Origin of the sequence: Priestia sp. 40 (assembly GCF_049368575.1) — a bacterium.
GTDB lineage: Bacteria > Bacillota > Bacilli > Bacillales > Bacillaceae_H > Priestia > Priestia zanthoxyli.
This window is the reverse complement of sequence record NZ_JBMPZA010000029.1, coordinates 1-57671: the sequence shown is the minus strand read 5'-3', so window position 1 is coordinate 57671 and position 57671 is coordinate 1. Positions and strand designations below refer to the sequence as shown.

General features: G+C 34.9%; 49 protein-coding genes and 1 pseudogene (1 of these 50 running past the window's edge). 38 read left to right on the top strand and 12 right to left on the bottom strand.

Annotated elements, in window-relative coordinates; all coding sequences use genetic code 11:
• The 13 genes from ACO1DI_RS28550 to ACO1DI_RS28490 all read left to right on the top strand — a co-directional run.
• Nucleotides 1–93 carry the end of a restriction endonuclease subunit S gene (locus tag ACO1DI_RS28550; RefSeq protein WP_423145836.1) on the top strand. 1125 nt of this gene lie to the left of the window's left edge, so only the last 93 of its 1218 coding nucleotides appear in the window; its start codon lies beyond the left edge, outside the window; its stop codon occupies nucleotides 91–93.
• Between the two features lie 18 nt (nucleotides 94–111).
• On the top strand, nucleotides 112–1728 hold the full coding sequence (locus ACO1DI_RS28545) for a type I restriction-modification system subunit M (RefSeq protein WP_274582763.1): 1617 nt from the start codon (nucleotides 112–114) through the stop codon (nucleotides 1726–1728).
• 528 nt (nucleotides 1729–2256) lie between these two features.
• The gene (locus ACO1DI_RS28540; RefSeq protein WP_423145835.1) at nucleotides 2257–2598 is read left to right on the top strand and encodes a hypothetical protein; all 342 of its coding nucleotides are present in this window, start codon (nucleotides 2257–2259) and stop codon (nucleotides 2596–2598) included.
• A gap of 210 nt (nucleotides 2599–2808) precedes the next feature.
• On the top strand, nucleotides 2809–3276 hold the full coding sequence (locus ACO1DI_RS28535; RefSeq protein WP_423145834.1) for a hypothetical protein: 468 nt from the start codon (nucleotides 2809–2811) through the stop codon (nucleotides 3274–3276).
• Between the two features lie 21 nt (nucleotides 3277–3297).
• Complete coding sequence (locus tag ACO1DI_RS28530; RefSeq protein WP_423145833.1) at nucleotides 3298–3864, top strand: hypothetical protein; 567 nt, start codon at nucleotides 3298–3300, stop codon at nucleotides 3862–3864.
• A 22-nt stretch (nucleotides 3865–3886) separates the two neighbouring features.
• On the top strand, nucleotides 3887–4609 hold the full coding sequence (locus ACO1DI_RS28525; RefSeq protein ID WP_423145832.1) for a hypothetical protein: 723 nt from the start codon (nucleotides 3887–3889) through the stop codon (nucleotides 4607–4609).
• Between the two features lie 81 nt (nucleotides 4610–4690).
• Entirely contained in the window at nucleotides 4691–4816 is a 126-nt protein-coding gene (locus tag ACO1DI_RS28520; protein WP_423145831.1) for a hypothetical protein, read from the top strand.
• A gap of 160 nt (nucleotides 4817–4976) precedes the next feature.
• Nucleotides 4977–5501, top strand: coding sequence for a hypothetical protein (locus ACO1DI_RS28515; protein WP_423145830.1), 525 nt, complete (start codon nucleotides 4977–4979; stop codon nucleotides 5499–5501).
• A 181-nt stretch (nucleotides 5502–5682) separates the two neighbouring features.
• A complete protein-coding gene (locus tag ACO1DI_RS28510; RefSeq protein ID WP_423145829.1) occupies nucleotides 5683–7605 on the top strand; it encodes an SIR2 family NAD-dependent protein deacylase in 1923 nt (640 codons plus the stop codon).
• A gap of 32 nt (nucleotides 7606–7637) precedes the next feature.
• On the top strand, nucleotides 7638–8411 hold the full coding sequence (locus ACO1DI_RS28505) for a hypothetical protein (protein ID WP_423145828.1): 774 nt from the start codon (nucleotides 7638–7640) through the stop codon (nucleotides 8409–8411).
• A 486-nt stretch (nucleotides 8412–8897) separates the two neighbouring features.
• Nucleotides 8898–9113 carry a hypothetical protein gene (locus ACO1DI_RS28500; RefSeq protein WP_423145827.1) on the top strand — a complete coding sequence of 72 codons (216 nt, stop codon included), beginning with the start codon at nucleotides 8898–8900 and terminating at the stop codon, nucleotides 9111–9113.
• A 99-nt stretch (nucleotides 9114–9212) separates the two neighbouring features.
• Nucleotides 9213–9359, top strand: coding sequence for a hypothetical protein (locus ACO1DI_RS28495; protein ID WP_423145826.1), 147 nt, complete (start codon nucleotides 9213–9215; stop codon nucleotides 9357–9359).
• A gap of 208 nt (nucleotides 9360–9567) precedes the next feature.
• Nucleotides 9568–9867: a hypothetical protein gene (locus tag ACO1DI_RS28490; protein ID WP_325076138.1), complete on the top strand. Its 300-nt coding sequence runs from the start codon at nucleotides 9568–9570 to the stop codon at nucleotides 9865–9867.
• Between the two features lie 328 nt (nucleotides 9868–10195).
• On the opposite strand, the gene ACO1DI_RS28485 is transcribed toward ACO1DI_RS28490, so the two are convergent.
• A complete protein-coding gene (locus ACO1DI_RS28485) occupies nucleotides 10196–10435 on the bottom strand; it encodes a helix-turn-helix transcriptional regulator (RefSeq protein ID WP_412036067.1) in 240 nt (79 codons plus the stop codon).
• 283 nt (nucleotides 10436–10718) lie between these two features.
• On the opposite strand from ACO1DI_RS28485, the gene ACO1DI_RS28480 reads away from it, so the two are divergent.
• Nucleotides 10719–11240 (top strand): hypothetical protein, encoded by a 522-nt coding sequence (locus tag ACO1DI_RS28480; protein ID WP_423145825.1) that lies wholly within the window; start codon nucleotides 10719–10721, stop codon nucleotides 11238–11240.
• Nucleotides 11227–11391 carry a hypothetical protein gene (locus ACO1DI_RS28475; RefSeq protein ID WP_423145824.1) on the top strand — a complete coding sequence of 55 codons (165 nt, stop codon included), beginning with the start codon at nucleotides 11227–11229 and terminating at the stop codon, nucleotides 11389–11391. The genes ACO1DI_RS28480 and ACO1DI_RS28475 overlap by 14 nt, the downstream gene beginning before the upstream one ends.
• A gap of 285 nt (nucleotides 11392–11676) precedes the next feature.
• Here ACO1DI_RS28475 and ACO1DI_RS28470 read toward each other — a convergent pair whose 3' ends face one another.
• Nucleotides 11677–12261 (bottom strand): helix-turn-helix domain-containing protein, encoded by a 585-nt coding sequence (locus ACO1DI_RS28470; protein WP_423145823.1) that lies wholly within the window; start codon nucleotides 12259–12261, stop codon nucleotides 11677–11679.
• A gap of 1108 nt (nucleotides 12262–13369) precedes the next feature.
• On the opposite strand from ACO1DI_RS28470, the gene ACO1DI_RS28465 reads away from it, so the two are divergent.
• The 14 genes from ACO1DI_RS28465 (at nucleotide 13370) to ACO1DI_RS28400 (ending at nucleotide 30660) form a co-directional block, all read left to right on the top strand.
• Nucleotides 13370–15340: a primase C-terminal domain-containing protein gene (locus tag ACO1DI_RS28465; protein WP_423145822.1), complete on the top strand. Its 1971-nt coding sequence runs from the start codon at nucleotides 13370–13372 to the stop codon at nucleotides 15338–15340.
• Between the two features lie 697 nt (nucleotides 15341–16037).
• Nucleotides 16038–19109, top strand: coding sequence for a TraM recognition domain-containing protein (locus ACO1DI_RS28460; RefSeq protein WP_423145821.1), 3072 nt, complete (start codon nucleotides 16038–16040; stop codon nucleotides 19107–19109).
• Nucleotides 19110–19224: 115 nt separating this feature from the next.
• Complete coding sequence (locus ACO1DI_RS28455; protein ID WP_048407643.1) at nucleotides 19225–20070, top strand: replication-relaxation family protein; 846 nt, start codon at nucleotides 19225–19227, stop codon at nucleotides 20068–20070.
• Between the two features lie 14 nt (nucleotides 20071–20084).
• The gene (locus tag ACO1DI_RS28450) at nucleotides 20085–20300 is read left to right on the top strand and encodes a hypothetical protein (protein ID WP_025753473.1); all 216 of its coding nucleotides are present in this window, start codon (nucleotides 20085–20087) and stop codon (nucleotides 20298–20300) included.
• A gap of 12 nt (nucleotides 20301–20312) precedes the next feature.
• A complete protein-coding gene (locus tag ACO1DI_RS28445; protein WP_423145820.1) occupies nucleotides 20313–21449 on the top strand; it encodes a conjugal transfer protein in 1137 nt (378 codons plus the stop codon).
• A 23-nt stretch (nucleotides 21450–21472) separates the two neighbouring features.
• Nucleotides 21473–21745, top strand: coding sequence for a hypothetical protein (locus ACO1DI_RS28440; RefSeq protein ID WP_025753475.1), 273 nt, complete (start codon nucleotides 21473–21475; stop codon nucleotides 21743–21745).
• A gap of 12 nt (nucleotides 21746–21757) precedes the next feature.
• Nucleotides 21758–22159 (top strand): hypothetical protein, encoded by a 402-nt coding sequence (locus ACO1DI_RS28435; protein ID WP_155008765.1) that lies wholly within the window; start codon nucleotides 21758–21760, stop codon nucleotides 22157–22159.
• A gap of 143 nt (nucleotides 22160–22302) precedes the next feature.
• Nucleotides 22303–24723 (top strand): ATP-binding protein, encoded by a 2421-nt coding sequence (locus tag ACO1DI_RS28430; protein WP_423145819.1) that lies wholly within the window; start codon nucleotides 22303–22305, stop codon nucleotides 24721–24723.
• A gap of 74 nt (nucleotides 24724–24797) precedes the next feature.
• Nucleotides 24798–25352: a hypothetical protein gene (locus tag ACO1DI_RS28425; protein WP_423145818.1), complete on the top strand. Its 555-nt coding sequence runs from the start codon at nucleotides 24798–24800 to the stop codon at nucleotides 25350–25352.
• Nucleotides 25353–25372: 20 nt separating this feature from the next.
• The gene (locus tag ACO1DI_RS28420) at nucleotides 25373–27703 is read left to right on the top strand and encodes a CD3337/EF1877 family mobilome membrane protein (protein WP_423145817.1); all 2331 of its coding nucleotides are present in this window, start codon (nucleotides 25373–25375) and stop codon (nucleotides 27701–27703) included.
• Between the two features lie 15 nt (nucleotides 27704–27718).
• Nucleotides 27719–28294, top strand: a complete 576-nt coding sequence (locus ACO1DI_RS28415; RefSeq protein ID WP_423145816.1) for a hypothetical protein — start codon at nucleotides 27719–27721, stop codon at nucleotides 28292–28294.
• Nucleotides 28275–29405, top strand: coding sequence for a bifunctional lytic transglycosylase/C40 family peptidase (locus ACO1DI_RS28410; protein ID WP_423145815.1), 1131 nt, complete (start codon nucleotides 28275–28277; stop codon nucleotides 29403–29405). The genes ACO1DI_RS28415 and ACO1DI_RS28410 overlap by 20 nt, the downstream gene beginning before the upstream one ends.
• A gap of 18 nt (nucleotides 29406–29423) precedes the next feature.
• The gene (locus ACO1DI_RS28405; protein ID WP_423145814.1) at nucleotides 29424–29921 is read left to right on the top strand and encodes a hypothetical protein; all 498 of its coding nucleotides are present in this window, start codon (nucleotides 29424–29426) and stop codon (nucleotides 29919–29921) included.
• Nucleotides 29922–30069: 148 nt separating this feature from the next.
• Entirely contained in the window at nucleotides 30070–30660 is a 591-nt protein-coding gene (locus ACO1DI_RS28400) for a DUF6037 family protein (RefSeq protein ID WP_423145813.1), read from the top strand.
• A 101-nt stretch (nucleotides 30661–30761) separates the two neighbouring features.
• On the opposite strand, the gene ACO1DI_RS28395 is transcribed toward ACO1DI_RS28400, so the two are convergent.
• The 3 genes from ACO1DI_RS28395 to ACO1DI_RS28385 all read right to left on the bottom strand — a co-directional run bounded on the left by ACO1DI_RS28395 (nucleotide 30762) and on the right by ACO1DI_RS28385 (nucleotide 33516).
• A complete protein-coding gene (locus ACO1DI_RS28395; protein ID WP_155008759.1) occupies nucleotides 30762–31292 on the bottom strand; it encodes a WGR domain-containing protein in 531 nt (176 codons plus the stop codon).
• A gap of 104 nt (nucleotides 31293–31396) precedes the next feature.
• Nucleotides 31397–32317, bottom strand: coding sequence for a lysostaphin resistance A-like protein (locus tag ACO1DI_RS28390; RefSeq protein ID WP_423145812.1), 921 nt, complete (start codon nucleotides 32315–32317; stop codon nucleotides 31397–31399).
• Nucleotides 32314–33516: a hypothetical protein gene (locus ACO1DI_RS28385; protein ID WP_423145811.1), complete on the bottom strand. Its 1203-nt coding sequence runs from the start codon at nucleotides 33514–33516 to the stop codon at nucleotides 32314–32316. Before ACO1DI_RS28385 ends, ACO1DI_RS28390 begins: the two co-directional genes overlap by 4 nt.
• A gap of 471 nt (nucleotides 33517–33987) precedes the next feature.
• Between ACO1DI_RS28385 and ACO1DI_RS28380 the strand changes: the two genes are divergently transcribed.
• The 3 genes and pseudogenes from ACO1DI_RS28380 (at nucleotide 33988) to ACO1DI_RS28370 (ending at nucleotide 42856) form a co-directional block, all read left to right on the top strand.
• Complete coding sequence (locus ACO1DI_RS28380; RefSeq protein ID WP_423145810.1) at nucleotides 33988–35997, top strand: family 10 glycosylhydrolase; 2010 nt, start codon at nucleotides 33988–33990, stop codon at nucleotides 35995–35997.
• A 15-nt stretch (nucleotides 35998–36012) separates the two neighbouring features.
• Nucleotides 36013–41640 (top strand): DNRLRE domain-containing protein, encoded by a 5628-nt coding sequence (locus ACO1DI_RS28375; RefSeq protein WP_423145809.1) that lies wholly within the window; start codon nucleotides 36013–36015, stop codon nucleotides 41638–41640.
• Nucleotides 41641–42451: 811 nt separating this feature from the next.
• Nucleotides 42452–42856: pseudogene (locus tag ACO1DI_RS28370) on the top strand (spore germination protein).
• Nucleotides 42857–43055: 199 nt separating this feature from the next.
• Here the strand turns inward: ACO1DI_RS28370 and ACO1DI_RS28365 are convergent.
• Nucleotides 43056–43676 carry a TetR/AcrR family transcriptional regulator gene (locus ACO1DI_RS28365; protein ID WP_154974423.1) on the bottom strand — a complete coding sequence of 207 codons (621 nt, stop codon included), beginning with the start codon at nucleotides 43674–43676 and terminating at the stop codon, nucleotides 43056–43058.
• 136 nt (nucleotides 43677–43812) lie between these two features.
• On the opposite strand from ACO1DI_RS28365, the gene ACO1DI_RS28360 reads away from it, so the two are divergent.
• From ACO1DI_RS28360 to ACO1DI_RS28350, 3 genes are all read left to right on the top strand, one after another.
• Nucleotides 43813–46035 carry an MMPL family transporter gene (locus ACO1DI_RS28360; protein ID WP_154974420.1) on the top strand — a complete coding sequence of 741 codons (2223 nt, stop codon included), beginning with the start codon at nucleotides 43813–43815 and terminating at the stop codon, nucleotides 46033–46035.
• A 176-nt stretch (nucleotides 46036–46211) separates the two neighbouring features.
• Nucleotides 46212–46904 carry a hypothetical protein gene (locus ACO1DI_RS28355; protein WP_154974419.1) on the top strand — a complete coding sequence of 231 codons (693 nt, stop codon included), beginning with the start codon at nucleotides 46212–46214 and terminating at the stop codon, nucleotides 46902–46904.
• A gap of 645 nt (nucleotides 46905–47549) precedes the next feature.
• Nucleotides 47550–47936, top strand: coding sequence for a DUF1304 domain-containing protein (locus tag ACO1DI_RS28350; RefSeq protein WP_261763724.1), 387 nt, complete (start codon nucleotides 47550–47552; stop codon nucleotides 47934–47936).
• Nucleotides 47937–48373: 437 nt separating this feature from the next.
• Here ACO1DI_RS28350 and ACO1DI_RS28345 read toward each other — a convergent pair whose 3' ends face one another.
• The 3 genes from ACO1DI_RS28345 to ACO1DI_RS28335 form a co-directional block, all read right to left on the bottom strand.
• Nucleotides 48374–49087, bottom strand: a complete 714-nt coding sequence (locus tag ACO1DI_RS28345; RefSeq protein WP_154974414.1) for a GTP pyrophosphokinase — start codon at nucleotides 49085–49087, stop codon at nucleotides 48374–48376.
• 160 nt (nucleotides 49088–49247) lie between these two features.
• Nucleotides 49248–49538, bottom strand: a complete 291-nt coding sequence (locus tag ACO1DI_RS28340) for a hypothetical protein (RefSeq protein WP_372460958.1) — start codon at nucleotides 49536–49538, stop codon at nucleotides 49248–49250.
• A gap of 243 nt (nucleotides 49539–49781) precedes the next feature.
• The gene (locus ACO1DI_RS28335; protein WP_154974411.1) at nucleotides 49782–50516 is read right to left on the bottom strand and encodes an alpha/beta fold hydrolase; all 735 of its coding nucleotides are present in this window, start codon (nucleotides 50514–50516) and stop codon (nucleotides 49782–49784) included.
• Nucleotides 50517–51090: 574 nt separating this feature from the next.
• Between ACO1DI_RS28335 and ACO1DI_RS28330 the strand changes: the two genes are divergently transcribed.
• The gene (locus ACO1DI_RS28330; RefSeq protein ID WP_154974409.1) at nucleotides 51091–51462 is read left to right on the top strand and encodes a DUF1304 domain-containing protein; all 372 of its coding nucleotides are present in this window, start codon (nucleotides 51091–51093) and stop codon (nucleotides 51460–51462) included.
• An 838-nt stretch (nucleotides 51463–52300) separates the two neighbouring features.
• Here the strand turns inward: ACO1DI_RS28330 and helD are convergent.
• A complete protein-coding gene (gene helD, locus ACO1DI_RS28325) occupies nucleotides 52301–54649 on the bottom strand; it encodes an RNA polymerase recycling motor HelD (protein ID WP_328157492.1) in 2349 nt (782 codons plus the stop codon).
• A 110-nt stretch (nucleotides 54650–54759) separates the two neighbouring features.
• Here helD and ACO1DI_RS28320 point away from each other — a divergent pair, with 110 nt between their 5' ends.
• Together ACO1DI_RS28320 and coaD are read left to right on the top strand one after the other, a co-directional pair.
• Nucleotides 54760–55401, top strand: coding sequence for a TetR/AcrR family transcriptional regulator (locus tag ACO1DI_RS28320; protein WP_377566020.1), 642 nt, complete (start codon nucleotides 54760–54762; stop codon nucleotides 55399–55401).
• A 209-nt stretch (nucleotides 55402–55610) separates the two neighbouring features.
• Nucleotides 55611–56096, top strand: a complete 486-nt coding sequence (gene coaD, locus ACO1DI_RS28315; protein WP_328157496.1) for a pantetheine-phosphate adenylyltransferase — start codon at nucleotides 55611–55613, stop codon at nucleotides 56094–56096.
• Between the two features lie 198 nt (nucleotides 56097–56294).
• On the opposite strand, the gene ACO1DI_RS28310 is transcribed toward coaD, so the two are convergent.
• Both ACO1DI_RS28310 and ACO1DI_RS28305 read right to left on the bottom strand, forming a co-directional pair.
• Nucleotides 56295–57284, bottom strand: coding sequence for a ketoacyl-ACP synthase III (locus tag ACO1DI_RS28310; RefSeq protein WP_328157498.1), 990 nt, complete (start codon nucleotides 57282–57284; stop codon nucleotides 56295–56297).
• A gap of 212 nt (nucleotides 57285–57496) precedes the next feature.
• A partial coding sequence (locus ACO1DI_RS28305) for a His/Gly/Thr/Pro-type tRNA ligase C-terminal domain-containing protein (protein WP_423145842.1) occupies nucleotides 57497–57671 on the bottom strand: 175 nt, incomplete at its 5' end.

Genomic DNA, 57671 nt, shown 5'->3' with positions numbered 1-57671 from the left:
AAGGACTTGGGCAACCTCATCACCCTTCATCAGCGTGAGTTAAATTTGCTTGAAAATTTAAAGAAATCACTACTTCAACAAATGTTTATATAAGAAAAGGAGATTACACAAATGAGTAATGCAAAAGATATTACATCAAGTCTATGGGGAATGGCTAACAAACTGCGTGGAACTATGGATGCAAGTGAGTATAAGAATTATATTTTACCATTTATGTTCTATCGCTATTTATCAGAGAATCAAGATGAATACTTAAAAGCCAATGATTTGGAAGAGTTCTACGAAGTGACAGATGACACTGAAAAAGAAGATTACCTTGAAGAAATCAGTAAAGGTATCGGATATGCGATTGACCCAGCCTATACCTGGGACAAAATCGTATCAAAAATTGAAAATCACAAAATCAAAGCTAGCGATTTCCAAGATATGTTTGACTCGTTCAACACAAATGCCAAACGTAACCCAGTCGCAGAAGCCGACTTTGCTAACGTATTCTCAGATATTAACCTCGGGGACACACGTCTAGGTTCAAATACAAACGAACGTGCAAAGGCTTTAAATGATATCGTTTTGATGATTAACGAGTTCACTTTCAAAGACGACTCAGGGCATGACATTCTGGGTGACGTTTATGAATATTTAATTGGGCAATTTGCTGCCTATGCTGGTAAAAAAGGTGGGGAATTCTATACACCTCATGAAGTTAGTCAAATCCTAGCAAAGATTGTCACAATTGATGCAGCTGGTACTGGCGAACAATTTCGAGTATATGACCCTACAATGGGATCAGGTTCACTTCTTTTGACAGTTCAAAGAGAATTGCCAAATGGTGATAAAGAAGGAAGCGTGGAGTTTTACGGTCAAGAGTTGAATACGACAACTTATAACTTGGCTCGCATGAACTTAATGATGCATGGCGTTAACTATCGAAATATGGAGTTGAAACGTGCAAACACACTTAATGCTGACTGGCCATTTGCTGAAAAAGATGGCACACAAATTCCTTTGAAGTTCGACGCAGTCGTGGCTAATCCCCCATATTCTCAAAAATGGGATACAAAAGACGTTGATCGAGATAAAGACACACGTTTCAAGGGTTATGGTGTAGCACCTGCATCAAAGGCAGATTATGCCTTTGTTCTTCATGGTCTTTACCATTTGGATAAATCCGGAACAATGGCAATTGTGTTGCCACATGGTGTACTTTTCCGAAGTGGCTCTGAAGGTAAAATCCGCAAAAATATCATAGACAATAATCTATTAGATACTGTTATTGGACTGCCAGCTAATTTGTTCTATGGCACAAGCATCCCAACCTGTGTGCTGGTGTTCAAAGGTCGTGAGGCTCGCAAGAGTAAAGATATTTTGTTTATTGATGCTTCAAATGAGTTTAAAAAAGGAAAGAACCAAAACAAACTCACTGCTGAGAACATCAACAAAATTATCGAAACTCATAGTAACCGTAAAGACGTTGAAAAATATGCTTATGTGGCATCTTTGGATGAAATTAAAGAAAATGATTACAATTTGAACATTCCACGTTATGTCTACACATTTGAAGAAGAAGAAGCTATTCCACTTTCACAAGTGGCTCAAGAGTTGACAGAAGTAAAAGCAGATATTACAAATTCGTATGATAAATTGCTTGATCTTTTAAACGAGTTGAACGGGACAACCAATGAAGCTAAAGAAGAGCTGAGTAAATTTATCAGTCTTTTAGGTAAGTAATAGTGTTAGAAAAGAGCTAAGGTAGATTTAAACCTTGGCTCTTTTCACAAACACTTGAGAACAGCGTAAGTTGGGGGACTTAGCTGATATTATATAAGGCTTCAGTACATGCCATGTTCGTACCAACTTGATATTATAATCCATTTGAAGAAATGTCTATATTTCAAAAACTATAATAAATACTTTAGCATCTTACAATTAATTTAAATATCTTGTCCGTAAAAGTATACCTTTTAGGATTATCTATATATATTTTTTACTTCTGATAATCTGAACTATGGTGTAACAAGAAGTCTTATTCTCACAGTGTATCTGACACTTTTCTCTTTAGAGATAGTCCATTTTCTTACTTGATGGATGTGTGGTAGTACCACATGTAGTAAATTATCTATGTATTTATGAAGATAGTATAGTAAAAAAGTAACAAATAAGCCTTTTCTTGTAGTATATTAGATTTGTAGTGGCTAATGATATCTGTACCTTAAAGGTGGTAAAGTTACTGTCATTCAAAATTAAAGGTGGAGGATCATGAACAATATATTTTTTATGCTTGTATCATTTGCTTGTATCATTTTTTTTATTGAACATCTTACCAAGATACTAGCTCACAACAACTTTAAAGACATAGAAAAGCTAAAACGTAAGACGAGACTTTACGTAATTACTATTTTACTAATGGGGATATTTCTATATCTTTTTCTTATAGGTAACTTATTTGAATTATTGGGTAATCCTCAAGGCGGGGGATTAGCAACTTATGTTGTCTTTATCGTAGCTTTTATTTTATTCTTCTTTTTCTTAAAATACAGTACATATGCAGAAAAAAAACAGAGAGAAAGATTAAATCAAATGAGGGATAAAAGATTATGAAATTATAATAAATAACATTTATATTTTGAGTGATTTAGTTAATATGAAATTTTACATAACTATAATTATGTTAACTAGATATGCATTGAAATTTGATGCGTAAGGAAGTAGATATAAATATTTGAGAAATATCAATAGCTGTTGTCCATAGTAACAATGGAAATATGGTAGTAATAAGCAAAAACTATAGAAATAATTGGAGTGCAGTAGATGACTACTTTTAAAGAACGTATAGAAAATCATTGGTTACCAATTGGAATTGCCTTAGTAATTGCATCAGTAGCAATTACTTATGGGATTGTTACTGCTTTAATTATTGGTCCTAAAGATGAAAAAATCTCTGATTTAAAGGACACTATTCAGGAGCAAAAGGAAGAACTGTCTAATTATAAAAATATCGATGTAAACAAGGATGTTTTATCAGAAAAAACTGTGATGGAAGGGGAAAGTATAGCACTTTTTGATAATAAGGTTTCTGTGTATCTGGAAGAGGTTAATTATGAAGATACAGCAGTACTTGTAGTCTCATCAAGTGAACAAAAGCCTCAAACTGTAGAAGTTGAATTGTCTAATCCTCAAGTAGAAATTGATTATGGAAAAAAGAAGTTCACTTTTAACCTTCTTGATATTAGAGGTAATATGATTGATTTTACAATTTCTAATCTTTATAACGATTAGAAGCATCTAGGGGGAAAATAGTTGAACTGCAATTTTATAATAGGATTTTGGTCTGAAGTAACTCCAGATGCTTGGATTCAAACGATAGGTACAATTATTGGATCGTTTTTAGGGGCTTATCTGGCAGGTAAATATGCAATTAACGTAATGAAAGAACAATTTAGAAGGCAGCAAAAAGATAAAAATGAAGAATTTATTAAGCAGATAACTAACTTTTCTTCATCTGTTAGGGTGATAATATTTGAGTTTGGGGAAATCTTAGAGCTATTAGATAAAGAAAATAAAGAATACGCTGATATTCAGAAATTTCAAAGCCATACATTTAAGATTGATGAGTATCTTGAAAAATTACTTACGATTGATGAAAAAGCTTTTTCTGTTGATACGTATATTACTTGTAAACAAATGTTGTCCAAAATTAAATCAGCTAAAACGATTGCAGCAGGTTTAGTGGGACTAAGTAGTACCGAGCTAGATCCTCAATTAAAAAAGTTGTTAGAGACGGATGTTCAATTTTTAAGCTCAGAGTTAAAGAGGTTAGAAAAGCTAAAAGATATAATGTGGGATTATTTAGACGGGGGTAAATAGAAAATGACTATTAATATCTATTATGTTAAGTGATCAACGCTATAATTACGGTCTAGGGGATGAAGAAAAGTATCATACAGATGGTAACGAAAAGTTGATTAACTTAAAAAATATGGGTTGGGCTACTGGATCTGGTTTATATAACTTTGTTTATCCATTCAATGAAAAACTTTCTAATGCTGAAATAAGTCATACAGGTCAAATTATTAAGCTATTTAAGGAAACGATGAATAAAACTTTAGAAGACTCCCATCAATACAGCGAACGCATGGAAACTACTACAGTCGGATTTTCATATCTTGGTAGGAATGCCGGGCAGACAGGATATGAATTTCAAATAGGCTTTTTAACTAAACAAAGTGTTGAGGATGGAATAATGGCAGTTATACCTCCTGATGCTCTAAAGATTATTTCTCCAGAAGATTTTGAAGGGGGAATTTCTAATTTAAAGGCTTTGAATAAACCTGAAAATGAAAATTCGGAAGAAGATCACTTCTTAAAAACTATTCGAATATTTTTAGAAGTATTTGATGAGCTATCTAAGGATTCTAAAAAAGCTAGTAGGGAATGTGACATGGGTATTCATAAATGTTTAGAAGACGGAGTCTATAAAGCTAAATTATCAGGTCATGTAAATGATTTGCTGGATAAATTAAATGAAGGCGTAATTAGCGATTACTTAGAAGTAGTTGAAAAGATAAAAAGCACCAGTTTAGGTGCTTTTTATTTTAAAAACTATATATAATAGGTTTTTTTGCTACATAATAAAGACAGGAAGTGAAAAACGGAAAATAACTTACTAAGAATATCAGCAGCAGATTCAACTATGAATAAGGCTATTACAAAGGTTATATTAGAAATTTTAGTCGAAAACGGATCAACTTCATTTGAAGAATTAGGGCAAAGAATTACTAAAGAATGTAAAGAAGAGCAAGCGGAATTTGATCAATAGCCAAAAGACGTTACCTTGGAAGGTGTAATGGAAGTTCTAGGGCAATAGAATTTTAAACATTCTTTTAAGGTTTTTTTTATCTATATAATTCAAACTCAAGTTCATTTATGTAGTTCTTAATCCAAAACATCGTTTTTTATTTTTTAAAGGGGATAGGACATTGAAAGATTTTATGCCGATTTTAGGTGTTTTATTAGGGTTTTTATTAGCATGGCTTAAAGAGTATCTACAAAATAAACCAAAGTTGAAATTTGAGATGAAGAATTTAAACCTTTCGCAATACACAGGTAAAGATATAAACGGTAAAGAAATTTTACCTTCTCCTATAGGTGGGACACATTCAGATATAGAGGTGCTTTTTAGTGTTTTTAATGTTGGTAAAGCTACTACAGGTATTGTAGATTTTTTTATGGATTTTAAAGTTAAAGACCAGTCATACAACATAGCTCCTAATGTGAAAGTTCTATATGAAGAAAAAGTAGCTGAACGTGGATCGCTGAATATTTCTCCTGGAACAGTAGAAACAGTTAAAGTTTCAACCACAATCGAATATGATGATGGAACGGAATTTTATTTCCAAAAGTTAGACCCAATCGATTTTAGAATTATTGCTAGAGATATATATGGAAAAAAATATGTAGTATGTACAAATCGTTTTGATTGGAGAACAAAAAGAGCTGGATAGAATACTATCACCCTTGAAATTTAAGGGGAAGTAAAAGTGTATGACATATACAACATGGATTTGTAATTTACCGTTATTAGAAACTTATGAAATAGTATTTTTACATTATTGCTTACTTTAGCTGTTTTTTAGAATTTATTGGTATAATTATAAGCATATTATCATCAGGGGGCTTTATATAATGGATATAAATTTACAGAGAGTAATAAATAAGATTAGAAGAGACGGTATTACATTATGGGCAGGGGCTGGCTTATCTCTTTATGCAGGATTACCTACGGGAAAAAGATTAGCAGCTGATATAGTGAAAGAAATGCCTAAAGAATATCAATCTGAGTTTAAGGAAAGAACATTACCTGAAGTTGCAGAGGCCTTTGTGCAAATGAATAATGGTTCAACATTAGAAGTTTTTCAGATAATTAATTCTCATTTAAAAAAGAAACCAAACAGTATTGAATATCACGAAAAATTAGCAGAAATCCCTCAAATAAAACAAATTGTCACAACCAACTATGACAATTTATTTGAAAAAGCTTATGATGAATCTAAGCTTTCCGTAATACTTGAAAATTCTCATATACCCCTGGCAAATACGCCTGTTAAATTATATAAAATTCATGGAGATATGAGTCACCCTAACTCAGTTGTACTAACAACATCTAATTATAATAATTTCTTCTCATTTACAAATCAGAATCAGTCTCTTTGGAATAAAGTTACTTCTTTAGCAGATGAAACTTCCTTCCTATTTTTAGGTTACTCACTTGAAGATCCAAATGTAATTAAACTATTAGATGAGTTAACTGAACGAGTGGGGAAATTCCGACATGAAAACTTTTTAGTAGTTCCCAATTTACCAGAATATAAAGTACAAAACCTTATCAGAAAAGGAATTACTTATATAAACATGACTGGGGAAGAATTTATAGATGCAGCTCATTCTGAAATAATTTCAAAAGTTGTGGAAGATTATGAAGCTGGTTTTCTACAACCAGCAGAAGTAGATGAATTATTACAAAAACGAGATATTGAGGCTAAATTTGAATATAAAGAAGGAAAATCTTCTTTAGTTGAATTTGGGACTAAAGATGAAGAGGAACCTTTAAATTTAAAATTTGATATAAGAAAAGAAGAGCATAACTCTTTTATGAATTTTTTAACGAATGATATTGAAAATCAAGAAATGGACATTAGTGGGGAAGCTATAAGTAATATTATATCGGAGTATAAAGGAATACTCTTTCCACCATTCGATTCCTCTACCGAAAAAATGAATATGAGAGTTATAAAATATCCAGATAGAACTTTAGAGGGTAACTTTGTAATAAAAGAAACAAATGAGATTATAGAAGATATTAAAGTTCATATATTTAAAACGATAAATGCAACCAGAATCAAATTTATTCATGAATCATTTACTATAGAATCAATTATTAAAACCGTTGAGGATGTTTCAACACAGACAATTAATATTTCATTTAAACACTCAGGAAATCTTGCTAGAGATTACAAAGTAAGTACCTTTTTACAAAATTGGTTTATAAATGGTTATACTATAATTTTTAATAATTTCACTGATAAAAATGTATTTCCTCTCCAAAGTCCAAAAGACACAGTAGTAGCAGAAAATGAACAAGGGATTGCTCTTATAGATCAAGTAAATTTCTATGCCACACTTTATAAAAACGTATTTGAAGTTCAAAATCACTTTGGAGTATACTTTACTATCCCTGAAAAGCTGAATAAAGAAGATAAAGAAGCTTTAAACAAGGCACTTATGGTTGTAAATAAACAAAAGCATAAAGTAAATTCTTTTAATGTTGGCGTAAGTGCAGAAGATAATAAAGAAACAATTAATAATCTATTAGAAAATGAAAGCTTGCCGTTTAAACATGTAATTGATAAATCTGCAGAAGTCACTATTTTTGGACAAAAAATTGTTTTAGGAGAAAGTTTCGTAGAAACATTAGATGGATATCTAGAAAATAACAATGAGGTTGTTAAGCAACTTGAAGAAGGTTTAGACATGATTGATCTTATTATTAAAAGTAAAAGTGATGAAATGTACTTTGGTTACCAAGAAAAGAAAGATGCAGAAAAATAAAGGTGAAAATCAAAAGAAGAGGAGATTGAAAAGTGATTAAAGAAAAAATCACTCAAATTAAAACCTATTTAAAAACCATACCTACGAATCAACAAGTTGCTGAGGATTTAGACTATTATACTTTTTTAGCTACATTAATTCCGGTTCCTGGATACCAACAAGCTGCTCTATTGGTTAACAAATTAGTTGCCAACCATAGCCTAAACTTATTAATCACTGAATTACGTAATAATATTTATCAAACTAATACACGCATATCTACACTCGAAAATGACGTAGAGAAAATTCAATCAATGGCTACTACTGTATCAGCCGTGTCAGCACTAGATGATAAAATTAATTTAATTATTGAACAAGCGCAACAAGAGCTACCTTCTGAATTTATTGTCGAAACAGAGAATTGGAGTACACAAACTATAATTAACCAAATCATTAATGGAGATTTTACATCAGTTTCGGCCAATAATAACAGCCATAATCGTTTACAAAATGTTGAAATCAATTCAAGACGAACCCATTTACGTGCTACAAATCATTCATCTAATTATTTACAGAGTACGGAATTTAAAGATTCTATAGGTACTGTTGGGATGAATGGGATTACACAACAAGGGGACATTCAGATTACGGGTGAATCGATAGGATTTAGTGAAGGGGGGACATTAATTTTTGGTAACCCAAATGAAGTAAAAGGAAAATGTCCTATATGTAAAAATACGATTGTTGGCGATAGGATTGAAATACAACGACATTCGCAAATTCAATGTCCAAAATGTAGGAATACGCTTAATATTATATTAAATTAACAATAATTTACGCTTAGGAATTTAAAAGATATAAACCCAAAGCATAATTAATAAAAAACACCCATCATACTTACTGTATGATGGGTGTTTTTTGATAAAAGGTAACTTAGTAATGAGAATAGCTTTATGCTAGGTTGAAATTGTTAGAAAGGTCATAAGTTAGTAACCTTGCCGCGGTACCTACATAGTATCTAAAAGCCATCTGCTTCGTTCATTAATCCAGTAGCTACTTCGGTAGTGTTACTGCGTTAATACAGGCTTTGTGTACGTATTGGAGCTAATTTAGAAATTTGTAATAAGGAAGTTAAGCCAGAGAAACGAAAGAGCGAGATGGTGCCTCCTCTTTGGAATTCTATACGTGATTTTGGGTAGGGCTTCAAAAGCCTCTCACTTTGCTAAAAAAAGCAAACAATAATGGTCGGCTGTTTTACATATAGTTATTTGTATGTAAAATATACTATACATACATATTGGGAGGGCTAGAAAATGAAGGTTGAACAAATAAAAGAGTGGATAGAACAAAATTTAATAATGCAAGATGAAGCACGGGCTATAACTGGCCAATCTGTAACGGCTTTTAATCAGTCAGTAGCTAATGGGAAAATAAAAGCTTTTATCGAATTTGGAGAGGCACGAAAAACACGATTATATTTAAGGGCAGATTTGGAAGAGTACGCTAAAAACAAAAGAAATAGAAAGTAATTTAAATATATATATATAACATATAATTATTTGCATGTTAATAATTATATGTTATATTTTATTTATAGAATAAAATTTCAATTTTAGGAGTTTTCAAAAATGAAAGTAAAAGGAAGTTATTATCGATCTGTTTTACGTCATTTCTTAAAATATCCTAGTGGGCAGTTGAAAAATATGAATGAAGATGAGTTTCAAGAGGAGTATGAAAAAATCGTCAGCAACTCGATTTGTATAGAGAGGTTTTAAAAACGCGTGATAAAAGCCTTTTTAAAGTATGCTATTGCTTCAAGAGATGAAAATTTTTTTATATATATTTCTGAATATTCAACAAATATTATATGGTAAATCTTTTTTTGAATTGACCAACGTGTAAAAGGTTTCATACTGATAAAAGTTTTACTACACATTTAGAATCTAAAATTGTAGTAAAACTCCAAAAAAAGGAGCTGGTTTTATGAAAGTAAAAACAACAGAGCCTGGGTATCTTGCAAAGCAAAAATCAAAAGGGAAAACTTATTTATTTATAAAAAAAACCTATCGTGAAGGAAAAAAGGTGAGAAGTAAATCTCTATACAGTTTCGGGTCCATGCCAGAAGCTCTTGAACGTCTTTATTGGCTTCGCGATCATCCAGACTGTTTCCCAAAGGATTTGGAGAAAAAAGGTTTTACACTTGCTCACATATATAAATGGGTGCTGGCCATTGAAATACGTCAAAAAGAAAGTGGAGCTCCATTTGATGTGTTTAATGGATGAGTTAAAAAAGAAGTTAGAATTAAAAGTTAAATTAAAAACACCTAATTTTAAAATTAGGTGTTTTTGGTACGTTGGAATTCATCGATTAGACGTCGATTATACAGCTGTTCTTATAAAAAAGCATGTAGTTTTTATATTATATATTAGTAAATGGTTTTAATGGTATATAGATGAGTATATTTATTAAGTTTTTAAGAGGTTATATAAAAGTTAAAGGCTTTATTTATGTACTCTAAAAAAATTTATTGTAGCATAGACGAAACTTTGATGAAACATTAACTGGAAAGCTTTAATATCAATGATAGCGCATATTTTTAGTATTTATATATCAAATATCAAAAAAATCATGTATTTTTTTATTTTTATCAATTTCAGTGTTTATTACCTTCATAACTTTCTTAATCGTCACTAGCTTTGGTGAATAATCTTTACTTTCGTTAACTAACTTATTTATGGTATTTCTATTTAAACCAGTCTTTTTTGCTAACCATGTAACACTAATCCCCTTAGATTCGAGGTACCTTCCCAATTTGGTTTTATAGGGTTTTCCTAAGCCGAAAAAATTCATTAGTAATCAACTAGCTCCCTCATTTTAGATTTTATGTATTAGCAGTATTTCCAAACTGCCTACAAAAATATACATAAATGATTATTTAAGTAGGCATAGTGGACAAGCATTGGCTCATAACATTTAATAAGACGTCAGAGCAAGACGTCACTGTAAACTAACATGAATGGAGCGAATTAAATGACAAAAGAATTAGCAATCTCGTTATTAAGTCGAAAAGACGTCTATTTAACGCTAGAGGGGAAACAGATGTTAGAGGTCATATTGAAAGATAAAAACGCGTATGAAGAAAAATAAGAAGTCGAAAAATCAAGTAGACACTTATCGACCAACTGTGCGGTATCATTCTATTTATCGTACATATGTAAATCATCTTTTTCAGGCTACCGAGTTAGACCGAAATCAAATTATGAGGTGTGCGCTTTTTACAGCAGCGCACAACCCTATTTTCTTAGCACTAATGAAAAAGTATAAAATGAGTGACGTCCCTCTTCCCTCCTCTCCATGGAAATCTTCTTCCCACCAGTTATGGATGGAGCAAGAGCCTATTATTGAAGAGAAAGGAGGAAGTGAATGTGATAACAGTGAGCGAAAAGGAGCGTCTTCAAATGCTCCTACACTATTTGGAACATCAACAAATAGTAGAGCAATATCAGAAACAATTATTCAACCCAAACAGCAGCTTTTTATCAATGAAGAACAAACAGAGTCTAAGAGACGTCAGCAACCGATTGAGAGACGAACAAGGACGTTTCCTGCCATACAATTATCAAACAACGGAGGAATACGACTTGATCTTAGATGAAGAGGTTCAGCAGCAGCGTAAGCTTAAAATAGAACCAATTCAAGGTTCTTATAATAGCTATTTGGTGGATGAAAAGGGAAAAAGAGATTGGGGAGGGAATATCTTTTTAGCTTGTTTAGCAACAATTTTGGCTATTGCTTTTTTTTCCTGACGTCTTTTTAGAATAATGTCGATATTTTGGCCATAAACATATAGCATGAATATAGTTAAGACCGCCTTATACACTAGGGGTAATGGGCGGTCTTTGTTCAAGGTATTCATATTTTTATAGAAAAAAGCCTTGTCCTTAGAAGGACAAGGCTTTTTTGTTGCACACAATGAGATAAAATCATTCCATTGTATTGCTTCTTACCAATTATAAAAATTATTTTATTACTTTAAAAGTAAAGGTTACTGAAAAACAATTGTATGTGTTTGAATACTCACTTCTACAATTTCACTTACCTAATAATCGTTGTAACCAACCTTTCTTAGTAGGTTGGTCTTCAGTCTGACTCACTGCAGTAAGCTTTTTACCTTCTAGCATCTCACGCATAGCAGCAGTAAGGTTTTCATTTCTTTCTTGTAAGGTATGTTCTATATAAGCATTTTGCTTAGTTAGCTGTTCTGCTAAGTTTGTAAGTACTTCGTCCCGTTGTTTATCACGTTCTTCTAACTGATCAAGACGTTCTCTCATCCTTCTCATTTCATCAGCTAATATGGAATCAGCCCTTATTTCTGGAACTGGTTTGAATGCTTCTCCTCCAGTATCAAGGTATAAAGCTATCTCTTTAAGTGTATACTCTTGATCTCGGTTTAGATGTTTTATTAATTGAAATCTTTCTAAACCATCTTTTTTAAAAATACGATATCCATTTTTCTTTTTTGTGAAAGGAATATAGCCTTCAAGTTCTTTTAACCAGTTACGTATGGTATGTGACTCTTCATCTAAAATCTCTGCTATATCTTTTATAATGTATTCACGTTCTTCTGTTTGCTCTTCAACAGCTTGATTTTTAACTTGATTATCGTCAGTACTCATGTTTTTACCTCTCTTCCTATCAATATAGCTATTAAACTTATGTAAACTTGATTATCAGCACTATAAAAGTTAGAACCTAATTTAAAAGTTATAGAGAACTATTATGTAATCAGCATAATATATCCTCTTTTTAAATTCAAAATTTTTTATTTGTTTCTTTGTAAAGATAGTTACTTTAAATGTTAGTACATATGTTAAAAGGTTTAAAGTGCCTATAATATACTTTGAAACTAGTGTTGAATGAGTAAAAAAACACATTAGTTTAACTTTAGTTTAACTTAATGTTTGGATTTTAATCTTTCTTTGTAATTAAATTAACTAGTTGAACTTGAAGGGTGATTATTATATTATACATGTTATTATAGAGGTTTGTAAGTTCAACTTAAAAGATATAAACCTATGTACACAAGGACTTATATAATTTTTAATTGAACTTTAGGTTAACTAATATAATCTTATCTTAATTATAACCTAATTCTTTAAGGTATAATAAAATTCAATATACTTAAAAATAAAGTATCGTACTTTAAAAACGACAAAACGCGTAGAATCTTTTAAGATTCTACGCGTTTTGAACACAGACTACAGCATTAAAGGTGTATTTCTGTAACATAATACTCGATAAATAATACGCCAGTATTATAACATATTTTAAGGGAACAAGGCATTAAAAATCAGCGTAAGAGATAATAGTTTGCATGATTAGTTGTCAGATAATTTAGAATAAAATGGTTATGTTTTTTTATTTTATACTTGTAAAGTGGTTAAGTTTAGCAGTATCATAGAAGTACAACTAAATGAACGGAAAAAAAGCAAAAAGCTCAAGCGATTAGAATCGGACGGCAATCCTATCTAATCGTTCACCGTAACGACACTACGGTAAACTGCTGCTCAAGCTTTTCACTCAATGTACGTATTCAACGTACATAATGTATTTTCCTACTTGGAATTTTACTACAAGTAGAAAATATAATCAAGATATTATGAGTGATTAATTTGAACAGGTAACGCTAAATTTATAGGGTTTCTCTCTATGTAAAAGCGTCGTTTACCACTTAACGGTAAACGACGCTTTTTGTGTTTCCGAATAAATGGAGGGACACATGTAATGAGAAACCTTGCGCAACAAATCTACGGGAACCAGTTGACGGAATATTCAAAAAAACAAACACAAAAGCAAAAAAACGGTTACAGTAGCCGTTTAGGGTGGGTTTTTGTATCAAAAGACTTTACGAAAGAGACAACAAAAGCTGTTCGTACATATGGTTCGTTATTTAATGTCAGCAAAGACTATACATACTTTACGCCCAATACATTTTATCGAAACGATCTACGTCGTCTAAGTACGCTACGTTGGATCAATGCGATGTCGATTGATATTGATGCAAAGAACGGTGAGAACGAGGGGATGACTCTTCCAGATGTACAAGAGTTAATTACAGAAGCAGGGCTTCCAACGCCTTCTTTAATCATTCAAACGCCTTCTAAAGGGTTTCATGTTCACTGGTTTTTAGATAAGTCAAAACGTGCTTCGGACAAGTTGAATGCACATTATAGTCGTATTCAAACGTGTATTGCTGAGATGTTAAAAGGAGACATAAATGCGATTGGTCCAGAGCGACTATTCCGTTTACCGACGGAGGAGAATACGGTCTTTCATTCACAAGAGCACGTATCGTTTGATGACCTATGTGAATGGTTCCAACTGGTTCAGGAACAAGAGCAACAAGACGTACATACATACAAAAAAGGCTTTTGCAAAGGCTATGAATCTCTTTTAAAACATCCTGCTGTTCAAAAGATCCTAGAAGGTGTAAATGAAGGCCAACGTGATACGGCTTGCTACACACTTGCGCTTGCTTATAAGGCAGCTGGATACGATGAAAAGACAGCAGAAGGATACTTACATAACTGGAATCAAAAAAATACGCCTCAAATGCGTCAAATTGAGGTTAAACGTAAGGTTAAGAGTGCCTATAATGGCCGTTTCCATGCTCCATCAGCGAAAAAAATTCGTGAGTTATCGGGCATGTTATTTAGCTATGTGGTTTGGGAAGAAGCGAAACCGCGTGAAGAACGTACATACAGTCATATCGAGGAGTGGGAAGGGGACGTATTAGCATTCATCCGTGCGCAAGGAGGACAAGTCTCAGGATCACAGCGTGATATTTCGGATCAAATCACTTCGAGTGTGGATGCTGATAAGAAAATTCCTTATGCAACGTTCAAAAAAGTAATTGCTAGATTGGAAGAGCAAGAAATCCTTTCGAAAAAGGTCTCTGGCAAAGGAAGAGGGGCTTCAACAGAGTTATGTATCATTGACGAAGTAAAGGCCCATAGAACGCAATCTGAAGCCTCAAAAAAAGAGCAAGACCCTGCTCCTAAAAATAATGGGCTCAATTCAAATACAATTAAAGATACGGTGGTGGGTGGGACGGCTCTATCGCTTTCTCCGGGTATGGAGGTTGCTCGTTCTTCTGAACATAGTACCTTAAATTTACCTCCTACGTATTCTACTAGTCTACAGCCGGCACCTACTCCTAGGAATGTTCCTTCCGCCTTTACTAGTGCATTGTTTAACAGGGGTTTTACGGATGGTCGTTTTATTTTCCGGGCTTGGGGGAAAGTTCAGTTAGCCTTTAAAGAGTTTGGTATTTCTTATCGTTCTATTTCGTCTACTCCGCATTATGTACGCTTATCGGTGGAGGCTGTGGGCTTAACGGTTCAGAAAAAGGGTTCTGTCCTTGCCGGGGATTTCCAAGGGGAAGATGCTTTCTTTAAGTACCTGTTTGGGGTCATGAAGGGTCTGTTTAAGAAGCATCGATCTGCTCAACTGACTCAATTTGTGGAAGAGATCGAGCTTGTAAGTGACGTCATATTGTCTCATGTAGGTATGGAGTTAGAAGAGACATTAAAGAAAAAGCATGTAGTGGATCGAAAGCTGCAAGTTGCTAAATTAAGAGAGTTGGAACGTGAAGAATCAGCTCGCCAAAGACGCAAGCATTATACAAATCATGCTGCTTTTGATCTTACTTCGAGTCTAAATCAATTCAAACTTTTTATGAAAACAGATGATTAATGTTCATAAAAAAAGCATCAAGAAAAGATCTAAAATCCTTTCTTGATGCGACTCACGAACGTAACTATTCTCCTTACAGAATAATCACTGTCATTGTATAAAAATGATTCACAAAAGGCAATTGCAACCTCAATTTTGGCGATGTCTGATTAAAGCTTGAAGTGGTACATGACTTAGTATGATAGCTCATACATGATTGAATAAATATTTGCATGTTTTACAACAAATATGCATTAGGATGAAAGTAATAAAAATAGGAGGTTTTATTACAGTTCTGTTAAAAAATGTGACCTTAAAGGGCTATGTAGTAAAACTTCTACTAGGTATTAGGTTGTTTTCTTTGGAAATCCCTTGAAGCACATGTGGCGAAGGAATATCATGGAAGTAAGCAATAAACATCCTACTTTTTTCAAGATACTTTCCTTGAGGTAACATTGATTACGTTAGTAATCATGTACCGATAGGAGAAGTCCTACTAGTACTCCTATTTTTATTTGTATCCGTTATTCGTATCGGCGGCGGGCGCACCTAGCGTCAACCCAACATGGCCTTACACATGCTGGTAACCATACGAATCGATACACTTCACCCTAGAAACGTACTTCACGACAACTCGGAACCTAACACCCTATGAACCTCGTTCCTCGAAAACTTCATAGCTCTTTTCCTTCCTCTCTTCGCAAGGAGGGGAAACAAAATGCAACAAAAACCAACTAAAAAACAATCCACCATCTTTGACGATATCCTGGATCAGCTGATTGAACATCCACGGCAGGGGGGAGCGATTGCTGTTCTTGGTTTGGCTGGCGCTGGCATTTGGAAGAAAGAATGGCTTTTGTCTCTTTTGCCATACCGTCCAGAAATTATTCAGCATTGGCTCACGTTCTTTATTCATGGTGTTCAATTACTACTAGCCTTACTGTTGTTATTTCTCGTGATTCGGTGGATATGTGCTGTCTTTCGCATTCAACGACAGTTTGAGTATGTTCAATTGCTGCCACATGCAGATGACGGTGTGTCGAAAGAAATGTTAGGGCAATTAATGAGACGCATCCACGGAACAAAGCGTAGGTGGATTGAAAGGCTCTTTCTTGGAAAGGAACGCTTTTCATTTCTCATCCACCACGTAGTAGATGAATCTGCAGGTATTCAATATCGTTTCTATATGGGAGCTGAAAAGAATCAGTTAGAAGCCATTAAATCCAATTTTCAGAGTGTCTATCCAAATTTAACGTTCTTTCCGGCAGATGATCTAGAATTTCCAGAAAAGAAGGCCGTGGGTGGACGATTGAAACTGAAAAGCAATAATTTGAAAAAGTCACTTCCTCTTTCACGGTATAAGTCAGATCAACTACCCGGTATCATTTCGCATATGAAGCCTGGTACGTGGTTACAAGTAGGGTTTACCCCTAATGATGGGTGGAAACTTCGAAAAGCGATTCAGAAGCTTGAAAAGGACTTAAAAGGGGATAGACCTCTCAGAGATCAGTCTGCATTTGATAAAGAGGAATTAGTAGGCTTAAAACATCGTTATTCAGGAAATGAAGTAGCCTTTGACTGTACAGTGTCCATGGCTTCGGAGTACTATCCTGGTGTACCCGTTGTGAAAAGTATGGCCAACGCGATTAATTCTGTTTTGCATCATGTGAATGAGTTGAAGTACAAGAAGTGGAAAAAGGCGGTTCAATGGTATCCCACTATGAGCCCGTATCGTATGACATGGACGGGTGGGGAACTTGCGAATCTTCTTCATTTACCACACTTTGATGAACGAACCATTATGCAAAAGCTTGCAAAAGAGGTCCCACATTCGAAACGTGGGGAAGAACTTCTTCCAGACCATCTTTTGAGTCATGAAGAGGGGTCTGTCAATTTCGGTGTACAATATCATCCGTTTGTGAAAGATCGGACGATCAGAATTCTAATGAGTGTTCTTCAGAAGCATTGGTCCTTACTTGGTGTGACGGGTTCGGGGAAATCAACTCTACTCAACAATGTGTTGATGAGTTATGTTCATCAATTCATTAAGCAAGGAATGGAAAACAAAACATCACCTGGTTTCTCGTTTGGTGATCCTGCCAGAAACACGGCCATGATTTTATTAAATCAAATGTTGAAAGCTGAATATGATGGGGCGACGATTAACTGGGATAAAGTTCATTGGATTTCTTTTAAAGATACGGAATATCCACCAGCTTTAAACTTGCTTCATCGTTTTCCAGGTGAATCACCTGAACGAGTCACACAAATTGTCATGCGGATTATCGGTGAAAACTTCCAAGTGGCGAAACAAACGGAGCGTCTTTTAGTGAACTGTATTAAAACGCTTGTATTGGACGTAGAAGGTCAACATACGATTTTGGGTGTAAAACCATTAGTCAATGATTTTACGTTCAGAAAACGCATTTTAAACCGTTTAGAGGATAATGTTGAAGCGTATGACGTATTAGATTTTTGGAAGAATGAAGCAGAAGATTTAATTGATGCTAGTCGCATTGCCTTATTTAATCGCTTAGATACCTTCTCAGCCAATCCATTACTACGTCGGATGTTTGGCCAAAAAGAATTTACTCTCCCTATCCGTGAATGGATGGACCAAGGTCATATTATCTTTTATGACTTTAGTGGATTAAGCGAAGAAGAAACAGGGTTAATTGGCGGGTTTCTCACCTACTTGTATTATCGAGTGGCGGATACAAGAACGCCTAATCCTTTAATGCATCAGTTCGTGTTTGATGAAGCTGCCAGGCTTGAGAAAATGACGATTCTGCCTCGTATAATTGCGGAACAACGCCAAAAAGGCTTGTCGCTAGGAATTGGTACACAGTCTATGCATCAACTGGACCAAGAGCTCAAAAATGCTTTAACAGAAGTTCAAGGAAATTTCTTTGTTTGTCGACAAGGGGCTGAAGGTGCAGCTGCAGCGAGTAAAATGTTTAGTGTTCAAGGCACCAAAAAAGATCAGCCTCTTTTTTCGGAATCATATTTTCGAAATTTGCCTGACTTAGTAACGGTCATTCGTACGCAGGATAATGTAAATGGTGTGGATGAAATTGTGCAATGTGTGGCCAAGTTACCTCCGTTAGATCGGTATATGCCGAATGGAAAAAAAGCACGATACAAACATGCAACGGAAGAAGCGAAGGCGGATGCTTGGACAAAAGCCAAAGTAAACGAGTTATCATCAAAAAATGGCCATCATCAATCTGAAGTTGATGTTATGATTCGGGCTTATTTACAAGGTGAAACGTATGAGCCAAAACAAGTGAAGAAATTACAGCCTAAGAAACCAAAGGCTCCGTTACAAGCGCAGCCAGAGGCGCCGGTTTCCTTAGAAAAGAAAACGCATTCAAATGTTGAGCTATCGAAAAGCATCACTGCAGAATCGGTTGGTGAAGTTGAACCAAGTCCAAAAGAAGGCGTAAAGCAAGAGAATGAACATGAAAAAGATTCTTTTGCAACGATTACTCTTTCAAAAAAACAGAGAAAACAGCCAGAACAGCAACAACCAGTAGTCCATACGCCTTTCAAGCCGATGCTTACCCTGTCATGGGAGAGTTCTATTCATAAAGAAGAAGCACAGGGAATGAAGGAAACGGCGGCAGCTATAGAGCCTGTTTCAGAGGAGAAAGAACAAGTTCTAGAAAAGGATTCTACATCGATGGAACCTGCTGTGACACTTTCCAAGACAAAGACAGAAGATTTACCAATAGAGCCACAGCCCATTGTGTCACTACCAAAGAAAAAACCTTCAGAAAAGAATGAGTAGAGATGGCAGGAAAAGAGTGGAGTAAGCGTTTTACTATAAGCAGAGATAGAAAAATAGGTTAATGGCTCACGAACGTAACGTTTCTCTTACAGACAAAGGAGAGAGGGGAAACAACATGAAAAAATATATCACCCTGAATGAACAAGACACAGATTTATTGATTAAGTTACATGACTTCATCTACATTGATTCAAACTTTATTGTGGATCATATTTTAACGAATTACGCAGACCGAAAATACGTGATGCAGCGCTTGCGATTGCTGGAAGAATCCAAGTACCTTAAGAGCTTTACCGTTCCCATGCCAGGCTATGAAAAGCCAGGGAATCTATATACACTGGATGCGTTTGGCGTAGAGAACGTACAGGAATTGCAAGGGTTCTCGAAATGGCAGAAAAAATGGTCAACAGACGTACCTGCCTGGTACCAACATCAATTAATGTTAAATCGTTTAGTTTTATCCTACAGAAAACAAGCAGAAGAAGTAGGGCTAGCTGTTAAGGAATGGATTCCAGAAGCAAGAGGGACCTTCCAATATGGAAAGAGCAAGTCAGAGGTGATCAAACCCGACGGCGTATTGGTTGTTGGGGAAGCAGATAGCGAGCAAAATATTGGCTTGTTTATTGAACTGGAACGCAGTGTAGCCAAACGACAAAATACTATTCAAAAGATACAAAGGTATAACGACTTTTTGAAACGTGGAAAAGAAACGCTCGAAAAGTATGATCTTTATGTTGGCTTTGAAGAACCTGTTTTAGATTGGCGAGTCTTGTTTGTCGCTGGAAACCAAACAAACACGAAAAAGACCATGCGTGATATCTTAAGCATTCCAAGTCAAGAACGGTCACATATCAAGATTCCCGTTTTGACAGCAAACATTGAAGACGTACAAAAAGATGCCTTTGGAGATATTTATCACTATATATTCAGTGAATCAATAGAGGTAAAAAGAGGGTTGTAAGGAGGGGACGTCTAGTGGTTCGTAGTTTATTTAAAACCCTTCTATACATTGCTGGAATTTGTCTCGTAGGAAGTTTCATCCTACGGACATTCCCAGAAGCGAACGTACTTTGGGAGACAGGGAAAGAACAGTTTTCGGTTTTCTATAACCAAAGTGTAGCAAGTTATGGCGTGACAGGTACACTCATCATCATAGCGATTGTAGCCTTCTTGTTCTTTGGTAAAAAGTAAGGAGGAATGACGATGAAGAAATGGCAGAAGAAAAAGAAGTCTGCTTCTACTGACCCTTCACAGGTGCCAAAAGAAAAAGGAAAAGAAAAAGTCGGTTCATCCAAGAAGTATATGCCGAACTTACTGAAGAGGGATGAAAAAGAGAAGCAACAGGAACAACGGATGATTAAGCGAGCAACCATGAAACGCTCAACAGCAGCCATTATAGGAAGAGCTGTCATGGTTCTAAGTCTAGTCATTATAGCTTTAGGCGTCTTTAGTGCCTTTCGCCACAACTTGGCCATTAGTGATCTAGAAGATAAAGTGTCAGCTCAACAACAAGGTACGAGTGAAGATAAAAGTCAAAATAATCAAAATATTAAAGCTGTCGAGTACTTCACTACTCAGTTTATGCGTCAGTACACCAGTATTGAGCCAGGAGAGGATAAACAGAAAGCAAGGGAAGATGCGCTGCAGAGCTTTTTAGCAACCGGTCTAGATAAAGACGCTGGAATTGATTATGCCAATCTCCCTGGAAGCCAGCGTTATGAAAGTAGTGACGCCGTTTCTATTAAACAAAAAGATGCCCACATCTCAGATGTATCCATAAAAGTTCAGGTCACAGCAACAAAAGAAGTGGAGAAGAAATCGAAAGACAAAGATGGAAAAGAGAAAGTAGAGAAAACGAAAGAAGAGAAGCCGGCTACCGTTTACTATCTAGTGAGAGTCTACGAAGGCAAAAACGGTTATAGTGTCATTGATCTGCCACAACCGTATATGCCAAAAGAAAATCAACGCGTCACGGTTTCTGAGAATGAACAAAACAAAAATACGGATTCAGTTGTCAATCATGAGGTTCAAAGCTTTCTAGAATCGTTCTTCAAAACCTATACAGCAAAAGATCGAAGTGATGAAACCAAATTCTTCTTTAAAGATTCGAAAAAAGCGCAGTCTTTAAATGGATTAATGAACTACAAATCTTTAAATAAGGTATCGGTCTATGAAGAGAAGTCTTCTAAAGGAAGGTACATTGTCAGATGTTCAGTCAAGTTAGAACAGCCGACTACAGGTATTCAAAGTAATCATAGCTATGAATTTAATGTCCAAACGGATGGACAAGACAAGTTTGAAATTTTAAACATGAAACCTGTCTCATATGACATTCAATAAGTAAACCATTGGAGGGATTCAGTATGCTTACAAGCTTCTTACACACATTTATGCTAGGTGACATTAATTTGCAAGGCGTTAGTAGTCAAGGGGATACCAATGTAATGGGTGTTTTACAAACTGTGTTTATCTGGGTGGTGCTATTTGCGATCATCGGTTCGTTGGTCATGAAAAAATATCGTGGGGCCCTTATGGTTGTTGTGTTCGGTGGGGTAATTGGTGTTTTCATCTATGGTCCAAGTAACATCGTTTCGTTAGGTGATTCCCTTTTAAAATTCTTTGGTCTTTCAACCTAAGGAGGTCTATGCATGAGACGTGTTACTGGGTATTGTACAAACAAAATTTTTGCCATTCCAAATATCGTAAGAGGGCTAGCTGGGGGAAGGGAAAGCATTTCGCTTCCCTTTTCTGTTACCGTTACTCAAATCATCGTGATATTTATATTTTTTCTTCTTAGTCTTCTTCTCGTTGTTCCTTTAACCCCTCTGATTCCTAATAAAATTGCACGCGTCATTGTTGTTTGTATGGCGGCGCCCATGTTCTTTGGTTATCTTGTTGGCTCTCAGACAAGAGAGAATATGAACATTATTCGCTATTGGCAAGTAAAGTTTAAAACGTTCATGGAGCCAAAGGAGCTCTTTCGATTTGAAGAAGTGGAGCAAGCCAAAAAAATCACATATAAGCGCAAGATTCCTATTTATCGAAAATGATGTAAGGAGTGGTGATAGAGATGGATATCCAAAATGATATTATAGCTGTTTGGCAAAACACGGTCATAACTAGGGATGCACGAGATCAAGGCTGGTTTAAATTTAGTGGATTTCATACGAGTTTTGATTCAGAAGCTCAATTGATGGCTCACTTCTCAGAGTTGAAGCGCTTGTTTAAAGAAATTAAGCGAGAAATTCAATGCATCGTTGTGCCAACACGCCAATCCATTGATGATGTTCAAGAAAAATATGCATCGATGATTCGTGGTAACTTGCGAGTCGTAGCAAGCTCTCATATCCAATCTGTTTTCAACTATCTTAAGACCAGTGATGAATTAGGCGCAGAAGAACGTCGCTATGACTTTTATATTGGTGTTGAACTAGGTAAGAGCACACTAGATGACGAGGCAGAGGATATGACGTACAAGGAAATGTATCAAGCCTTAAAAGATTGGGTGTCTTCGAAATTTGCCAAAATACGTGGAGATAGTCATGTTCATTTAACCGAAGATCGCTTACGAAGAATTTATCGTGCCAATCGAGAGGTCACACGGTTGCTTGAAGGATTACCCTTTACATTTACGCCTGTTACGCCAGAAGGAATGACGAAATTAATTCCATGGATCTTTAACATAGGATTACGGTTCCCACCTAATTGGCAGAACTGGGAAGATCGTTTTACGCCTATCTTCAATAAAAAAGGAGAGCTTATTGCTCGTATACAGACAGAAGATGATGTACTTAATCTGCAATTAACGGGGATCGAAAACCCTCGTTCACGTCGATATTTAACGCTGAATCAAACCGATGCGAAAGGCTACAACCATCAAACACACGTAGCTTTTTTGCATATGGTCGGTATGCCGGAAGAGATTCACTTCCCAGAAACGCGATGGTTAGAAGCCTTACGCTCCTTACCTTTTGCGGTAGGCGTTAATTTGAAGATGAGTTATCAAGATGCGGATCAACGCTTGCGTAAGTTACGTCGTAAGAAATCCAATTTAGAAGATCAAGCCAACCATTTAAATACCTTTGGAGAAGATGCAGGATCCAATGTGTATCAAGGAATTTCGCATGCTGAAAGTATTATCTCCAATGTAGAAAAGGAACGAGAGGGTGGCTACTTAATGAGTGCGATCTTCTCGGTCAGTTCCTCTGATAAAGATGAATTAATGCAGCGAGTAAATGACCTTATTGATGAATACGCTGGAATGGGCATTACTTTACAAAACACATATGGCCTTCAATTACGTAGTTTGCTTGAATGCTTACCAGGTTCAAGACGCTATGTAACGGAGTTTATCCAAGACGTAGACATTAATGCTGTAACGGCTAGCTTCTTTGGAAATCGACAGGAGCTAGGGGACGAATATGGCTATTATGCAGGAAGAACCTTAAGTGGTACGGCCGTTTATGTCTTACCTGGTCTTGCTGCATCAGGCGCAGCCCTTACGCAGTCCCTTGTCACGGTGTATACAGGGAAAACGGGTTCTGGCAAATCCATGGCTGCCAATCGGGATATTTACGAAACGGCATTGAGTGGCGGTAAGGTCTTGCTGCTGGATCCAAAATCAGAACGTAAGGACATCTGTAAATGGGATGAAAAATTAACGGAATTGGGAAGCGAGCTCAACTTTATCTCTTTCTCTACCAAAGATGAGGATGCTGGAAAGTTAGATCCGTTTCTCTTGTTCGATAATCGAGCCGAAGCCGTGGAGGTTTCACGAGAGATTATTTATTACTTGTTAAATATCAATATTCGAAATGATAGCGTCAAGAGCTCGATTGTAACTAAAGCCGTGAAGCGTGTTGGCCAATTGGCAGAGCCATCAATTCAATTTGTTAAAGATGAGTTGCGGAATTTAGTACAAGAGCATGACACGTTACCAGAAGATCATCGTCCAATGGCATTAGAGTTAGCTTCGATTTTAGAAGAATTTGAAGATGTGTCACTTGCTCGTTTGATTTTCGGCAAGCGTATGAATGATGAAAACGTCTTGAATTATGCCAATCAATTTAATGTGCTGCAAGTTGATAATTTACAGCTACCTAAAAAGAGCACATCCGCAGAGGAATACACAGAAGCGAATATTGTATCTGTCGCTATATTGTTTAGTCTAACAGCCTACATGATGAAGTTTTTACGGATGTTCCAGAATGAATTAACGGTTGTGGCGATTGATGAAGCGTGGAACTTCTTCCAAAACCCAGCAGGTGAACGCTTAATTGATCGTTTGTTCCGGGAAGGACGGTCCTTATTTTCACCGATTTATTTAATGACCCAAAATTTAATGGACATTCCAAGTAGTATGCGTGGTCAAATTGGTACGGCCTACTGTTTCCGTACGGATATACCAGAGGAAATCGAAACGATTCAAGAGTTTATGAAACTAGAAGATAGTGCGGGCTTAGAAGATATGATGCCTAAAATGCAGTCGGGTTATTGCCTGTATCGTGACTTGCATCAACGCACAGGTGTCATGCAAGTTCGTATTTTGCAAGAACATCTTTTTGATGCCTTTGACACCTCAGTAGACGTGAGGGAGCTTGCGAACCAAATGTAGAAGGTTTTACCCTTCGTTTACATGCAAAACGGAGGGATCGCTTTTTAAGAGGTTTAGAGAGAGGGAGACTAAATATGAAAAAGATACTTGCCTTTATTTCGGTTATTGCCGTTGTGGGTATGCTTGCAAGTTGTGGGAATGATGAAGCTACTACAGAGCCAAAACCAAAGACATGTGAACAAATTGAGCCTTGTAAAACAGCTTTACAGTACGCCACATACGTAGAGCAAGGCGCAGAAGATAAAGTTTATGAAATGGAAGACCAAACAGGAGAGCATAAAAGTTATGACAGTTTGGAAGAAGCTAAAGCAGATATTAATGACGATTATAAACAATATCAAAATCAAAAAATTAAGCATTACGGAGTAGTGGAGTATGTCCTTAATCCAGATAGAAAATATATCTATAAATTTAAATATAAAGATTTCCGTACTGAAGAAACAAAAAACATAACAGTAGGTATTACTAAAAAACAAAATCAGTATTTTGCAAATGAATACTACAGTGGAGCAACTCAACAAGATGTAACAGTAAATGGGAAAATAGCAAAACATAAAAGATACTATTCAATAGGTCTAGATAAGCAAATGAAAGAAGCCTTTACTCCAGACTTAATTGAGCAATATTGAGAAAAAAGGAGGAACAAGCAGTGAAAAACAGTCTTCATATAAAAATAATGATGGCACTGTTTACATTATGTTTTTTATGTCCTTTCTCATCAGTCTCAGCAGCTGCACCGAATGTTATGGATGAGTTAATGCCCAAAAGTGATTTACCACAAACAAATGCACCTTTACTTCGATACAATGAAGTACCTCTGGAAAACTACGACATTGATGTGTATGTAAAAGATGACGACGATAAAGGCTGGTTTGACTCCATTAATATTTTTAAAGTGGATGAAAAAGTTTATAACAACATCGCAGCCTTTCAACAACAGATCTTAAGTGGCATTTGGTACGGATATTTAGTAGTTGTGAATTTCGGTATTTTCTTAATGGAGCAAGCCTTCACTTTTGACATCATTGATAGCATGCTTTCATATATTACGGGGTTTATTTCAGAAACTGGTGGAACGTATGGAATTGGTCAATTTATGGGCTTTATGATGATTATGGTAGCTGGATGGCTGGTTTATTCTTTTGCTCAAAAAAAATATCGTGCTACTGTTTCAGGCCTCTTTATGGCAGCACTCTTGTCTGCAGTTTTCACTGTTTATGTACAAAATAGTGACCAGCTACTAGGTCAGTTAAATCAAGCTCGTAACTATATATCAGGTGCGGTTTTAACTTCTTCTACTTACTCATTAGGTGATGGGAATGAGGAAGCCATAAGAGAAGAAATGATTGAAGATAGACAACGAGATCAAGCTACACAAAGCTATAAGGACACATCATCCGTGCGATACGGTGTATCAAGAATACGAAATTTAATGCACGATTTATTGATTGTAAAACCGTACTTGTTACTAGAGTTTGGTACAACAAATTATGGTGTTATTGGTGGGGGAAAAGGTGACAATGCTTCACCAGCACAGATAAAAGAGGGGAAAGAATCAGTCAAAAAATTATTAAATAAAAAGCCAGGAAGTGACGAGCGAAAAAAAATAGTTAAGAAGAATGCTGAAAACTCTCTTTTTGCTCCAGAACATACAAATAAACGGATTGTTTTATCTCTGTTAATTTGGGTTCCGGCACTTGTCATATTAGCCATGGTAGGCTATTTAGCCACATTTATTCAGATATATGGAGTAGGCTTCTTACTTACAGCCATTACAGGAGTATTTGTTTTATTTCTTAGTATCTTTCCAACGTTTCAACGATTTGCTAAACAATTTGTTGGTAAGTTAGTAGGGTTCTTGGCCATGTGTATCGGACTGACAGTTTTACTCATTTTATTATTTAGTTTTGTTAACATCACTTATAAAGTCGCGAGTGAGAATAATTGGGCCTATGCTCAAACCATTGTAGCCGTTCTGATTGTGGTTGCAGCCATATTTGCTCTTCAAAAACAGCTTTTTGGCTATAAGATTTATTCAGAAAAGAAGCAACAAATCCAACAAGCTTGGAGACAAAAAGTTGATGCCATTAAATTTCGAGATGCCCAACGTCAATATGCACACGTAGAGCCATTTTATACAGGAGATAACGTACATTCACGTTCGAGGTCCGGCCAAAGGGGAACAACAGATGCAAGAGCTAGAGAACAGATGGAAAAAGCAATGGAACGCCAAAGTAATAAACCAACTTTACGGAGAAACAAACCTATCGATAGCAATGGGAACGTAATTGAAGATAAACCAAAACGAAATGTAATGCCGTTTAAAAAACGACAAGATAAAGAACGGAAAAATAATTTATCGTCTGAAAATGGTGTAATTCCTAATCCTCACAAAAAGGGTCAGGCATCAAATCATAATCAAGCTGTGTCTAATCAGATTGATAGGCAACAGAAAAAACAAGAGCATGCACCATTAAAGGCACAGCCTAAAGGACCTCAACAAGAGGGCGTAAAAGAAAATGCACCTACTTCTGGGAAACAAAATGAACAAGTCATGAAAAAAATAAGACAACAAGAAAAACAAGAAAACTCACCATTGAAAGCACAGCCGCAGCAAACATCAAGTTCTTCTCAATCCAGTAAGATTGTAGAGCAAATGAGAAAACAAGAGGCGCGTTCAGAAAATCAGCAAGCACCCATTCAAAGTTCTCGCCGTTTGGTCCCAGCTAGTGGAGAAGTCTCAACGAAACAATTCAACCAAGAGCAAGCACCGTTAAAAGCACAACCTAAACCACCACCTAAACCACCACGAACAGACAAAACCAATCAGCAATTTCATAAACAAATGAGGCAACAACAGGCACGACAAGAAATTCAGCAAGGGGAAGAAGAAGCTTCTGTTGCGAATGAATCAAATGGAAGTCATATAGACCGTTCTAAAGAGATTGAACAAATGAGGCGACAGTCTCAACAAGATTAAAAGGGAGGGCTTTTCATGAGTGTTCAACAAAAGAAAATGCTTGTATTTCTGAGTGTCGTTGTCTTTTTGGGCATTATGATTAGTTCTTTTCTTTCAAAAGAAAAGCCTGCTTCTTCGAAAGGGGAGAAGCAAGCTCCTTCTTCTGAATCTGTGCAACAAGAGAAAGAAGAGGCTACAGAAGACAATAAAAACCCCTATGATCAGACACAACGAAATACAAAAGAAGACTTACAGAGTACGAAAGAAATCGCAAAAGAGTTTGTCAAAGCCTTTGCTAGTTTTAATGCTAAAAACCCTTCAGAACATATTGAAAAAGCTAAGCCTTATATATCAGAGGACATGTATGAAAATTATAAAGAACAAAGAGAGAGAGGTACGCTTACTTATGATAGGGTTGTCCCCAAAAATCTTGAAACGACAGAGGTTTCGAATGATAATACCGATGTTATTCAATGGAATGTCATCATGCAAGGGGAAGTGTACGACGCAGATGGAAACTCTGAACAAGAGGAAGATTGGTATTTAGTCACACTTGAAAAGCAAGAAGCCGGATATAAGGTGGTGGGTGTTCGTGTCAACGTACCGAATTAAGCCCATCCATAAATTAAACCATTCTGCTAAACGAAAGTCTAAACTCTTACTAACTATTGTGGTAGCTTTACTAGCATTAGGCGTTGTCGTAAGTGCGATGGCTATGGTGAGTGTGTTTGGTATCCTTTTACCCGATCAGGAAGATGTAGCAGAATTAGACGGCACAGCTGTCGATTTCGGAGATATTCAAATATCCAAGGTTGGAGAAGGCCAGATACCGAAAGAGTACATTCCTATTTATAAAGCAGCAGGTGAAAAATACAATATCCCTTGGACACTTATTGCTGCGATTCATCGCGTCGAAACGAATTTTGGGCAGGACTTAAATACCTCTTCAGTTGGGGCCATTGGCCATACGCAATTCATGGTAAAAACATGGGTGGGATGGTCTTTTCCGGGAGGAACGAGGCTGGGTGACGCCTCTATTCCCAAAGAAACGCTAATGAGTCCAGCTGCTATATCAAAATACGGCGGTTTTGGTGTTGATGGTGATGGGGACGGAAAAGCTGATCCTTATAATGTAACAGATGCCATGTATTCAACAGCAAATTATCTGGCTGCTAATGGTGGAGCTTCTGGAAACTATCAAAAAGCTGTTTTTGCTTATAACCATGCTAGTTGGTATGTATCACGAGTTATGGGGTTTATGAAAGAGTACACAAGTGGTTCTGTTGAAGCTGTTTCAATCAAAGGTGGTTCTGCAAAAGGTTCAGAAGCCATTGAAAAAGCGATTAAGGTGGGATCATCTATTGTGGGAAAAAGCCCTTACGTATGGGGCGGTGGACGAAATCAAGGTGACATTAACGCACGTAAATTTGATTGTAGCTCTTATGTTAGATGGGCCTATAGTTTAGCCGGGGTTGATCTAGGACCAGTAAGTGCTACAACAACAGACACCTTAGTCAAACTTGGTAAAGTCGTGAAGGCAAGTGAAATGAAGCGTGGAGACGTCATTTTCTTTGATACGTATAAGATAAATGGCCATGTTGGAATATACTTGGGCGATGGGAAGTTTCTTAATGACAGTAGTTCACAAGGCGTATCGGTGGGGGATTTAAATACGAAGTACTGGAAAGATCGATTTAATGGAAATGTGCGGCGTGTAGCTTAATGAAAAGTGGGTGAGTTCATGGAAAAAGAACAAGTTGAGGGCATAAAAGACGTTGTAATTAGGAATGTCAAAGGCGTCTGGAGAGATTATTGGCTACCTATTACGGCGTTTGTTGTGTTGATTGTTTCGTGCCAGTTGTTTAATTTAACTCATAGTGGATTCTTTTATCCTCTTATGTTTGTTTCGGGATGGATCGTTGTGATGTTTGCCTTGAAATTTAAGAGTGAGAGTGCAGTATTCTCTTTGAAAAAACTTACAAAACAAAGGCAGAAGGATACTTCATATGAAATGTATACGATCTTACGTATTTACACCAATGACTCAGACTTTCAAGAATATATGCACATACGAGAGTATTTCGATAGTCAACATATCCAATTGGAGAATAGAGTGATTGATCATAATCATGATATCGAATCGCAAATCATGTTCATCCGAAATCCGGAATTTACGTATTGTTATCACTTGTTAATGGATCAAAAAAACGAAATGTATTTTATCGGTGAATATGTGTAAAAGAGAATAATTACCTTAAATAAATAGAAAATAGGGTGTTGCTGAGAAGCGCTGTGATGCAATTAGTTTTTATTCTATGGGTAAATCACTTATTCGTTGCAAATTTTGACGTTTCTCATAACGCTGTACTATAAAGGAGTGAATGAACATGCAATTACAAGGACTAATGCCTCTTTATGCTAGCATGAAGCAACAAAATATAGATCGTTGTCGCTTTACTTTTTTGTTCAGGAAAACAGTTTTTGATGTCATGTTTTTTATTGATGAAAAACCTTACGAATTGTTGTTTGGAGCTAAAGGAAAGAACTTTTTTTTCGAACGAACCGTTCATGAGGGATTCAAAATAAATACTGGTTTTGATCGAGAAACGTATAGTGAATTATGTAAAGTGTTAGGGTTAAAATATGACCCTAATAACCCTTTTTCCCCTAAATACTTATTCGAGGAATTTGATAATAAGGTTCCAAACAGTGTTGCACTAAAAGATGTTCCTACTACTGCTCAAATTTCTACTTATCGAAATATTGAAGAAGAGCCGGACAAGATATATTTTTTGCGATGGATATTTCATGATGGGATAAAGAGTAATGCAAAGCCCGAAAATCTTGATAAGACAAGAAGACTTTTAGGTTTAAAAGCTTACAATGCCTGTAAAAGGAGAAATATTAGTAGTGGGTGGAGTGCAGACCCTGCTAAAGAAAAGAGGGATAGTAAATATATAAATCGTATTTATGACTGAAATATAAAAGGGGCCATATAATAGCTTCTAAAAAAGAGGAATGCTAATAAATCGACTATGTATAATTAGAAAAGAGCATTGAGAATTCTCAATGCTCTCTTTTACATTAGATCAAAACAGGCTCCTTCTGGATATAAAGCGACGTATTCCTCGTCTTCAGGGTTTAAATAAGCTATTTTTACCCCTTCAAGCAGGTTGTTGTTCTTTAGTTCTTCTATAATTGTTTGTGTTGCCTTTTCAACATCTACTACATAGTTGACAATATTAGCTGTACCACTGCCGATATCTCCACCATCACAAGAACCGTTGCCTGTCCAGCCTAAACATTCATTCATTAAATCTTCAACCTGATGTCGCTTTTCAAGAGTTTCTTCCATTTGGTCTTCTTCATAACTATAATGAACAACAAGCTCGAATAGCTCATCTTCATCTAGATAGTCATATCCCTCATTAGCTTTTTCTTCTGCTAATTCCTTCATCACCTTTTCTGCCTTTTGAGATAGTGATAATTTCTTTTCCTCAGTCCCACCAGTATCTCCAATGGTACCGTAATGAATAATAAGCATTCTACCATCTTGCCAAACTTCCCAATACGAAACTTCAGCATCACTTTGTTTAATCATCTTAATCAAGATCAACACCGCCATTTATTTTAATTTTAACAAGATTATGCTAATGTAATAGTTTTTTATCATTTAGTTTGTTAATTATATTTCATTTGAATTTTTGGGGTAACTTAAGCAATAAGCTTGTTTTGGTTCGTTTCTTTGTCTTTTTTTATTTTTCTTACACATAAAAAATAAAAGGCAACAAAAGTAACAATGGACCAAGTCAGGGACAATCCAGGTGCATCATTTATAGCCTTAAATAAACTTGGAATTGCACCAAATGAAGAATCATCATTTACAAGAAATAAGGCAATAAACATATTATTGGCTGCATGGGATCCAATTGTAATTTCCAGACTTTTTGTTTTAACTGCAATAAAAGTTAAAGCAAATCCTGCAACGATATAATCTAATCCTACCAATAAAAATGATTGATTCATTTCAGGATTAGCAAAGTGTCCAATTGAGAACATTAGGCCAACAATAAGAGAAAGTACAACAGAATTTTTCACCTTTTTGCTCACCCATTGAAGGAGAAGTCCTCTAAAAAATAGCTCTTCTGTTGTAGTCTGGATAGGTACTAACAAAAATGTAATGAGAACTAAAGGAACATATTCCTTAAAGCTTACATGGTTCCAAGCATAATCCTTGTGGTTAAATGCAACATCAATTAATTGCGTAATGATTAATAAAGCTGAAAAGAGTCCAAACGACCATAAAATGCGCTTCCAATTAATGTGTTTATTGGCTGTTATTAAGGACTTCATTCGTCTTTTATGAATAAAACGAATGCCAATCCATAAGCCAAAGAGCCAGAATACATGAACAATATGGGATATTAAAAAATCAAGAGTAGCATTCACACCTACAGCAATTCCCTCATCGTAATCAAAGTAGGATTTACCACTCTCATCTAGCGCAACCATAACCATTTCAGCCACAATATAAATAGTAGATCCTACTAGCATGAACACAGAAGCCAATATTGTGGTACTTAAATAACGCTTCCAGCCATTTTTACCTTCTTTCACATCTAGGTAATTTTTCATTTTACTCCTACTCCTTCAGCATTCTCTTCTAAATTAAATGCCTCTTTCTTATTTCGTTTTCGTCCAAACACTGTATAAGCACCGATTCCACTTATCAAGACAAGTAGCCCTATAAATACCTCAAAAACCGTCTGTCGCTGCTTCTTCTGCCCTAATTCATAATAATGCTTATACATAGCAACAGCAGGTTTAGTATGTTTATATTTTGCTGGAATTGTCAGTGTATCGCCTAACTTCCAGCCTTCCTCATATGCATCTTTTCTCAACTGATTAGCCACTTTATTGGACTGAAATCCTTCTTTATAGGTTTCTAGCAATCGCGTATTAGTCTGATACGTAGAAGGGCTATGGTAAGTCGTATATGTAAAGGCTGCATTAAACCCCTCCTGTCGCACATCATTATGTCGCTGTTTTTCACCTTTGTAATAGCCCTGTTCAAATGCTGTTGCTACTTCCGAAGATAAGCCTGAAGGGACTGAAAAAGCATTTAAAGCATACCCTTGTTTGTATCCTTCTTGCTTATATTCTTTCTTCAATTTGTCTTCCTGTTCTTGTTGTCCACTTTGGAAGCCTTCTTCATATGCTTTTCTTGTAATTTCATCTGCACTGTAGATTTCTGGGATGTTCAGTGCTTCTCCTTCTAACCCTTGTGTATGACCATCCTTCTTTGCTTTGATGGATAGGTCCATAATCTCAATTGCTTTTGTATATCCAAGGGAAAAACCTTTATTCCAATCCTTTGATTTAGCAGGTGTTTTAGGTGTATTATAAGCTACAGTAGCATGTTTATAGTCCTCTAATCCCTGCTGATAGCCTTCTTGCTCTCCATCGCTGGATTCTCGTTCTGCTATAGCCTTTGCTTCATCTTCTTTAGTTCGTTTTGCTTTTTCATAGCCAACTGTGTACCCCATTACAAACCATTGACTTTCTTCAGCTATATAATTAAGAAATTGACTATCCTTAAAATTCTCGTATGGTTTTTCATTACCACCATCTTCTACCCCTAGTTGATACCCTTCATCATAAAGACGGTCAAAAATCATCTTGTTATCTTCTGCTGAAAGATTACTAGAAAGAGAGTCCTCGTTAACTGCTACACTTTCTTCATCTGTCGTAGCATATACATAACTTTCTAGAAAGTATGTAGTACTCAGAGTTACATATCCTAAAATAACCAAAATAAATATTTTTTTCCTCATTTTTCTCACCTTTTTATTAATATTCTCGTCTGTCCTTATCGTTGTTGTAGTAGTACATGAGAGACCGTTTATAACCATTTTTTTCATCTTTTAATGTATTAATAACCTATATAGTACTACAAAAATGTGTTGAAGTGACAAAAATATTACATTATCATTACAAAATAGGATTATTTTGTTCAATTATGTAATATAAAGAAATATTAATCAGGATAAAAAGGATGTGATTCAAAAGATAGTAATAGTAAAAGTTAGAAAATCACAAAACACTAAAATAATTAAATTTCTCCGGAATTATGTTTTAAAACACAAGTTCAATCATATTTTCCTGCTTTTTATAATTAAAATTTCTTAATCATTAATTTGGTATGAGGGAACTTATAAAAAAAACTTTTTTGAAATTTCTTTATTCTTAACATATAAACGTTCAACAATTTTCCTAAGAAAAAATTAAAATATGAGGATAAAGATATGAGACTACGAAATTCCACGTTTACTTCTTTATGGTGTTATCTCTTTTTATGTCTAATTTTCGTTTTAGTATCTAACCCTTTAGAAGCAAAGGCTGATACAACAACTAAAACTGAAACGTGGACAAGTACAGATCAAGATTTGGAAGATTCATTTATTAGTAGTCAGTATCCATCTACTAATTATTCTTCTAGCAAATATTTAGTTAATGGCATGCATGAAAACTTTGGTACTACACGTTCATTCTTAAAGTTTAAGCTACCTAATCTCCCTGAAGGTGCAACTATAACTTCAGCAAAACTTAGTCTCTACCAGTATTACAACACGACAAATCAAAGCTTGGTGGATGTCAGACCAGCAACAGGGTCTTGGAAGGCTTCTACACTGAATTGGAGCAACAAGCCTACGGTAGGAAGCAGTATATCTAATGCCACAGTGCAAAAGCCGTCTTGGTATGAATTTTATATGACAAACCAAGTGAAAAGCTGGTATAACGGTACTGCTAATAACGGAATTAGTGTTCAATTTCGTGATGAGACTCAAGCAACTAAAATCTTTTATTCAAATGATTATACCTCAGCAGATTTAAAACCTAAGTTGACTATTACGTACTCTGTTCCTAATGACTTTAGGAAAGAATATCGAGCACTTTGGGTAGATATGTTTCACGACGGTGCAAAAACACCTGATCAGGTAGACCAACTAATAAAAGATGCGCAAAAAGGAAATATCAATACTATTTTTCTTCAAGTAAGACGCCGTGGAGATGCTTTTTACAGTAAATCTTTGGAGCCAAAGACTGAAGATTCAACGTTAAAAAGCAACTATGACCCCTTGGAAGATTTAATTCAAAAGGCTCATGCAGCTCATCCTAGAATTCAAGTACATGCATGGTTTGCGATGACTCCAATATGGAATAAATCAACACCACCTAAGGATCCAACACATATATTTAATGCACACGGTATAAGTAAATCTAGTGAAGAGAACTGGCTAAGTAAGACCTATACAGGAAGTTATCAAAATGGATCTGAATACGTAATAGATCCTGGACATCCTGAAGCTGTGAATTTTACAAGAGACGTCATCACGAATGTAGTAAAAAACTATGATGTAGATGGAATTCAAATGGACCTTATAAGGTATATGGGGCAAGAGTGGGGTTATAACGATGTCAGTGTTCAACGTTTTAATAAAGCATATGGAAAATCAGGTTTACCTCAACCAAATGATGCTTTATGGAAACAATGGCGCCGAGAACAAGTTAATAACATGGTTCGAAAAGTTTATGTATCTGTCCAAAGTATAAAACCTTCTGTCACTGTTTCTGCTGCAACCATTGCCTGGGGAAATGGCCCTAAAACAATGGATGAATGGAATAGTTCTTCAACAATGAATGATGCATTACAAGATTGGAGAAGTTGGTTAGAAGAAGGCTCAATTGATTTGGCTGTACCTATGAACTATTTTAGAGAATATGACTCAGCTCAGAAAACGTATTATGAGAACTGGATTGAGTGGGAAAAGAATAATCAAGGAAAACGCATGGTTTTATCTGGAGTAGGGAATTATCTAAATTCCATTGGAGATAGTATGACTCAGATTCAAAAAGCAGGATCACCTTCTTTAACTGGAAATAAATTAGGTGGAACAAGTATTTATAGTTATGCTGTTACCAATAAAGATGATATTGCGAACGATGAATTTTACAATTCATTAAGCAAAGTTTCTAGCTACAGTTCGAATTCACCATTTTCAAACTATGTTTCTCCCCCAGACCTACAATGGAAGCTTTCTCCGACTACAGGTCATTTGTATGGTAGTTTACCTAATTCGGACCACCAGCTAATAAAAGTTAATGGATCCAAGACATACCAGGTATATACCGATGGAAGTGGAGATTTTGAGGTAACAAACTTAAATCCTGGAACTTATAACATTGAAGTAAATTCAAAAGTATATCCAGTTTCAATCAAAGCAGGAGAAGTAGCAAAAATTTTACTAGATTAAGTGGAGGTTTTAGGATTGCTTATCAGAAGTAGTATAAAAGGAAAGCTATTTAAATCAATAGTTTGGTCGATAGTTTTCACTTTGTTTATTACCGTTCTTCCTATCTTAAATGTACACGCAGAGACAAAAAAAGAAAATGAAGAACCAATTAAAAATACACAAGAATTAGAGGAACTACCTCAATTAAGGACTGAAAACTCAAAGACTTATCTAGATAATGAAAAGAACCAATATATATATGAAGAGTATACGGAGCCAATTCATTATAAACAAGGAAACGAATGGGAAGACATTAATAATACAATTGTTAATGGAAAATCAGAATCCGATGACCAAGACCTTTCTTTAGAAAACAAATCAAATCGATTTAAAGTAAAATTCTCAAAAAAGAGTAAAGATAATCGAACGCTTAGAATCAAGTTAAAGGATCAGCAACTGTCATTTGGGATGGTTGGTGCTAACAAGGTTCAAGGGATAGCAAAAGACAACAGTATGACTTATCCTGGAGTTTTTCAAGATACAGATTTAAATTTCCAAGTAGATAATAATGCTGTCAAAGAAGAGCTGATTCTTAATAAGAATACAGAGAAAAACAAATTCACGTATGAATTTAGACTAAAGAATCTAGTAGCTAAAAAAGATAAAGATGGAAATATTACTTTCGAAGATAAAAAAGGCAAAACGTTTTATACCCTCTCAAAGCCTTTCATGTATGATTCTGCAGAGGTTATTTCTCATGATGTGTCAATGGAACTTCGTGAAGAAAAGGGTAAAACTTATGTAGATGTAACAGCAGATAAAAAGTGGCTGAATTCTTCAGAGCGTAAATATCCTGTTGTTATTGATCCAACTGTTGATGTACAAGATGGAAATACAGCTGATACATTTATTTCATCTACGTACCCTAATAGCAATTATTATACAGATCCTTCTTTAATTACAGGTAAACAAGTTTATTATGGGACAACACGTTCATTAGTTAAATTTAACTTAAAAAACTTGTTAAGTGGGGCTAAAATAACATCAGCCAAAGTAACAGTAAGTTCACACTCAAATACAAGTGGTTTTGAGAAACAAGCAAATGTTAGTGTGTATCCAATTACGAAGTCTTGGAACTCTAATAGTGTCAACTGGAGTAACCAACCAACTACTGATGCTGTCATATCTAATCAAAACGTTTCTACCGACGGAGATTATACTTTTTATACTACTAATCTCGTAAAGGATTGGTATAGTGGTAAGAAAGCCAACTACGGTATTATGCTAAAAAATACAGATGAAACAGCCGATCGTAAAATGTTCCGTTCAAGCGATTATTCGACGGATACATCTAAAAAACCAAAGTTAACAGTTGCTTATACAATTGATCCAATTGGAGTAGAGAGCTATTGGACGACAGCTGAATCAAATGTAAATACGTATAATGGTAACTTCTTCAATCAAGAAACAGATATTAATATTGAAGGGCGAGGCTTACCTCTAACTGTAAATAGAACGTATAATAGCCGATCAACTGCATCTGGAATGTTTGGTTATGGTTGGAGTTCTAATTTAGATCAAAGCCTGACATTTAATACAGATGACTTAATTTTATATCGTGATGAAGATGGTACAGAACATTACTTTGCTAAGAATTCTTCTGGAGGATATGATTCACCAGGAGGTGTTTATCTACAATTAGAAAAAAATTTTGATGGCACATTTAAGCTTACAGACAAAGATCAATCATATATTACCTTTGATTCAAAGGGGAATATAATAGCTGAAACAGATTCAAATAACAATAAGACTACTTACACATATAGTGGTGGGCGATTAATCACAGTTGTAGATTCTTCTGGTAGAGAGTTAGACATTGATTATGGGACAAATGGAAAAGTAAGTTCTATTTCAGATCCATCAAACAGAAAATATAAATATGCCTACGACACTAATGGTAATTTAACAGGATTTTCTAAGGTCGACAAATTAGGTAGTAACGTATTCACCATTTCATATGGGTATAGCAGTAGTCATCAAATGACCTCTTATACAGATGAAAGAGGCAAAAAGATGTCAATGACTTATGACACTGACAATCGACTTGTAAAGCAAGAGATGCCTGTAACTGTTCAAGGAGCCGTGAAAAATGATTATTTTACACTTTCCTATAGCACGACTACTAGTGTGACTACAGTAACTGATTCAAGAGGTGTTAAAACAGACTATATTCATAATGCATATGGAAATGTAATTAAGTCCGTTGAAGATGTAGGTGGACTTAATTATACAAAGACTTATAATTATGATAACCAAAATAATTTAATTCAAGAAAAAGATGAAAATGCAAATAAAAATGGTAGCAATGCAACTACGGACTATACGTATGATAGTAAGGGAAATGTATTAACCTTCTCGAATCCCTTAAACGAACAAGAGAAATTTTCATACGATGAAGATAACAATGAAACACAATATCAAGATGCAAAAGGTAATGTATCATCAGAACAATATGATGACCAAGATAATAACACTGCTTCTACTGATGCAGCAACTAAATCATCAGCTGCTAAATATGACAGCAAGGGAAATCTCATAGAAGATACAACTTCAGTAAGTATTGGAGACAATCTTCTCTTTAACGGCAGTTTTGAACAGGATTCGAATAATGATAATTGGCCTGATGGGTGGAAGAAAATAGGTTCAGGCACTTTTACTTATGATAGTAATGGAGCATCTGTTCAAAATGCTAAATTAGGATCTAAGCAGTTGAAAATTTCAAATCCATCAACAGCTGTAGCTGTAGAAAGTGATGCTATTTCATATAATCCTCAGAAAAAATATGTTGTAAGTGGTTATATGAAAACAACGAATGCAAAGTCTAACGCAAAGTTAACAATTACTGGTGGAGATTCTACTGGTAAGATGACCGGTACTGTAAGTAGTCCAGTACTTTCGGGAACAAGTAACGTTGAACGCATCCATTTTATTATTAACCCAGGAGATCTACCATCTACTACAACACGTATGACGCTGAAAGCATATGTGAATCAAGGATCTGGAGATTTCTATTTCGATGGACTTCAGATAGAAGAAGAATATTATGGCGCCTTTAATTTAATTGATAATGGCAACTTTGAAATTGACTCAAATAATGATGGAGTACCCGATAACTGGTATTTTCCAGGTACTTTAACATCAGCTGATGGTATTGATAAGACAACAGCTTATTCAGGCAAGCAATCTATTAAATTAACAGGTAAGCGTGGCGTAGATAAATTTGTTCGCCAGGAACTAAATGTGAGTGGTAAATCAGGACAAGAAGTTACAGTGTCTGGCTACTCAAAAGCTGACTCACCAACTAAATCTGCAGGTGTATATCAAATGGATGTAGCCATTAATCACACAGATGGTACAACTCAGTGGATAAATGGAGATTTTGATAAGAGTAAATCACATGATTGGCAACATAATTCTTTACGTTTTGCTACTACAAAGGATTTTAAATCTTTAACGGTCTACTATCAGTATAAGGATCAAACCGGTACAGCATGGTTTGACGCTGCAAAAGCTCAGCTTGGTTCTATTCGTACAAAATATAGTTATGATGTAGGCGGTAATAATGTTATAAACCAAACTGATGCTAATGGAAATACAATTTGGAAATCTTATGATGAGGTTGGTAACGTAACAGGAGAAACAATTGCAAATGATACTCGCGCATATAAATATGATGCAAATGATAAACTTACAGAAGTTACAGACGAGAATGGAAAAACAACTACCTATGAATACGATAAGGCTGGAAATCATACAGCCACTATTAATGCAAATGGAAACAAAATCGTTTCTACCTATGATGAGCGAAACAATGTCACGTCATTAAAGGATGCTCTGGGAGCAAGCATTACGTATGATTATGATCTTTTAGGTAACTTTCTTAAGACAACATCTCCAAACGGAAGTGTGGTTGAAAGTACGTACAATAATGTAAATCGTAAAACAGCTACCCTATACAACGGGATAAAGCGTTATGAATATACCTATGATGCAAATGGAAACATTACAAGTGAAAAAGATGTTTTAACTGGTATAACAACTAACTATGTATACGATGCAGATAATAAGTTAAAAGAAAAAACAGATTCAAATGGTAGACGAAATACGTACACCTATGATAAGAATGGGAACCTTATTACTGGCATTTTTTCATCAGGGTCAACTACCAATACGGTTAATCGTACAGTAGACAAAAACGATCAAGTTACACGTATTTCGAGTGGTAATACAGATACATCATTTACATTCACAGAAGATGATCAGTTAGCAAGTCAGAAAAACAAAAATGGAACGTTTACGATTCAAGATTATGACGGAGCCGGCCAACTTTCGCATCTATTAACAACGAATGCAAGTGGTAATTCTATTGAGTCATTTGATTATACGTATGATGCTAAAGGAAATCGTCTAACAGAAAAAACAACTAATGGAACAGCTAAATTTACTTATGACAAAAGTGGTCAGTTAATCAAAGAGATTCTACCAAATGGCGATACCTATGAATATACTTATGATGCTGTGGGTAATCGTCTTACGAAAAAAGTTACGAAAGGTTCGACAGTTAATACGGATACGTATTCTTACAATGCAGCAAACCAGCTTATAAAAGTTAATGGAACAAACCTTACGAATGACAAAAACGGAAATTTAACAAACGATGGTAAAAGATCATATTTATATGATGCAGAAGATCGTCTTATTGAAGTTAAAGAAGGAACCAATTCAATTTCGAAGTACCAATATAACTCAGATGGACTACGTGTTAGCAAAATGATTGGTTCAACAACTGTGTATTACACATATGATGAGAATAATAATGTTACATTAGAAACAGATCAGACTGGTAAGGTATTAGTATCATATGTTTATAACAGCGATGATAGCCCATTAACTATGAACAAAGATGGGAAAACTTATACAATCCATACTAATGCTCATGGGGACGTTACAAAAGTTACTGATGAACAAGGTAATGTTGCGGCTTCTTTTGATTACGATTCTTGGGGAAACATTATAAAGGAAACAGGTGCATTTGCTTCACAGGTACCATTTAGATATGCAGGATATCGTTATGATACTGAAACTAAGCTATACTATTTACAACAACGCTATTACAGCCCTGAAAACGGAAGGTTTCTGACGTTGGATCCTGTGCTAGGAGACAAAGAAAACCCTGTTACACAAAATGGATATGCTTATGCAGATAACAATCCTGTTATGAAGAAAGATCCTGACGGTAACTACCCTCGCGGTATTCATGGAACTACTCCTTTAGCATTCAACAGTAAGCAATGGAGGTATGCTCATAAAGCTGGCATGAAAAACCTTAAAAAGTCTTATTCAGGTGATAGTAAATTGGGACTTTATTGGAAGGGTGTCCCTGCCATTGTCGATGGTTTCAAAGCTAGAAAAAATGCTAACATAAAAATGATAAGAGGAAGAGCATCAAAAGCAAGTAAAAAAGCTGCGCTTAAATTAGCTGGAAAAACTGCTTTGAAATCAGCACTGGGGCCTATAGGAGCAGTACCAGATATTTATGTTTATAGTAAAGGGTTTATCAGAGGATGGAACAAATATGCTAAAAATAAGAATCGGAGAAAGTAAATGCTAGAAGGTGAATACATTGATTTATTTTATATGCGGGACAATTTATTTAATATACTTTCTAATTAAAGTTTTACTGGAAAAAAAATATATTTGGCTACTTATTTTGTTTCCAGTATTAATCCATTTCCTTTTTGTAAAATCTAGTATCTTTAATTTTGTAAATGATGCTTATACTGGATGGGTTATTTTATTCTTATATGGTGCAACGTACTTATTTTTAATGCTTCATGAGTTATATCAAAAAAAGCCTTATAAATAAAGTCTTGTTTCGATATATGATGAATAGTTAAATCGATAAAAAAGACCTGTTTCTAGAAACAGGTCTTTTTTATAAATTATTTTTATATAGATAACTTCTCAATGTTTAACTATAATGTAAAAAGTATTTTAGATGTATTTTTATTATTTTATTCTTTTTTTCTCTTATACTCCTACAAACGTTCGTAAAAGAGCATGTGTATTAGAGAACGTCCGTAATTTGTTATTTGAGTTAAACGGACGGTGAAAATGATAGATTTCTTATATGAAATAAAAGTTCGTAAAGGTATACTTTTACGGACATTGAATTTGTTTCAAGATGTTAAAGAGATAAGTTTAAAGATTTCTCTTTATTTATGGAGATTTTTCAATACATCAAAATAAAAAATTAAACTAGCACTTTTCATCAATTGATTAACTTTTAATTCTCATTCACTACTTCCAAATTGTAATAGCTTTTTCAACGGAGTTCTCTTCTTTTAACTTGCTTGTCACTTAGAGAAAGTCTTTTTCGAAATTCCAAAATTTTTCAAAGATCATATAACTTACCTTGCACCAATATATTCTATTGGCAGCCACTCTAAACCCTATAGGAAATGCAGATAGAGGTATTGTAGAGGAAGTCAAAGAACGTTTTAAAGGGATGAAAGTATATGGGATTTTGGAATTAAGCTATATTGAGGAATTTATCAAAGATGATACGACGACTATTTTTCCCCTTTTATTAAATACAGAACAACCTGATGCTGTTGTGGAAAATTTATTAGAGGGACGAATTGCTATTATTGTATAAGGAACATCCTTTGTATTAATGGCGCCAGCTATTTTTGCTCAATTCTTCCAGTCGCCCGAAGATTATTATATTACTTCCTTTTTAAGAACCCTACGATTTGGTTCTTTTTTTCTTTATGTGTATGTGTCTGCTATCCATTTATCTTTAATTACCCATCATTAAGGACGTATTCCAACCACACTAATGGTTAGCTTGATGGGCCAAAGAGAGACCTTTCATTCGCATGATTATGGAGCAAATACATAGGATTAGTATCAACCTGTGAACATCTTCATGCTATTCGAAGTCCAAAAGAAGTGTTTAGAGAAATTTGAAAACCAGCAGTTTGCAAAAAAACTGCTGGTTTTTTATAATGATAGATTTATTTTGGGCCAATCCCAACCCAAAAAAGATCTACTAGAGCCTGAGCCGTTTTTTCAGGTCCTCCTAATTCAGTTATTAATTCTTTTTTATTCCGAATCATTGTGACCATAGAAAATGTATGCGCAAGTAAGCGAGGGCTTGTTACGATAATTTCACCGTTGTTTGCAGCTTGTTTAAATACATTCTCCAATGCCTGATGTATGGCTTTCTCTGCTTCACGAATTTCATGAATATGATCTTCTGTAAGCGAAAAAGTGGCTTCTTGCAATAATGTTTCAAAATCAATATGCGGTCTCTTTAAATGATCCAATGTTACCTCGTATAATCTATGTTTCAGCCCTTTGGAATTTTGTAATAATTTCTCTGTCTGTTTGGTAATACGTTGGAACATGCTTGATACCGAAACGGTAAATAAAGTGGCCTTATTTTTAAAGTAGTAGTAAACACTAGCCTTAGTCACATCGCTAGACTCAGCCACTTGCTCCATTGAAACTTTTTCGTATCCATATGCCATAAATAAATGGGCAGCAGTCTTTAAAATTTGCTCTCTTGTTATATTATTTTCAGTTGTTATTTTGGGTCTGCCAGGCTTTTTTTTTGGTGTCTTATCCGTATTCATAAGAGGGCCTCCTTCTAGTTCAAGAAATTGCCACATTTAAACTAGTTGATTAATTAACCTTCTGGTATATATAATTATTGAAGGTTCTATATATATTGTAATAGAAACAAACAGATTTGGAAATGAGGGAGAATTAATGAAAGAATCACCTTTAGCAACATTCAGTCGATTGATGACTGGAAAAGTGAGTCGTTGGGTTGTTATTGCCGTATGGATTCTGGCCACTGCAGTTCTAACAATTGCTTGGCCTGCCGTGAATAAAACGGAAGTGAACAATGCACCCAACTTAAGTGAGAATTCACCTTCCGTAGAAGCTGAAAATCTCATAAAGAAAGAATTCCCTAACTCATCAGGGGTTCCTGCCTTACTTACATGGCACAAAGAATCAGGTTTGAAAAACGATGATCTAAAATCTATTCAGCAAATGGCGGCAGCTTTAGAAAAAAAACCATTAGAAGCACAAACGTCTACACCGCCTTTGCATAAATTACCGTTAGCAGCTTTACAAAAAATGATTTCGAAGGACGGTACAACGCTTGTACAGCCCATTTTCTTTAAAGAAAACGTTGAAACGGATGTACTAGAAAAAAATCTAGACACGATTAAAAAACAAGTAAAAGAACAGGTTTCATACGATTCTTTTGCGACAGATACCGATGCAAAAGATAAGCTAAGCACGCGCGTTACCGGACCTGTAGGAATTCAAGTAGATGCAACCAGCTTATTTGAAGGAGCAGACGTTTCCTTACTAATCGCGACAGTTTTATTAGTCTTAATTTTACTTCTTGTCATTTATCGTTCCCCAATTTTAGCGATTATTCCTTTAATCGGTGTGGGTTTTGCCTATGGGGTGCTGAGTCCGATTCTCGGTATTTTGGCAGATAAAGAATGGATTACGGTTGACTCGCAATCCATATCCATTATGACGGTCTTGCTATTTGGAGCAGGAACAGACTATTGTTTATTTTTAATTTCCCATTATCGCGATGAGCTTCGTAAAGTAAAAGATAAGAGACAAGCACTTATCAACGCCTTTAAAGGTGCTTCAGGTGCTATAGCGATGAGTGGATTTACCGTTGTCATCTCTCTTTTAGCTTTAATCGTAGCAAAATACGGTGCTTACCACCGTTTTGCCATCCCGTTTAGCTTATCTATTCTAGTTATGGGATTAGCAAGCTTGACTCTTATTCCAGCACTGCTTTCGGTTATGGGAAGAGGTTCTTTTTATCCTTTTATTCCTCGGACTCCTGAAATGGAAGAAGAATTGGCGAAAAAGAAAGGAAAGCCGATACGTACACGAAAAAAGACAAGTCGTTTTGGAAATTGGGTAGGTACTATTGTCACGACTAAACCGTGGACAATCATTGTAGCTTGTCTAGTCTTTTTTGGAGCTTTGTCGGTTTACTCTACGCAAATCAAGTATACCTACGATGTATTGTCTTCTTTCCCTGAAGATATGCCTTCTCGTGAAGGGTTTCAAGTTATATCTGATGCCTACTCTCCTGGTGAACTAGCACCAGCACAAGTCGTGGTTGATACCCAAGGGAAATCAGTAGAGGTAGAACAGGAATTAAAGAAACATAATCTTGTTAGTATTGTTTCTGCCCCACAAAGTGGTAAGGAAAATAAAAACTTAAAAGTATACGATGTAACGTTTAATGTGAATCCATATAGTAATAAAGCAATGGAAGCTATTCCGGAATTGAGAGATGCAGCTGAAAAAGCATTATCACAATCAGGTATTTCTTCGGTTAAATCAAAAGTATGGATTAGTGGCCAAACAGCGACGCAATATGACACGATGACTGTTAGTGATAAAGACAACAGTATTATTGTCCCGTTAATTATTATTTTTATATCGCTGCTGCTAGTGGCTTACTTGCGTTCTATTGTAGCTATGCTTTATTTAGTGGGAACCGTTATCCTCTCTTACAGTGCAGCTTTAGGCTTAGGCTGGCTCATCATCCACAATATTATGGGGGCAGATGCCATACAGGGAGCAATTCCTTTATACGCGTTTGTATTCTTAGTAGCTCTTGGCGAAGATTATAATATCTTTATGATCTCGAGCATTTGGCAAAAAAAGAAGCACATGCCGTTAAAGCAAGCGATTAAAGAAGGGGTAAGTGAAACAAGTGGTGTGATTACTTCAGCTGGAATTATTTTAGCAGCTACTTTCGCAGTTTTAGCAACACTTCCTATTCAAGTTCTGGTTCAGTTCGGCATTATAACAGCTTTAGGCGTTCTATTAGATACCTTTATTGTGCGACCATTCCTTGTTCCTGCCGTTACTACCGTATTTGGAAAATACGCTTTTTGGCCAAGTAAAGTAAAAATGGTCCAAGAAAAAGATAATTAATAAATAAAAGATGTGCTAAAATGAAAATTTTCATTTTAGCACATCTTTTATAACCTATATTTAAAAATTTAGGAAAAATGCCTATAATCTCTAACTTAGTCTATTCTTTAAAATAGTATTGAAACAGATAATAAAAATTAGTTTTTAAGCTGTTCTAAGTAGTTAAGGAGGAAAAAATGATTGATACAATCCTGTATTTTATACTTACTATTTGCTATCTAACTTTGCTTCTGTTAAGCGTAAAACTTATTAGAAAAAGAGTAGTATCGTTTTATATGTTGTTTTTACCTCTTGTAATATTTGGGCTAATCTATGATAACACTATAATTTCTATTGGATCATTTATAGGGGAAGGGGATGTACTTCTTTTTCTTAGCATGTTTCGCTTTTGGTTCCATGCATTATTCACCCCTACTCTGATTCTGTTTGCTTATGAACTCGCAAAACTTTCTAATATAGGTTGGGCTAAAACAGCTATCACCAAGTACTTATTTGTAATGAGTACACTAGCTCTTATTGGATATGAAGTGATGGATACAGTTAGTCAGAATACTGAAGTCTTACGTCAATATGGTATTGTTCGATACACTCTTGTAGGATCGGCAGGTCCACCTCTTATGGTTATTATTGTAGCATTGATTTTATTTTGCGTCGGAGTATCGCTGTTTCGTAAAAAACGTTGGAGTATAATGATGATTGGGGTAGCCATTATGATTTTAGGGAGCGCTGTACCTATTAACCTTCCAAGTACAGCTATAACAAACATGTTTGAACTTGTCTTTGTGTTTTCTTTATTCTTAACTCAGCGTTTCTTTTTAAAGACGTATAAAAGAGAACAAGAACATATAGATAAACAAATTATTTTATAGAGACATAGATTTTATATTTGTTATATATTTTAGATGCCTCTCGTTGAGTACGTATACCCTTCTGTATATTAGAAAAAATCATACTAATGATTAGTTTAAAAAGAACAGAGAAACTGTATTTATAACTCAATCTAACTTAAACCTAGGACAAAAAGGTCTTAAAGGTTCATATAACGAATTGTATCTATGTAAAAAGATGATTTAAAATTTTTTCTATATTGATCTATATAAATTTAAAAATACTTTTATATTTATAATACCAACTTTTCTGTGTGAAAAAGCCATAATTGAAGAAAAACACAGCAAAACATTGTTTTGTATAATTTACGAAGCGTTTGAACAAACTACTTACGATGTTTCCAATAAATATCGTTTATAAACGTTTCTTCTTTATGTTACCAAATAGAAAACCCTGCTGGAAGTAAACAGCAGGGTTTTCTATTGATGAAAAGGTTTACTGATAACAGTATTGACTTGTAAACATTTAATTATAAAATAAAAGGGACAATTGAAAGGTAGCTATTCTATAAACTTAAAGAATAAACGCACCTAAATAAGCCATTTTAGAAGTTATTGATTTTACTTAAGAAAAATACATGAAGTTCATTCATGAGTTGTTATAGATACTGAAGATAAGGAAACAGAATAGGAGAATGGCACAGGGAGATACTTTCAGCTATTTTAGTTGGAATTGTAGCATTAGAACATTTATTCATTATGATTCTTGAAATGTTTTTTATTCATTCGAAGGTAGCAAAACGAGCATTTCGGTTACCTAAGCACTTGGAAGGAGATCGGAATGTGTCTATTATGTTTGCAAATCAGGGGTTATATAATGGATTTTTAGCCGTAAGACTCGTTTGGGGGCTCATAATCGGATTTAATTCAGTTGGTTATATGATACAGTTGTTTTTCATAATTTGTGTAGTGGTAGCAGCCATTTACGGTGGTTTTACATCTAACAAGTCCATTATTATAAAACAGGGACTTCCGGCTATGTTAGCACTGATTACTCTTTTGTTTCTCATTTAACTACTAAAGGAACTTCCACTCTTTCTTTTCCTCCGAAACCTAACATGTATTGTTGAAAGGAGTGCATGAGGTTTTTGTAAAAAAGGGTATACTAACGTTATTAAAAAAAGAGGTGCTGCTATGGAATCTCCTTTTGAAAGGATAATAAATGTGGACAAAGTTCATATTTGTCGTCATATAGAGTAAATAATAAAACTTTATTTTTTTGTAAGTGAGTTTATTCATTTACACAAGATATTTTACGCTCTCATATTTTCATTAAAGATTATATTATTGAAAATATATTAACATTAAATAATTATAGATTTTTTATTGAGTTATTACGGGTACAGCGATTTCTTAAAAATGATATGTAAGTAACAAGCAATTACACTCTTAATATTTAACAACGAGAAGCCCCTTAAATGTAAGGGGTTTTCTGTGTGTTATTATTCACCTTATTCTGTTTCTGAAAGATATTGAAGGAATTTTTTTATCTGGTCTGAGGTTAAATAATCATCATCTTTAGTGTCCTGTTTTTTTAATATATTGATTTCCTGATTAAGCTTTTCCATTTTGCGATCTAATAATCCGGCTTGTAAAGCAGCTTCCTTCAGTCCATTTCCAATATATTTTGGGATTTTCTTGTTGTATTTATAGTAAATTTTATGTTCTAGACTTGCCCAAAAATCCATAGCTATGGTTCGAAGTTGAATTTCCACGTATACATTTTCAATTCGGTCCGACATAAAAATAGGGACCTGAACAATAAGGTGTAAACTTTGATATCCATTTGGTTTTGGATTTTTAATGTAGTCCTTTATCTCAATAACGCTAATATCATTTTGTGACTGTATTAAATCACATACCTTATAAATATCCTCTATAAAAGAACACGTAATTCTTACACCCGCAATATCTCGAATATTTTCTTTCATTTCCTTTAAAGAAGGGGAGATTCCTTTTTTCGAAACTTTATTTAAAATACTTTGAGGTGATTTTACACGTGTTGAAACATGTTCTATGGGATTATATTCATGAATAAATTTAAATTCATCCTTCAGAATATTTATTTTTGTTTCAATCTCTTTAGTAGCAAATTTATATGACAACATAAAGCGACTTAAATTTTTACGGAATGATTTTAAATCAGTTAAATTAATATCGTCCATTCTAGTTCCTACTCCTTTATGAAAAAGAACAACTCTATCACACATATTTATTGTGAAATGGAGCTATTTTTTTAACTAACCACTATTAATTAATATACATCACGTTGATAACGTTTTTCTTTTTTTATGGCTGCTAGCTGCTCTTCAGCTTCATCATGACTCATGATTCCTTCTTTTCAATAATGAAAATCAATGCTTCGTGAACGTTTTTTGCCATATGTTCTTTATCTCCACAAACATAAAGATAAGCTCCGTTTTGTAACCATTGATACAATTCCTTGCTATTTTCAAACATTTTATGTTGTACATATACCTTTTGTTCTGTATCACGAGAGAATGCTGTATTTAGATTTGTAAGTATGCCCTCTTCTTGATACTGCTCTAACTCGTCTTGATAAAGGAAATCAGTTGCTGAATAACTAAACAGAAAATAGAGTATCGTATCAATCATTTTTTTCTTCTTAATTATCTCAGCAAACACTAAGAGTTAATTATCATAATTCATTTCAATGTCACATTTAACAATTGATTCTTTTCATTTAGCAGTTGGTAACTTTTCCACTCATTGCGCGTACTATTTTTTACTTTTATCTTTTGAACTGGAATGTTTTTTGCCCTTAAAGCTTTGATTAAAAGATCTATTGAACTCATAAAAATCACCCTTCAACAAAATTCTCTTATAACAAACCATTAATTAGTTAATATTTTCTTCTATCCATGTTGAAGTAACAGTAACCATTTCATCCTGTTGTTTCTTTACAGATATAGACGATTTAGAGTCACCCTTCTGTGCTCCATAAATGCCAAATTGACCATGGTTACCACCTTTTATTTCATGCATGGTTGTTTTTTGGGACAATAAATGCTTTGTATCTTCAATTTTTTCTACGGTTGATAAACCATCTTTCTCACCATAAATCGAAAGCATAGGAAGCTTCTTATTTGAGAAATCAGTTCCTTCATCTGGATAAGAACCTAACAAGAATACACCATCAACTTCTTTAGAGTGATTATAAGCAAACTTAGATGCAGTAACTCCCCCTAAGGAATGACCACCTACGACCCATTTATGGATAGAGGAGTGGGTATCTATTATCTCCTGTGCTTTGTTAGAGTCAAATAATGCAAAGTTAAAGTTCACATCGGGTATAGCCACTAAATAACCTTGTTTTGCTAATTGTTTACCGTAATAGCTATACGCTTCCGGTTCTACTTTTGCTCCAGGATACAAAACAATTCCCACTCGATTATTCTTTTTTGAGTTAAAAATAATCCAATCTTTTTCATACTTAATGTCCTTTTTATTCACGAGTGTATAAAGTTTTTGAGATGGTTCATACGTTTGTTGTGACCAAGTAAAGAAACCAAGAAAACCTATCATGATTATTACAACTAAACCAATGGAAAGATAAGTGATTTTTCTTTTCATAGATATTCGCCCTTTCTTGCTGTAGATTCTTTTTGACTAATTGTGTTTATTACTGATGTTTTACTACCTAAAGACTTAGTTGAGTATAAAACCAGTTAAATTTTATAAAGATTACAACTCTATAATTAATTATATATACTGTAAGGTTAATTAATCAACTAGTTTAATTATGGTAATATAAGGTGTAAATGTTAACTCAAGCTATGGTCTTAAATATAAACATAGCGCGGAAAAAGTACTGAAAACATGATTGCTTTTTTGCTCTATAAAGTTATATTTTAATATGTCTTAAGGTATAAGACATATACTCTTTAATTTGTTTCTGAACCTCAGATCCACTCCCACACATGCTCTGGAACAATTTTAACTGGTCGTCCTTTCTGTATTAAATATTCGTGACTAGGACAGTCATCAGCATATAAAAACCCCTTACTTCTTACATAATCAGCTAACCCTTACCTACTACAGTAGGGGTTCTTCGTTATTTTTCGATTGGACAAGCAAGTCTACCGCAGTAGCTACATAGTATCTAAAGCATTGATTCTCATTGTTTAACTTTTAATGCGGTTACAACTTGGAAATATTTTCAGCAGTTTTAGTTGGAACTGTAGCATTGGAACATTTATTCATTATGATTCTTGAAATGTTTTTTATACGTTCACAGGAAGCAAAGCGAGCATTCAAATTACCTAAGCACTTGGAAGGAGATCGAAACGTAGCTATTATGTTTGCAAATCAAGGATTATATAATGGATTTTTAGCCGCGGGACTCATTTGGGGGCTCATACTAGGATCCAATTCAGTTGGTTATATGATTCAGTTGTTTTTCGTAATTTGTGTAGTGATGGCGGCCATTTACGGTGGTTTTACATCCAACAAGTCAATTATTATAAAACAAGGACTTCCAGCTATTTTAGCACTGATTACTCTTTTGTCTGTTATATAGGATGTCCGTCCACTCTGCATAAAGATAATTAATTATGAAAATTCAATCAACTGATTTTATATTACTGGAAACAGATATAAGCAAGCTATAATTTTGTTATGATTTCTGATATGAATAATCTATATTATTTTTCATTCTATTGTAATTTAGATTGCCTACGTTGAATAATATCTACCATAACGAGCAAACTAAACAAGACGCCGTGAGGCATCTATCCAATACTTTAAAATCCTTGTTGTTTTAAACAGAAAAACCTACAGGTCCCGGATGAACCGATAGGTTTTTCTGTTTTATTACTTTATAGCTTATAAACGTTTAGTCCACATAATTCCTCTTCTTTCCGGAAGACACCCTACTTTCACAAAAATTTTGATGAGGCTACAATTCCTGAAATATGCAGCTTTATATATCCCCACAAGTGAAAATATGATTTATATTCCAAAATATGTAATTATATATCTACACATGTATCTTATAGTAAAAAGTCACCTGTCTTGCAAATACTGAGTGGCTTTTTATTTTGTTAAAGATAATAATTACTTTAACATTAATAAATTTGAATATATTATCCGTAAAAGTATACTTTTACGAACAATCCTCCTTAAAAAAGTAACCTCCTAAACTTCTTTCTGGGGTCCTACCAACAAAACGCGAAAAACATACGCTAAGCAAATTCCGATATGAATAAAGCCGATTTTCCCTACGCTAAGGAATCATCGGCTTTTATATTTAATGCCACAGAAAAAAGCATCCGCGAATCCTGTCAGGAATTAAAGTGGTGAAAGGCTATTTTTCCTTATTGAGAGATACGCATAGAAATTCCTCATTGAAGTTATACTTACTCCGTAATCTCATATGAATTTGCAGGAATCTTATCCATAAACGGACTCATCTCCCCTACGGAGAAAAGATGAAGCTCGTGCATGGCCCTCGTACATGCAGTGTAAAAAAGCTTCCTTTCAAATTCTCTTCCATATTTTATATCAGAAGCATCGTATATGATCACAGCATCAAATTCGATTCCCTTTGCCAAATAAGCAGGTAAAATTAGGTTACCTTTTCGATAAGAACTCGTATTATGTTCCATCAGCTGGATATTTATTTGCTCACTCAATCGTTCATAGGCTTCCCAGCTTTCTTTTCCTGTTTTACATATCACAGCAATTGTTTCATGGTTTGCTGACTGCAATTGCCTAATCTTCTTTGTTATTCGAGATTGGAGGGTGTCCAGGTCCTCTACCTTAGTAAAAGTAGGCTTCTGACCATTTCTGTTAAAGGCTTCAATAGTTTCTCCTTCTTCTATAATTCCCTTTGTAAATTCAACGATTTGACGAGTTGAACGGTAGCTTTTCGTTAACACCACTTTTTCAAAATTTTCTTTTACATACAATTCGTTTGATAGTAAGGTTGGTGCATTTAGGGTATGGGCATAAATCGCCTGATTAAAATCACCTAGAATCGTCATTCGGCAATAAGGAAAAAGCTGCTTAAGAACAAAAAACTGAAAGGGTGAATAATCCTGTGCTTCATCAATAAATAAATGACGTATTCTTGTGTTTATTCTTTTCCCCTCAAGTTTATCTTGGAGATACAAATAAGGAGCTGCATCTTCATACGTCAGTTCTTTTCTATGTAGCTTTTTTAACGTATATGAACAAATTTCTTCCCAACCTTCAGGAAATGTATCATTAAGCTTTTGGTAGATGTTATCTTTCTGCTTAAACAATTGGCTATAAAGCGCTGCCACATTAATAAACTTTAGTTTCTTTACAGCTGTTCGTATTGGTTTAAAGTGTTTTTTGACAATCTTTTTAGCTATTTTCTTTTGCTCCTGTTCAAAATCGTCGAACGTATTTTCAGAAAATCTTCCTTCCTTTAGTAGCTCACTATAAACTTTTGTATACTCTTCAAGATCTAGCAGATCACTCTCTTCTATTACCCAATCTTTGGTTCTCTCCAATTTTTCTTTCTTTACTAACTCTTTTAGAAGCCATTCCTTTACTAACTGCATACGATTTGGAAGAGAGATAGATGCATCTAGTGAATAAAAATAACTTTTAATTTGTTCAGCTCCAATCAACATTTCTCCCCGGAAAGAAATATTTTTAAAGATAAGGTAGTCTTCACTTGAGAGAACAACAACATAGGAGTCAATCAAAGATTTAAAATCGTTACTCGCTTTATACCGTATTCCTTTTCTTCTGGCAGAATACATTTTATGTTCCTGACATGTAAGCATATATTCCATTTGCGTAAATGGATGTTCAACATCAAATTGTTTTCCAAGACGCTTCTCTACATATTCTTGGAATGTAAGCTGCTGCATATTATCCTCTCCTAAATCAGGGAGGACAGAAGCAATGTAGCGATTGAATAAAGAATTAGGTGAAAAAAGCATAATATTCTCGGCTGTGATCTCATCTTGGTAGCGATACAACAAATACGCAACTCTTTGAAGAGCTGCAGAGGTTTTCCCACTACCAGCAACCCCTTGTACAACTAAATACTTACTTTTCACGTTACGAATGATCTGATTTTGCTCTTTCTGAATGGTAGCAACAATGCTTTTCATATTGATACTCGCGTTATTGCCAAGTATTTCTTTCAATAGTTCATCTCCAATGGTTACACCCGTATCAAACATCGTTTTGATTTGGCCGTCTTTCGTGATAAACTGACGCTTTAACTGCATTTCTCCTTGAATCATCCCTTCTACTGTTTCGTATTGGGCTGGTCCCGGAGAGTAATCATAATAAATACTGGAAATAGGGGCTCTCCAATCATAAATAAGAAATTTTTCCTCTTTTTCATTCATTAAACTCGCAACTCCGAGGTATACGTTATTTGTTGTCTCCTCCCCATTTTCAAGAAAATCAACTCGGGCGAAATATGGAGAATCTTTTAATCGAGATAAGGTCTTCCTCTGCTTATCTAGTTGACGGTGCGTTCTTTCCCTCTCGGACAGCATCTCTGCCTGCTGTCTAATGCTTGATAAGGTTTCACCAGCATCTTCAGGATTATCTAGATTAATTTTCACATCATCCCAAAAGGTTTTCTTTAAATGAATGACATCTTTTTTTAATCCACCAGAATCATAATCCAATTTAACCACTTTTTTATCAATTTCTCTTAAAACAATACGAATGCGCTCATCTTCATACTTTCGCTCTTGGTTTCCATTTGTCATCTTTTCACGCTCCCTACAGATGTTAAGTAAATAAATGATACACTATTGACCGACCGACGGTCAATGATGTATCTTTAAAAGACAATAATATGTCTCAAGGGGGAAATTCCATGAAAAGAATCGTCAAAAAACCAGAAGAAAGAAGAATCGAGATTATTACCGTAGCAAAAGGTTTATTTTCATCTAATGGATATGAGAATACTACGGTTAACGATATTATTAAAAAAGTTGGAGTTGCGAAAGGTACTTTTTATCATTATTTCAAGTCAAAAGATGAAATTGCAGACGCAGTAATTCAAGACTCTATTGATTCTAGTGTCCAGTTATTTAAACAAATTATTAATAACCCTGATTTAAAGGCAATAGAAAAGTTTATAAGCATCATTCAATTTTTTTCACAGGAAACATCAAATCATTTCAGTGATGGATTAATGACTCATTTGCATCACAAAGATAACGTCCTTCTACATCAGAAAATGAAAGTTGGCATGATTAAAGAGTATGTACCAATTATTTCATCTGTTGTGAAGCAAGGAGTGGAAGAAGGCGTATTTCACACGAATTTTCCAGATGAAATTACGGAGTTCTTACTAGTCGGACTCCATTTCATGCTTGATCCCAGCCTTTTCTCATTGACTCACGAACAACTCATTGCCAAACTTGATGCGATTGACGAGATTTACGAAAAACTATTAGGTGCTCCAAAAGGAAGCTTTCCTTCAATAAAACAATATTTCGAAAAGTTGTATTGAATTTGTTAAAACATTTAAGATAACGATATAAAATAGAAAGAATTCGAAATGGCAGTCTTCCTTTGTTAGTGATGTTCAAAAAGTCATACTTTTACGTACAAGATACTCAAATCTATTACAAGATGTTAAAGTAATTATTATTGCTAACAAAATGAAACGATTACCAAATGCTTTTCAAAATAGTTAATAGTAAGAAGTGAGGTGATTAAATGAAGGCTATATATCCAGGAAGCTTTGATCCAATTACAAATGGGCATATTGATATTATAAATAGAGCCAGTGAATTTTTTGATGAAATTTTAGTCGCTGGTTTGGTGAATTCTAAGAAACAATATTTATTTTCTACCGAAGAGAGAAGACAGCTAATTGAACAATCATTTAAAGATAATAAAAAAGTCAAAGTTGATACATTTGAAGGATTACTTGTAGATTATATGAAAGAACACAATTATAAAGCGATTATCAAAGGCTTGAGAACCGTGACTGATTATGGATATGAAGCCCAGATGGCGCTAACAAATAAAAATCTATATAAAGAAGCTGAAACATTCTTTATTCACTCAGAAGAAAAATATTCTTTTCTTAGTTCAAGTATGGTAAAGGAAATCTATTCTAATGGGGGAAGGTTAAGCAGTTATATTCCAGAGCACGTTGAAAAAGCACTTTTATTGAAAGTTCCATGTTACCAGAGATAAATAATGCACACGCACATATTATCTTGGAGTAAGGGTGCTTTTCTATACTTTTATGAACATACTCTATTTATAGAAGTAGAAGTGAATGAAAAAATCCTACATCAAAATAATGTAGGATCTTTTTGTGTTGTCATGCGGATCATCTTTGTTTAAATTATTTGCTTTAAAATTCTTGTTGAAATGATAGACATTAATTATTTACTCCTTACCTAAATCCCATTTAATAATATGACCTGCGTGGGTAAGGCCTCCTCCGAATCCGTAGAGTAAGAGAACGTCTCCATCTTTTAATTTCCCTTCGTTTATCCCTATTTGTAGTGCTAGAGGAATGGAAACGGAAGAAGTGTTTCCCATGTACTCGACACTAGTTAATGTCTTCTCAACTGGAAACTCTGATCTTTCACATATAGACTCAACCATTCGTAAATTGGCACTGTGCGGAACAAACCAATTTACTTCACTCTTTTGTAGATTTGCTTGTTCTAGCAATTCAGCCATACCTAAAGGAATTGTTCGAGATGCCCACTTATATACTTCCCTTCCGTTTTGCACCATCTTGCCACTCGAACTCAAAGGTTGTCCATGCATGGTAGTAGATAAATTGGTGCGGTATACATGTTTACCTCCCTTTCCATTTGTACCAATATGCGTAGCAATAAAACTTGGGCGCTCTGCATCACTTTCGATCAAAACAGCTGCAGCCCCATCCCCAAATAGAACACATGTAGTACGATCTGTGTAATCTGTAACCTTCGATAACGTTTCTGTAGTTACGACTAAAACTTTATGATGAAGTCCAGATGTAATAAAGGCGTTTGCCATGTGTAATCCATATGTAAAACCAGCACAGGTAGCGTTAAAGTCTAAAGCCCCGGTTGTAGGAATATCAAAGTAATCTTGTATTTGGGCTGCTACGCTGGGAAATGCATAGTCCGGTGTTGTAGTTGAGACAATGATACATCCTACATCCTTTAAATCTTTCTGATATTGCTCCACTAAGTTTTCGATTGCTTTAATAGCTAGGTCAGAAGAATATTCGTTTTCATCAGCAATTCTTCTTTCTTTCATGCCAGTTCGTTTCACAATCCATTCATCGTTCGTATCTACAATTCGTTCTAAATCGTCATTGGTAAGTCTTTTTTCTGGTACGTATGTACCTATTGCTGTAATACGTGCAGTTGATTTCATTGTATTCACCCTTCTTTATTATCAAGATATATGAATTGATATTAGTACTAGGTGCTAAAAAAGTCAATGACTTTATATGAAAAAATTGTAAAATCAGTATATACAAGCCTAATAATAAAACATAAACACCTGTGTTGATTCATTCTAGGAAAGAGTAAACTAGAAATACAAAAAGGTCCCTTATTAAATTTTAAGGAACCTTTTTTGTTTAATTATCTAAGTTTCTTTTCAACAATTTCATCCTGAAGTTTTTCAATAAAACTATCTAAATTGAAAGTTTCAGACTTTTCTTCACCGTGTTTTCGTACGTTTACGGAGTTGCTTTCCATTTCCTTATCTCCTAATACCAAAATATAAGGAACCTTCGCCACTTGAGCTTCTCGAATC

Excerpts from the sequence above, each read along its gene's own strand:
- ACO1DI_RS28345 (WP_154974414.1), bottom strand. The coding sequence starts at position 49,087 with ATGGACGATATTAATTTAACTGATTTAAAATCATTCCGTAAAAATTTA.
- ACO1DI_RS28480 (WP_423145825.1), top strand. The coding sequence starts at position 10,719 with ATGAAGAAAAATAAGAAGTCGAAAAATCAAGTAGACACTTATCGACCA.
- ACO1DI_RS28500 (WP_423145827.1), top strand. The coding sequence starts at position 8,898 with ATGAAGGTTGAACAAATAAAAGAGTGGATAGAACAAAATTTAATAATG.
- ACO1DI_RS28470 (WP_423145823.1), bottom strand. The coding sequence starts at position 12,261 with ATGAGTACTGACGATAATCAAGTTAAAAATCAAGCTGTTGAAGAGCAA.
- ACO1DI_RS28495 (WP_423145826.1), top strand. The coding sequence starts at position 9,213 with ATGAAAGTAAAAGGAAGTTATTATCGATCTGTTTTACGTCATTTCTTA.
- ACO1DI_RS28365 (WP_154974423.1), bottom strand. The coding sequence starts at position 43,676 with ATGAATACGGATAAGACACCAAAAAAAAAGCCTGGCAGACCCAAAATA.
- ACO1DI_RS28380 (WP_423145810.1), top strand. The coding sequence starts at position 33,988 with ATGAGACTACGAAATTCCACGTTTACTTCTTTATGGTGTTATCTCTTT.
- ACO1DI_RS28465 (WP_423145822.1), top strand. The coding sequence starts at position 13,370 with ATGAGAAACCTTGCGCAACAAATCTACGGGAACCAGTTGACGGAATAT.
- ACO1DI_RS28425 (WP_423145818.1), top strand. The coding sequence starts at position 24,798 with ATGAAAAAGATACTTGCCTTTATTTCGGTTATTGCCGTTGTGGGTATG.
- ACO1DI_RS28435 (WP_155008765.1), top strand. The coding sequence starts at position 21,758 with ATGAGACGTGTTACTGGGTATTGTACAAACAAAATTTTTGCCATTCCA.
- ACO1DI_RS28545 (WP_274582763.1), top strand. The coding sequence starts at position 112 with ATGAGTAATGCAAAAGATATTACATCAAGTCTATGGGGAATGGCTAAC.
- ACO1DI_RS28385 (WP_423145811.1), bottom strand. The coding sequence starts at position 33,516 with ATGAGGAAAAAAATATTTATTTTGGTTATTTTAGGATATGTAACTCTG.
- ACO1DI_RS28340 (WP_372460958.1), bottom strand. The coding sequence starts at position 49,538 with ATGATTGATACGATACTCTATTTTCTGTTTAGTTATTCAGCAACTGAT.
- ACO1DI_RS28455 (WP_048407643.1), top strand. The coding sequence starts at position 19,225 with ATGAAAAAATATATCACCCTGAATGAACAAGACACAGATTTATTGATT.
- ACO1DI_RS28460 (WP_423145821.1), top strand. The coding sequence starts at position 16,038 with ATGCAACAAAAACCAACTAAAAAACAATCCACCATCTTTGACGATATC.
- ACO1DI_RS28405 (WP_423145814.1), top strand. The coding sequence starts at position 29,424 with ATGGAAAAAGAACAAGTTGAGGGCATAAAAGACGTTGTAATTAGGAAT.
- coaD (WP_328157496.1), top strand. The coding sequence starts at position 55,611 with ATGAAGGCTATATATCCAGGAAGCTTTGATCCAATTACAAATGGGCAT.
- ACO1DI_RS28355 (WP_154974419.1), top strand. The coding sequence starts at position 46,212 with ATGATTGATACAATCCTGTATTTTATACTTACTATTTGCTATCTAACT.
- ACO1DI_RS28535 (WP_423145834.1), top strand. The coding sequence starts at position 2,809 with ATGACTACTTTTAAAGAACGTATAGAAAATCATTGGTTACCAATTGGA.
- ACO1DI_RS28390 (WP_423145812.1), bottom strand. The coding sequence starts at position 32,317 with ATGAAAAATTACCTAGATGTGAAAGAAGGTAAAAATGGCTGGAAGCGT.
- ACO1DI_RS28360 (WP_154974420.1), top strand. The coding sequence starts at position 43,813 with ATGAAAGAATCACCTTTAGCAACATTCAGTCGATTGATGACTGGAAAA.
- ACO1DI_RS28400 (WP_423145813.1), top strand. The coding sequence starts at position 30,070 with ATGCAATTACAAGGACTAATGCCTCTTTATGCTAGCATGAAGCAACAA.
- ACO1DI_RS28520 (WP_423145831.1), top strand. The coding sequence starts at position 4,691 with ATGAATAAGGCTATTACAAAGGTTATATTAGAAATTTTAGTCGAAAAC.
- ACO1DI_RS28540 (WP_423145835.1), top strand. The coding sequence starts at position 2,257 with ATGAACAATATATTTTTTATGCTTGTATCATTTGCTTGTATCATTTTT.
- ACO1DI_RS28415 (WP_423145816.1), top strand. The coding sequence starts at position 27,719 with ATGAGTGTTCAACAAAAGAAAATGCTTGTATTTCTGAGTGTCGTTGTC.
- ACO1DI_RS28445 (WP_423145820.1), top strand. The coding sequence starts at position 20,313 with ATGAAGAAATGGCAGAAGAAAAAGAAGTCTGCTTCTACTGACCCTTCA.
- ACO1DI_RS28525 (WP_423145832.1), top strand. The coding sequence starts at position 3,887 with ATGTTAAGTGATCAACGCTATAATTACGGTCTAGGGGATGAAGAAAAG.
- ACO1DI_RS28485 (WP_412036067.1), bottom strand. The coding sequence starts at position 10,435 with ATGAATTTTTTCGGCTTAGGAAAACCCTATAAAACCAAATTGGGAAGG.
- ACO1DI_RS28430 (WP_423145819.1), top strand. The coding sequence starts at position 22,303 with ATGGCTCACTTCTCAGAGTTGAAGCGCTTGTTTAAAGAAATTAAGCGA.
- helD (WP_328157492.1), bottom strand. The coding sequence starts at position 54,649 with ATGACAAATGGAAACCAAGAGCGAAAGTATGAAGATGAGCGCATTCGT.
- ACO1DI_RS28440 (WP_025753475.1), top strand. The coding sequence starts at position 21,473 with ATGCTTACAAGCTTCTTACACACATTTATGCTAGGTGACATTAATTTG.
- ACO1DI_RS28490 (WP_325076138.1), top strand. The coding sequence starts at position 9,568 with ATGAAAGTAAAAACAACAGAGCCTGGGTATCTTGCAAAGCAAAAATCA.
- ACO1DI_RS28320 (WP_377566020.1), top strand. The coding sequence starts at position 54,760 with ATGAAAAGAATCGTCAAAAAACCAGAAGAAAGAAGAATCGAGATTATT.
- ACO1DI_RS28310 (WP_328157498.1), bottom strand. The coding sequence starts at position 57,284 with ATGAAATCAACTGCACGTATTACAGCAATAGGTACATACGTACCAGAA.
- ACO1DI_RS28335 (WP_154974411.1), bottom strand. The coding sequence starts at position 50,516 with ATGAAAAGAAAAATCACTTATCTTTCCATTGGTTTAGTTGTAATAATC.
- ACO1DI_RS28510 (WP_423145829.1), top strand. The coding sequence starts at position 5,683 with ATGGATATAAATTTACAGAGAGTAATAAATAAGATTAGAAGAGACGGT.